Below are 57,297 nucleotides of genomic sequence, written 5' to 3' on the forward strand. Positions count from 1 at the left end.
TATTGCAATAAATAAGTGATAAAAATTAAAAAAATGGTACAAAGCAAAAAGCTCGCTCAATAATGAGTTTGACAAAAAATAGGCAATATCATATAATAAAAACAAAATATGATATCATGAAGATATGAAAAAGGGACCATGAAGGTCTTTGACGGATGAACCTGTCGGGACTTCATGGTTTTTCTTTTTCCAATGGTTAAAATTTAAGGAAGGTGGTAAAATTGGCATTAAGTCAGAAGGAATTTTTCAATAATTTGGCTTCTGAGTGGGACAATAAGGTAAAGCACGATCCTTTAAAATTGAGGGAAATAGTAAATTTAGTTAATTTTTCAGAAGGTGCTGCGGTTTTGGATGTGGGATGCGGCACTGGAGTGCTGGTCCCTTACATAATTGAAAAGATAGGAAAATCCGGGCGTATTGTGGGACTTGATATTGCAGAAAAAATGATCCAAAGAGCCCGTGAAAAATTTTCTGAAAAGGATTTTCCGAATGTGAATTTTGTTGTTGGAGACATTATGGATTATAATTTTAGCGATTCTTTTGACTTTATTATATGTTATTCTTCCTTCCCTCATTTCCCCGATAAAAAACAAAGCATTAAAAAAATGGCTTCTTTGTTGAAGCCTAAAGGTAAGCTCATAATATGTCATTCTGAAAGCAGGGAAAAGATAAACAGCCTGCACAGGTCTTTAGATAAGCCCGTATCTTCTGACATACTACCAACCGGGCAAGAGGTTTCCGACTATATGTGTTCTGCCGGATTAAAAATAGAGATTGTAGTTGATGATGATATGAAATATGTTGTTATAGGTATTAAAGAATAATTAAATAAAATTAAGATTTACTTAATAATCTTCGTTTTGATAATATACGCAGTTTCTGCCTTCAGCTTTAGCCGTATACATTAAATCATCTGCCCTTTTAACTAAGCTATCAACGGTATCGCCAGGACGATAGCCTGCTACTCCAAAACTTGCCGTTACTTTTTCTATACCCGGGATGGTCATTTTGCTTAAATTTTCCCTAAGTTCTTCAGCCAAAATTACTGCTTTTTCTACCGGTGTGTTGGGTAGCATAATGATAAATTCTTCTCCGCCCCATCGTGCAAGAGTATCTACCTTGCGTATTCTTTCTTTAATCATTTTTACAACGCTTTTGAGGACCATATCTCCCGCATTGTGGCCGTAGCGGTCATTTATTTTTTTAAAATGATCTATATCCAACAAAATCAAAGAAAATTCGTTTCCGTAACGTTTTGCTCTTTCTATTTCTTCTTCTAATTTCTGTACTAAATAGCGCCTGTTGTAAGCACCTGTTAAGGCATCGGTATAAGACAGTAAGCGAAGTTCCTCTTCCAGCTTTTTTTTCTCTGTTATGTCATCTAAAATTATTAAAGCTCCAGAAACTTTTTCCTCTTCGATATGGGGTTTAATGTGAACCCTTGCCCATACTTCTTTACCCCATTTAGATATATAATTAGTTTCAAAAGTTTCGGTTTTATTATTTTCCATACATTCTTTTAGTTTTTCTGAAAAACCGTATTTCACAAGAAGTGGAAATGTAAATAGATTTATCTTTTTTGTTTCTTCTTCACTCGGAGATCCCAAAATTTCTAAAACTTTATCGTTTACATAGATAATATTGCCGTTTTTATCACATCTCATTATACCAATAGGGGCGTTTTCAGCCAATTCAAAATATAATTTCCATGTTTTAGTAATCTCATCTTGTGATTTTTTTCGTTCACTGATATCTCGGACAATACCTACCGCATACCATTTGTCTTTTAATTTTAAAGCTGAAAGAGTAAGTTCAATATCTATTTCATAGCCATTTTTATGTCTTGCTTTGAGCTCTATCAGATTTGGGATTTTATCCAATTCCCCTGTTTCTTTAAATCGAGCTAACATATCTTTACATAAAGTTGCAGAATCGTTATTTGTTGCCAACAATGGGTGCAATTCTTTATTTATAATTTCTTTCTCTGAATAACCGAAAATCCGCTCCGCAGAAGGGCTCCAAAAGAAAACCTTTCCATCGCCGTCAAGAACAATAATAGCATCGTATGCTGAATCTGTGATAGCTTTTAACAATAGTTCTTTTTCCTTTAATTTTTCTTCGATTTTGTTTTGGTCGGTTAAGTCAATAATACTGGCAAAACACAGATTTTTTCCTTTGTATTGGAAAAGCTGCAATTGGACTTCAACAGGATAAGTGGAGTTGTTTTTACGACGGTGCACGGTTCTAAAAACTATATTTGTTTTTTCTCCTCTGATTAAAGGAGTAAGAAGTTCTCTAAAGCTTTGCTCGTTAAATTGAGGTTTTAAGTGAAGAGGAGTCATAAACTTTAATTCTTCATTAGTATATCCAAGGTTTTGTCTTGCGGCTTTGTTTACTTTTATAAATTCTAAAGTTTCAAGATTAAAGACGTATATTTCATTTGAAGAATTTTCGAATATGTATTCAAACATGTTCGCAATAGAATTAGCTTCGTGAAGTCTCAGAGCCATTTCAATTGTAGAAATTATTGCTTCTTTGTTTGGACCCTTTACAATGTAACCATATCCTTTTACATCCTTAATTTTATTGATTATCTCCAAAGAAGTATTAGCAGTCAAAAATACAATGGGAATATCTCGTAGTTTCAATATTTTTTTAGCTGTTTCTATACCATCTTCATTCCCTTTCAGTTCGATATCCATCAAAATAAGGTCTGGCAAAAAAGTATAACAGGCTTTTTCTACAGCCTCCTCACTTTCAGATGCGGTTTCTACTTCATAACCGTAATTCTGCAGAAAATCGGCTACAAACACTCTTGTTATGTGGCTGTCTTCCACAAGAAGTATTTTTTTCATTTTATAATGCCCCCCATAAGTGAAAAAACAAAAAAAATAACAATATTTAATGTCAATTTTAAATATAATTATATCATTTATTAATTTGAAGAGGCATTGACGGTTAAAAAATTTTTATTTTCGTAGGGTATGGAATTGATTAATAAGATATTGAAAAAATAATTTTTTATATTATAATAATTCATAGCAGAAATTGATATGGAAACTTAAAAGGAATAAAAATTTAATACGGTGTTCTCAAGGGTGCTGCAAAGCTTAAAAGGGAAAGCGGTGAAAATCCGCTGCAGCCCCCGCTACTGTATACGGCGACGAGTCCACGCCCACTGGGAAACCGGGAAGGGTGGAGGAGGATGACCCGTGAGCCAGGAGACCTGCCCTTGAGTAGATGCCGGTCCTTCGGAGGGAAGGGAAAGGCAAAGGTGTAAAAATAAGCCTACCCTTTGGGTAGGCTTTTTTAATATAGCTTCTTATAAACCCTGCCGAAGGCAGGGTTTATTTTATGAAAAATTTAAGGAGGAGAGTCTATGAAAAAAGTTTTCCTATTATCAACTGTGTTTTTTTTGATTCCGAGGGTATTATATGCGATGCACATTGCGGAAGGCTATTTACCTTTAAAGTGGTGCTTATTTTATTTTTTATTAATTGTACCTTTTATCGCCTTAGGAATGAAAAAAATTTTTTTACTTTACGGGCAAGACAAAAATAATAAAATGTTGATTTCTCTCTGCGGTGCTTATATTTTTCTACTTTCTGCTTTAAAACTTCCATCTGTCACGGGGTCATGTTCTCATCCCACCGGTTGCGGATTATCGGCCATACTGTTTGGCCCTTATGTTACAGCAGTTCTTTCAATGATAGTGCTTTTGTTTCAAGCTTTGTTTTTAGCCCACGGTGGATTGACGACATTGGGTGCCAATACTTTTTCTATGGGGGTGGCGGGGCCGTTTATATCTTATATTGTATACCACTTGTTGAGACGTAGGAATAGAAGATTATCCATTTTTTTGGCCGCTGCCTTGGGAGATTTGGGGACTTACATAATCACCTCTATTCAATTGGCTTTGGCTTTCCCTTCAAAGAATGGGATATTTGAGTCTATGATAAAGTTTCTATCTATTTTTTCGATAACACAAATTCCCCTCGCTATTACTGAGGGAATATTTACCCTAATATTATTTGACTATTTAGCTCAAAATTATCCAGAAATTAAAAAGATAGGGGAGTTTAATGTATGAGAAAGCATATCTTTTTAATTGTATTAGCAATTTTTATTGTGATGTTTTCATTATACGTTGGCGCCCAAAAGGGTGACTTAGCAGGTGCTGATGAAAAAATGGAAGAGGTTATAAAGGAGATATCTCCTGATTATAAACCCTTTTTTAATAGCATTTTTGAGCCACCTTCTGGAGAGGTTGAAAGTTTCTTATTTGCCTTGCAAGCATCCACAGGAGCTTTTATTATAGGATACTTTTTAGGAAAGGGAAAGAATGCTTAAAGAAATACTTTTACATTCCAGCAATAATAAAGGAAGGCATATTCACCCCTATGAAAAACTAATGTTTGTGTTATGTCCAGTTATTGCAACAAATTTTTTTGAGAGCCCAATTCCACTTATAATAAATACGGTTGTCTTCTTAATCTTGCATATATACTTTAAAACGCCGAAGTCTAAGGTTATCAAGTTATTAGCAGAGCTTATAGGGTTTTATTCACTTTCTTCTTTTATATTTGTGATTGACGGAAACATAAAAGCTTTCTTAATTACCACAGCAAAGGGTTTTGCAAATTCTATGGCTCTTACATTCTTAATTTTTACAACACCGATGGATGACTTTCTATATTTTTTATCTAAGGTGGGTTTTTTAAAAGAGATAGCAGATATAGCTAAAACGATGGAACGCTTTATATTGTTACTTGAAGATGAGTTAAATATGATGATTGTTTCTGCAACATGCCGAGGAGGGTTTGATGGTTTTCAAAATAAAGTGAGAAGTTCTGCAAAAATTGCGGCACTTCTTTTAGTAAATTCTTTAAACAGGTGGAAAAGCATAGACGAAGCTATTACCAGTAGATGTTTTTCAGGGAAGATACCTTATACCAAGAAGGAGTTTACACTGTCATGCAAAAGAATGATTTTTATCCTAATGTTTATAGTAATAGAGGTAATTTTAGCAATAAGATTTTGAGTGCAGTAGCCCGCAAGCTCATAGGAAGTTTTGCAGGGGAATGTAGTAGAAGATTGAGGTGACTTAGTATGAAAGGAATTGTAATCTCGGCTCCCTCAAGCGGTAGCGGTAAAACATTGTTTACAATGGGACTAATTAAAGTTTTAAAAAACTTAAATTATTCTATTTTCCCCTGCAAAGTAGGCCCTGATTATATAGATACTGCTTTCTTGGGAAGGGTTGCTGATTTTGAAGGGCAAAATTTAGATAAGTTCCTTCAAGGAAATCGTTTTAAACAGGTTTTTGATTTCAGCAGGGATTTATGCGTAATCGAAGGGGTTATGGGCTACTTTGATGGTATTCAAAATACTTTTGAAAACTCTACCTTTCAAATAGCCGAAGAATTGAATTTAAATACAATCCTTGTATACACACCAAAGGGTGAAATGTTTTCGGCAGTTCCAAAGATAAAAGGAATGGTTGAATTCAGTAATGGCAATATAAAGGGTATTGTGTTAAATAAAGTTTCTTACGGTTATTATAAACTTCTTAAGGAAGCGATTGAGAAATACATCAACATTAAAGTGCTGGGTTTTATTGAGGAAGATGATGACCTTGAAATAAAATCGAGGCATTTAGGTTTAATCCAAAATTTCGAAATTGAGGATTTCGAAATTATTGTTGAAAAAATGGCTGAAAAAATAAGAAATAATGTGGATTTAAGCGGATTAATTTCCCTTTTTAAAGAAATAAACATCTCCTGTGCGAATTTGCTTAGATTTGAAAAAACTAATCTGAAAGCAGCGGTTGCTTATGATAAAGCCTTTTCCTTTTATTATAGGGAAAATTTAGAGATTTTAAGGTCAATTTTTGATGTTGAATTTTTTTCTCCTATAAGAGATAAGAGACTTCCCGATTGCGATCTTTTATACATAGGTGGTGGATATCCGGAAGTTTTTAAAGAAGAATTGTCAAATAACACAGCCATGTTAAATTCGGTTAGGGAATTTGTAGAAAGTGGAGGGCACGTTTTCGCGGAATGCGGAGGGTTAATGTACCTAACCCGGGAGATTGATGGGTATAAAATGGCCGGTGTATTCCCCGGAAAAAGCAAAATGACAGAAAAGTTGCAGAACTTTGGTTATGTGGAAGCAGAAATTTTAGAAGACTGCCTTATTGGGGAAAAAGGCCAGGGGTTTAAAGCTCATGAATTTCATAAATCGGTAGCGGATATTTTTGGCCAAAAATATTTAAAGGTTAAAAAGGCAAAAGGAGATAGGATAACCTATTGCGGATATCAGTACAAAAATGCCTTTGGTATGTATCCCCATGTAAGTTTTCTGGGGAGCCTTACAATAATAGAAAATATTTTAAAAAATCTTAGGAGGGAATGATTTGGAAGCTGTTCTTTTAATTGGGCACGGCAGCAAGGAAGATGCTACTGTGGAAGTATTAAAAAAGATAGCAAAAGACTTAGAAAAATCCATCGAAAAAAAAGTGTTTTATGCCTTTTTGGATTTTAACAGTCCTAATATTGGTGAAGCGTTGAACGACATTTACGAAAAAGGAATGAAAAAGGTAACGGTGTTGCCCTACTTTTTATTTTCGGGGATTCATATAAAAAAGGATATACCCCAAATACTGAAAAGTTTCAAAAAAAGCCATAGGGATATGTTTATAGAATTTGCTTCGCCTATTGATTACCATCCACTGATGATTGAAATTTTAAAGGAAAAATTAAATAGGGATAGGGAGATTATAGAATGATGTTTCTAAAGAATCCCGATGAAATTGAAAAAAAGAGTTTTGAAATAATCAAATCCAAAATAGAAAATGTTTACAGCAACGAAGAATTAAAGATAGTTTTAAGGGTTATTCATGCAACAGGTGATTTTGAATATGAAAAACTTTTAAGGTTTAAAAACAATCCTGTAGAAGTTGGTTTGTCTGCATTAAAAAAAGGATGCAGTATATTCACCGATACCAGGATGGCCTATGCAGGTATTAACAAGAAAATCCTGCAGGAATTGAATTGTAATATAAATTGTTTTATCGATGACGAGGAAATTTTTGATAAAGCAAAAAGGGAAAACATAACGCGTGCTATGGCTTCTGTTGAGATGGCAGTTGAGAAAAATATCGATATTTTTGTTATCGGGAATGCACCCACTGCACTTTTCAGTCTATGCCAGCATATAAAAGAGGGGAAAATTGTACCTTCCTTGGTGATAGGAGTTCCCGTGGGATTTGTAGGAGCTTGTGAATCAAAAGAACTTTTGAGGAAATTAAAAGTGCCTTCAATCTCAACGGAAGGGACAAAAGGTGGGAGCAATGTGGCAGCGGCAATATTCAATGCACTGCTTTATATGGCGGTGGGAAAATGGAAGTAATAAAGTACGGAAAAAGATTGAGGTGTGGTTATACAACGGGAAGCTGTGCGGCTGCTGCCTCAAAAGCTGCTGTTTTAAAGCTGCTCGGCAAGGATGTGGATACGGTAGTAGATATAAAAACACCCGAGGGTACGGTATTAAATATAAAAATAGTTGAAAGCTTTAAAGGAAAGGATTTTGCAATCTGCTGCGTTGTAAAGGATGGAGGGGATGACATTGATGCTACGGACGGTATGAAAATTTATTCTAAGGTTTCCTTTAGAAGCGATAAAGAGATTGTCATCGATGGAGGAGAGGGCATAGGAAGGTTTGCTTTCGATACTCCTTTTGGGAAAAAAGGAGAAGCAGCTATAAATAAAGTACCCAAGCAAATGATAGAATACTCTATTCGAGAAGTCTACGATGGAGGAGTTAATGTCTTGATCTTTGCACCTGAAGGGAAAGAAATAGCAAAAAAAACCTTTAACCCGAAAATGGGAATTGAGGGCGGCATTTCAATTATAGGCACAAAGGGCATAGTCTATCCCATGTCGGAAGATGCCTATAAAAAGGTCATTTTTATGGAGCTGGACATGATTAAAAATAAGGCGGATAAAGTTATTTTGACCTTTGGCAACTATGGAGAAAGTTTTATAAAAAAAATAGGACTTCATGGAGAAATAGTAAAAGTTTCTAATTTTATTGGTGAAACGCTTTTATATTGTAAAGAAGTGGGGTTTAAAGAAATAGTTTTAGTGGGGCATATTGGCAAGATATGTAAAATATCTATCGGTGCTTTCAATACCCACAGTAAAATAGTCGATTCAAGGATAGAAGCTTTTGTTTACTATCTGGCAAAGGCTAAAGCGCCCTATGAAATAATTGAAAAAATAGAAACCTTTAAAACTGCTGAAGAATGTGCAAATTTTTTAATAGAGTTCGGCTACGGCCATATTATAGAAAATATGAGAAAAGGTGTGGTTGACAGGATAATGCATTATTTAAAGGATGACAAGATAAAGGTAGATGTATACGTCTATACCTTCAAAATGTTGGAGGGAATTTAATGATCCTTGTTGGTATCGGGCCGGGCAATTTGAAATATGCAAGTTTTGAAGCAATTGAAACCATAAAGAATTCGAAAAAGGTCCTTGCTTTTAGAAGAATAGGCGAAAAAATAAAACACCTTAATAAAGTTGAATACATAAATAAGCTCGACGATCTATTAAATTATGGTGATGAATATACACTGGTCGTTTCGGGAGATCCTTTGCTATACAGTGCTTTAGACTATTTAACAAGGCAAAAAGTGAAAATCGAAAAAGTTGTTCCATCTATTTCATCATTTCAGTATATGCTGGGCCGAATCCAAAAAAGTTGGAATGAAGCTGTAATTTTAAGCTTTCACGGTAGGGATATCGATATTACGGGAATTAAAAGACCCGGCTTAACTGTAGTATTTACAGATTCGACAAATACTCCTAATAAACTTTCGAGATTACTTTATGAAGAAGGTTATAAAGGGAAAATTTATGTCGGTTTTAATCTTTCCTATGACGATGAAGTTATTTTAGAGAGAGAGATAGGAGACTATATTGAAAATATTTCGGATCTGTCACTGGCGGTGTTGGAAGTATGTGGTTGAAAGATGAGGATTTTATCAGAGGGAATATTCCCATGACCAAGTATGAGATCAGGGCTGTTACCGTAGCGTATTTAGAAATAAATAAAAATGATGTTTTGCTGGATATTGGAGCAGGTACAGGAAGCATATCCTTGCAGAGTGCTCTTTTAGGGGCAAAAGTAATAGCTGTAGATAGGGAAGATGAAGCTGTAGAAATAATAAAAAAGAATGCTGAGAAATTTGGGGTTTCCATTGATGTTATTAAAGGTGATGCCGTTGAAGTTGTAGATAAGGTATTTTTCAATAAATGTTTTATAGGGGGAAGTGGGGGGAAAATCGAAATTCTCCTTGAAAAAATAGATACAAAACTACCTCCTTATGGCATTGTAGTTGCAAATTTTATTAAACAGGATAATGCGTGCAGGTTTATAGAAAAGGCTAAGAATTTAGGTTACAAAGTGAGTTCGGGCCTGATTAACATTTCTTTGATAGACGATTTAGGACTTTTCAAAGCCTATAATCCCATAATGATTGTTAAGGCAGTAAAGAAATAGTAAGAAAACCATAAAAGCTAAATGGAGGGGTATCTTTGGGAAAACTTTACGGAATCGGTATAGGCCCCGGAGACCCGGAACTTTTGACTATAAAAGCGGTTAAGGTAATTAAAAGTTGTGATGTGGTCTTCTTGCCGTCCAGTAAAGGTTTTAGCCTTGCAGAAAAGGTTATTGAAGGTTACATTAAAGACAAAACCAGGGTTTACTTTGATTTTCCTATGGGGAAAGACAATTTTAATAATTATAAAAAAGCGGCTCAAACCATCTACAGCTTATTAATGGAAGGGAAAACTGGTGCTTTTGTAACCATAGGAGATGCTCTTGCTTACAGCACTTTTATTTACCTTTACAGAGAACTTGAAAGGCTTGATGTAGAAGTTGAAATTATTCCCGGTGTTCCATCCTTTTGTGCGGTTTTTTCTAAGTTGAAAATCCCTTTTTCTGAAAAAGGGCAAACTGTATTGATTAGTGACAAAATGGTAAGAGAAGAAAGCCTTAACTTTGTCGACAGCGTTATTTTGTTGAAAGGAAGCCTTAATAAGGATGCAATTAATATACTTAAAAAACTGGGATTTAAATTCTATTATGCAAAAAGGATTTACTTGGATGGGGAAACGATCTATACAGATGAAAAGGACATTTTAATCGACGATGATTACTTTTCTATACTTATTGGCAAAAAGGAGTGATAAATTGGTTTACTTTGTAGGGGCGGGCCCTGGAGATGTGGATTTGATAACCGTAAAAGGCAGGAAATTACTTGAGTATGCGGATGTTGTTATATATGCTGGTTCACTGGTTTCAAAAGAGCATTTAAAGTTTTGCAAGAAAGGTGCAATTTTTATAGATAGTTCTAAATTAACACTAAACGAGATAATTGAATATATTAAAAAATTCTACGTAGAAGGTAAAAAGATTGTGAGACTTCATTCAGGCGATCCCACTATTTATGGAGCCATTATCGAACAAATGGAAGAGCTGGATAAATTGGGGATACCCTATGCGGTTATTCCGGGGGTAAGTTCCTTTACTGCAAGCTGTGCGGTTTTAAAAAGGGAATTTACGGTGCCGGGTTTATCTCAAAGTATAATAATTACAAGGCTTTCAGGAAACACGCCAGTGCCTGAAGCAGAAGACCTCGAAAAGCTTGCACAACACAAAACATCTATGGCAATTTTTCTCTCGGTGAAAAATATTGAAAAAGTTGTCGAAAAGCTGAGGAGTGCTTATGAAGAGGATACTCCAATAGCCGTTGTTTATAAGGCAACTTGGAAAGAACAAAAAGTAATTTTGGGGACTTTAAAAGACATTTGCGAAAAAGTAAAGGAAGAGGGTATAGAAAATACTGCTCAGATACTTGTGGGGCAATTTTTGAAAAAAGGAGGGAAAAGCCTCCTTTATTCCAAAGATTTCAGCCATTCCTGCAGGGAGGCAAGAAATTGATTGCCTGCATATATTTTACCCGAGAAGGCGAAAGTATTGCTTTGGAAATTTCCAAACATTTTGGTGATGTGAAGTTATTTTCTAAAGAAAATTATAAAGAGAATATAAAGCATATATTTGAAAAATATGATAAGATTATTTTCATTTGTGCCGTGGGTATTGCCGTTAGGATAATTGCACCATTTATAAAAAATAAATGGGTAGATCCTGCAGTAATTGTCGTTGATGATTTAAAAAGATACGTTATTAGCCTTTTATCAGGGCACTACGGTGGGGCAAATGAATTTTGTAATGAAATTGCATCGCTCCTCAATGCTCAGGCGATTATAACAACAGCATCGGATTCCAGAGGATTTAAAAGTTTGGATATAGTAGCAAAAGAGAATAATTTTGAGATAGAAGACTCCCAAAGCATTAAAAAGATGACTTCCATTATGCTTGAAAAAAAAGAAATAACGGTTTTTTCGGATGTAGGGTATATTGACTTAAATTATCCTTATATTTCCGATAATGGGGAAGGTTTTATTTATATTACTTATAAAGAAAAGTTGGATTTTAAAAAACCTTTCTGTATTCTGAGGCCTAAGGTTTTAAATGTTGGGATAGGGTGTAGAAGGGGAATTTCAAAGGAAAAAGTTGAACGAGCAGTTAAAAGGGTGTTTGAAAGTAATAATTTGAGTCTTAAAAGTATCAGGGCAATTGCAACAATTGATATAAAATCTGATGAAAGGGGTATTTTGGAATTTGCAGAAGAAAAAAAATTGCCCGTAAAATTCTTTTCTAAAGAAGATATTATTAAGGTTCAAGAAAAATTTCTGAAAAGTGAGTTTGTAAGACAAAATATTGGGGTATTTTCCGTGGCTGAGCCCTGTGCTTACCTTTTATCCCCTGAAATAATTGTAAAAAAGACTGTAGTAGATGGAGTTACCGTTTCTGTATCTAAGGGGGTATACGATGGCTAAGCTCTACATAGTGGGAATAGGTTCGGGCAGAAAAGAGAATATGACGTTAAGAGCTATTGAGTGTTTAAAAAGGTCCGAGGTTGTAGTGGGCTATAAATACTATATTGACCTTATAAGAGATTTAGTAAAGGATAAATTGATTATTAGTTCTGGAATGAAAAATGAGATTGAAAGATGCAAATTGGCAATTCAAAAGGTTAAAGAAGGTTACGAAACATCCATAGTGTCATCTGGTGACGCGGGGCTTTACGGTATGGCGGGCTTAATCCTTGAAATTGACAGTAAAATTGATTTTGAAATTGTTCCGGGGGTTTCTGCAGCATTTCTTGCAGCATCAGTGCTGGGCGCACCTTTGATGCACGATTTTTGCACGGTAAGCTTAAGCGATATATTAACACCATGGGAGGTAATAGAAAAAAGATTAAAATATGCAGCAAAAGGAGATTTTGTTATAGTCTTATATAATCCGAAAAGTCACAGCCGTTCACAAAATATAGAAAAAGCCGTAAAAATTCTACTGGAATATAAAAATGCAAAAACTCCCGTGGGTATAGTCAAAAATGCTATGCGGGAGGGCGAAGAGAGGATTATAACCACATTGGACAGTATAGACTATGATTTCATCGACATGATGACAACGGTGATCGTAGGAAACAGTAATTCTTATATCAAAGACAACATGATAATAACCCCAAGGGGGTATTGTATTTGATATGGATTATCGGAGGAACCTCGGATGTAAAAAAATTGATAAATAAGATACACGGTTGTGCAGATTACGTCGTAACTGTGATTTCGGATGAAGGAAGGATGGAATTAGAAGGATATAACGTCATTGTAAAAAAAATGGATTTTGAGGATATGAAAAAGTTTATCTCCGATTATAAAGTAAAACTTATTGTAGATATGTCACATCCCTTTGCCCAAGTTGTGTCTCAAAATGCGAGAGAAGTTGCAATTTCGAGTTTAGTAGAATATATAAGGTACTTAAGGGAATACGTTCCCTTGGAAGGTTGCCGGGTGTTTGATAGCTTTGAAGATTGCGCTGAGTATTTAAAAGATAAAGAGGGTAATGTTTTTTTTACAATTGGGACAAAAAATATAAAACTTTTTGAAAAGATAAAAGGCAAAAGAAGGTTTATATACAGAGTTTTGCCAACTGATTTTAGCATAGCGATGTGTAAGAGCTTAAATATACCCATAGGAGACATTGTTGCAATGAAAGGACCTTTTTCTGTAGAGCTAAATGCAGCACTTTTTAAAGAGTATGATGTAAAATATGTGGTCATGAAAGACAGTGGAAAACAAGGCGGCACAATTGAAAAAATAAATGCCTGCAAGATATTGGGGATAGAACCGCTTTTAATAAAAAGACCAGAAGAAGAAGGTGTTTGTGATATAGAGGAAATTATTTCAAAGATAAAAGAATTAGGTTTATTGAAAAAAGGTGACTGCTTATGCTAAGCCTCTTAGGAGTAAGTCCGCGTGTTGATTTAAAGGTAAGAGAAAAGTTAGTTATTTTAGAAAAACATGTGGAAAACAAATTATTAGATATAAAGAAAATTTGTAATGAAAATGTAATACTCAGCACATGCAATAGAACTGAAATTTACTTTATCTCGGAGGATGAAAAAGTTAAAGATGAAATAATTAAAATTCTTGGCTGGGATGACTACAAAGATTATTTATTCTTTTTGAAAGATGAGCAGGTAGTTTATCATTTAATGGAAGTTGCATGCGGATTTGATTCACTAATTTTAGGAGAAGAACAGATTTTGGGACAGGTTAAAAATTCCCTTATGCTGGCAAAAAAGGCAGCCTGTGCAGGAACGTTTTTAGACAGGCTTTTCCAAACGGCAATTGCATGCGGAAAGCAATTTAGGTTTTTATCTGAGCTTTACAAAATTCCGATTTCCGTTGCTTCAATAGTTTCAAACGAAGTTGAAAAAAGGAATAAGAAGAAAATTTTAATCCTCGGTTACGGAGAAATAGGCAGGCTTTGTGCCAAATATCTCTCTTCAAAAAATATAGTAGAAAAAATATATATTGCTGTCAGGGAATTGGAAAAGGCTGAAAATTTTAGCGATAAGGCAACATTTATAGAATTTAGTGAGTGGAGAAAATATATTGAAAAGGTTGGATGCTTAATATCTTGTACTTCTGCTCCTCATACTGTTGTCAAAAGAAGTGATGTTGAGAAAAAGGACCTTTTAATTTTCGATCTTGCGGTGCCCCGCGATGTGGAAGAAGATGTTAAGGAGATACCTTCCTTAGAGTTATATGATATCGATGAGATTTCAAGGATGAATGAACGAAACTTAATTGCTCGCAAAGAATTAATGGAGAAGAATAAAGGAATATTAAAAGAATATGCGAGAGAATATTTGGAATGGTACAGATTAAGAAAGATAGTTCCTGTGATAGAAAATATTAAAAGTTTTTCGGAAGGGGTCTATAAGGCGCGGTTTAAAAGATTAAAAAATAAATACGCTGATTTAGACCTTGAATTAGCAGAGGTGCTTTTTAAAAGCACTGCTGATGTTTTTGTGGAAAGGGCGATTAAGGTTTTAAAAGAAGAATATTTGAATGGCAGGGGAGAAGAATGCCTGCGGATAATATCAAAGATATTCGCGGAATAAATTATCTTGGAATTACCCTGATTCCTGAAAATATCGCTGTTGCAGTAATAGGGGGAGGAAAAGCTGCACTAATAAAAGCCAAATCCTTTGCAGAAAGCGGTGCAAATGTTGAAGTAATTTCTAAGGATTTTTTAGAAGAGTTTATCGAGATTAAGGCTAATAATATTAAATTGATAAAGGGCGAGTATGAGACCCGGTTTATATTAGATAAGCATATTGTAATTATTGCAGTTAATGGAGATATTGAAAAGAAAATAATTGAAGATTGTAAAAACTTAAAAAAGATATATATCGTTTGCAGTGATTTTAAAAAGGGAAATGCAATAAGGCCTTTTCAGGACAGTACGGAAAATGTATTTTTTACTGTTAACACCAAAGGCAATCCAAGGGGGGCCGTGTTTATTGCAAAAAAAATAAAGGAATTTTTAAAGGAATACGATGATTTTTTAAGTTATGTTCACAGGATTAGGGAAAGCATTAAGGATAGAAAAGATAAAGATAAAATAATGCAATATTTAAACAGTGAAGGATTTTATGATTTATATAAATCCGGCGGTTCTGAAAAAATATTAAAACTTTTTTTGGAGGAAGAAAATGATAAAGGTTGCAACCAGAAAGAGTAAACTCGCACAGATTCAGGCTGATATTGTGATTGAAATGATAACTGAAAAGCTCGATTTAAAATGTGAAAAAAAATTATACACAACAAAGGGAGACAGCAGGCTTGATGTTTCATTGGATAAATTGGGTGGAAAAGGACTTTTTATAAAGGAGCTTGAAATTGCGCTTTTACTTAAAGAGGCTGACATAGCAGTTCACAGCATGAAAGATGTGCCGACTGTTCTGGAAGAACCTTTTGAGGTTGCAGCAATCCCCGTTAGAGATGATGCAAGGGATGCTTTTGTATCACTGAATGGAGAAAAATTTTTAAAACAGAGAAAAGGGGCGAGGATTGGAACCAGCAGCATAAGAAGGGCTAAACAACTTTTATATTTGAGACAGGATATTGAGATTGTTCCTATCAGGGGTAATGTGGAGACAAGGCTGCAAAAGATAGAAAAAGAGAATTTAGATGGAATTGTTTTGGCGGCAGCCGCTTTGAAAAGGCTGGGGCTTGAGAAGGTTATAACGGAGTATTTTGAGGTTGAAGAAATGGTGCCAGCCTGTGGGCAAGGTGCAATTGCTGTGGAAAGCCTTAAAAATAGTGAGATTGGAATTTTAACGAAAAAAATTGACAATTATGATATAAGGGTTTGTATAGAAGCGGAAAGGATTGTAATGAAACTTTTAAATGGCGGATGCCATTCACCGGTTGCTGCTTTTGCAAGAATCGAAGGTGAATACATGGAGATTATTGGGGTAAATGAGAAAAATGGAAATATAGTTAAATCCAGCGTAGAAGGCAGAAAGGAGGATTATATTAATTTGGCACAAAGATTGGCAACAAAACTTGCGGAGGGAAGTTATGGGGAAGGTTTATCTTATTGGAGTAGGGCCCTATGATGAAGAACTTATAACATTAAAAGCATTAAGGGTTTTAAAAAAATGTGATGTTGTTTTTTATGATAGGCTCATTAATAAAAATATCTTAAATTACGTGAGGGATGATTGCAAACTTTATTATTGCGGTAAAGAAAGTGGATGCCACTTTAAAACCCAAGAAGAGATAAATGAAATGCTCGTAAGATTTGCCAAGGAAGGTTATACAGTTGGTAGAATAAAAGGAGGAGATCCGTACGTATTTGGCCGTGGAGGAGAAGAAGCTTTAAGGCTTTATGAAGAGGGCATTGAATTTGAAGTTATTCCGGGCATTACTTCAGCAATAGCGGCACTTAATTACGGCGGAATACCTGTAACTTACAGGAAAATATCACAGAGTTTTCATGTATTTACAGGGAAAACCGAAAATGGGCTTGATTACGATTGGGATGTTATAGCAAAACTCAATGGAACGATAGTCTTTTTAATGGGGCTTGAAAATTTAAATAATATTGTAACAAATTTGATTAATAATGGAATGGATAAGGATAAGAGCTGTGCAGTTATTTCTAATGGTACATCAGCAAGACAGCGTGTGGTTTTGGGAAAGCTAGAAGACATTTGCGAAAAAGTAAAAGACAAAAAGATAACGTCCCCTGCGGTAATAGTTATCGGAGATGTGGTAGATTTTAGAGAGTATCTCAATTGGTATGAAAAAAAGCCTTTATTTGGAAAGAAAATTTGTATAACAAGGGCAAAAGAGCAAGCGGCAGAATTTAAAGAAAAGCTCTTTGAACTTGGTGCAGATGTTGTAGAAGTAAATTCTATAAAAATAAAAAATACGGGCTATAACCTTGACAGATATATTGAAATATTGGATAAATTTGACTTCATACTTTTTACGAGTGTTAACGGAGTAGAAATTTTTTTCAAATATTTAATTGATAAAAGATACGACGTAAGAAAACTAAAAGCGGAATTTGGATGTATCGGTGAAAAAACAGGTAGAGCTCTTGAAGAAAGAGGAATAATTCCTTTACTTAGAGCGAAGGAATATGTTGCCGAATCACTTTTTAATGAGGTTAAGCAATATCTCAAACCGGGACATAAAGTTTTAATTCCAAGAGCTAAAAATGCAAGAAGTTTTTTAAAGGATTCTCTTTTAAAGGAAGGTGCAGAAGTATTAGAAGTTCCAATTTATGAAACTATATATTGCAAAATGAGTAGAGAAGATATTGAAGATGCTGATTATTTTACATTTACAAGTCCATCTACTGTAAAAAGCTTTGTGACCTCTTACGGCGTTGAGGTTTTGAAGAATAAGAAAGTGGTTGCAATAGGACCGATAACTAAGGAAGAACTTATAAAATACGGTATAATTGCAGAAACTGCAGAGAAATACACGATTGACGGGATAATTGATAAGATACTTAGAATGGAGGGTTATTATGTTTAAAAGGACAAGAAGGCTAAGACAAAATGAAAACATAAGATCCCTTGTAAGGGAAACTTTTTTAACGAAAAATGACCTTATATACCCTGTATTTGTCGTAGATGGGAAAAACAAAAAAGAAGAAGTACCATCTATGCCTGGTGTATATAGGTATTCAGTTGACAGGCTTGAGGAGATAATAGAGGAAGTTGAGAAAGCCGGGATAAAGGGAATTATGGTATTTGGCATACCTTCCTTCAAAGACGAATACGCAACTTCGGCATATGCGGAAGATGGAGTAGTTCAGAATGCAGTAAGGAAAATAAAAGAAATCTCAAAGGTTTATGTCATTACCGATGTTTGTCTGTGCCAGTACACCGTTCACGGCCACTGCGGAATTGTAAAGGAAGGTTTTGTAGATAATGATGAGACTTTGGAGTATCTTGCTAAGGTCGCATTGTCCCATGTTAAAGCCGGTGCGGACATGGTAGCACCATCGGATATGATGGATGGAAGGATAAAAAAGATAAGAATGACTCTCGATGAGCAGGGATATGTTAATATTCCTATTATGGCCTACAGTGCAAAATATGCATCTTCCTTTTACGGGCCTTTCAGAGAGGCAGCTTTTTCTGCACCGCAGTTTGGGGATAGGAAAACTTATCAGATGGATCCGGCCAATATCAGGGAAGCAATGATAGAAATTGAAAACGACATTGAAGAAGGGGCCGACATTGTTATGGTAAAGCCAGCCCTCTCCTATCTTGATGTGATAAGATGGGCAAGGGATAGATTCGATGTACCCATTGCAGCCTATAATGTGAGCGGAGAGTATTCAATGGTAAAAGCTGCATCAAAAATGGGGTGGCTTGACGAAAAAAAAGTAGTTTATGAAATACTGACTTCTATAAAAAGGGCGGGTGCTGATATTATTATTACCTACTTTGCATCGGACTTTTCATTAGATTATATTTAAAAAAATTTGAAGGGGATGATATGAATGAAGAACCATGAAATATTTAATGAATCCAAAAAATACATGCCGGGAGGGGTAAACAGCCCCGTAAGGGCATTTACAGGTTTGAACATTGTTCCGCCGGTCCTTGTAAAGGGTAAGGATGCCTTTGTTTACGACATAGAAGGTAAAAGGTATGTGGATTATGTAGGAGCATGGGGGCCGATGATCCTCGGCCACTGCGATGAAGATGTGGTAAAGGCTATAGAAGATACGGCCAATTCTTCAATAGCTTTCGGAGCTGTAACAGAATTAGAGTTGAGATTTGCAAAACTTTTATGCGACACTACAGGGATTGACATGATAAGATTTGTGAATTCGGGAACGGAAGCTACCATGAGCGCTGTTAGACTTGCAAGGGGATATACCGGCAGGGATAAGATTGTCAAATTTTCGGGATGCTACCACGGGCATTATGATGGATTTTTGGTTTTGGCAGGTTCGGGGATAATGACGCAGGGTATCGCAGGAAGTGCGGGAGTGCCCGAGGATCATGTGAAAAATACCATTATCGGAGAATACAATAATGTGGAACAGATACGCCATATTTTCGAGAAATTCGGCGAGCAGATTGCCTGTGTGATTGTGGAGCCCATAGCCGGGAATATGGGCGTTGTTCCTGCAAAAAGGGAGTTCTTGATGGAGATAAGAAAATTGTGCGATGCATACGGAAGTTTGCTCATTTTTGATGAGGTAATAACGGGATTTAGAGTGGCATATAGAGGGGCAAGAGAGATATATGAGATTGAGCCGGATCTTGTAACTTACGGGAAAATAATCGGTGGAGGATTACCCTGCGGTGCATACGGTGGAAAAAGAGAAATAATGAGCATATTATCGCCCGTAGGGCCCGTTTATCAGGCTGGAACCATGTCGGGGAATCCAGTTATAATGGCTGCCGGATATACAACAGTTAAAAAAATTTATGATAATAGGGATAAATTTTATACTTATCTTGAATCCTTAGGACAAAAACTAGAAAATGGCCTTAAAAAGGCATTTTTGGAAAAAGGAATAAAAGTTGTAATTAACAGGGTTGGTTCAATGTTTACCATCTTTTTTAATGATAATGACAAAGTTGAGAATTATGAGCAGGCAAAGGAAAGCAATGTTAATATTTACAGACATTTTGCAGAGCAAATGATATTAAAAGGAAATTATATTTCTCCATCCCAGTTTGAAGCTCTGTTTTTATCAATTAAACATACGGATTATGAAGTTGAAAAATTTATCGAGGATGTTTATCAAATTTTTTAATTTGGAGGGTTAAAAAATGGCGGAAAAAGGGCTTGTGCTTTTATACACCGGAAATGGGAAGGGAAAGACGACGGCAGCCTTGGGGCTTGCATTGAGAGCTGCAGGACACGGTCAGAAAATCTTTATGATACAGTTTATGAAGGGAAACCCTAAATATGGAGAAATTCAAGCATCTAAATATATACCCAATTTCACCGTAGTGCAAAAGGGTAGGGACGCCTTTGTAAAAAAAGGTAATCCGGAGCCTGTTGATTTAGAGCTTGCTAAAGAAGGCTTGGATCTTGCTAAAGATATATTACAAAAAGGAGAACACGATTTGGTGATCCTTGATGAAATAAATGTGGCCGTTGATTTCGGGTTATTAAAGGAAGAAGATGTGGTGGATCTAATAAAATTTAAAAAGCCAAATACTACTTTGGTCCTAACGGGAAGGTATGCATCGGAGAAATTAATTTCCATAGCGGATATGGTAAGCGAGGTAGAAGAGATAAAACATCATTATAAAAAGGGCATACCGGCACAGGCGGGTATCGAATTTTAAAATTTTAAAGACTTTCAGTAAGTTTATAAGCTTAAAAAAGAAACTTTCGATGTTACAATACTTTCTTATTGAGTGCCGTTGACAAAGATCTTATGTGTATTATAATACACATAAGGAGGTGTGTAATATGAGGACGAATATTATTATTGACGAAAATTTGATTAAAGAAGCATTAAAAATTTCAGGATTAAAAACTAAAAAAGAAGTGGTCAACTTGGCTTTAAAAGAATTTGTTGAAAATCGTAAAAGGAAGAACTTAATGGATTTAAAAGGCAGAATAGAGTTCGATGAAAATTATGATTACAAAAAAATGAGGGAATAAAAATGATATTGGTAGATACATCGGTTTTAATATCGTTTCTAAAAGGTGTGAATAAAGAGCAGGTTAGAAAATTTGAAGAAGTAATTCAAAAAAATATACCTTTTGGAATAAATTACTTTATTTATCAGGAACTATTGCAGGGAGCAAAAAATGAAAAAGAGTTTGCTCTAATTAAAAACTATTTTAGCACTCAGAAATTTTATGACCTGAAATATGGCGCAAGGTCTTATGAAAATGCTGCAAAATTGTATATAAAATGCAGAAAAAAAGGAATAACTATTCGAAGTACCGTTGATTTACTCATAGCGGAAACCGCTATAGAAAATGATTTATACTTGCTGCATGATGACAATGACTTCTCCCTAATAGCAAAAGTTGATGAAAGATTGAAGGAGTATTAAGCTTAGAGGCAGAGCCTTATCCTGTATACAAATTGGATTCCGTGGTTGAAAGATCATGCTAAAACTCCTTGGACTTGAACCGATGATTTACATGAAGATGCTCTTTGAGAGAGGGGACGGGGCAACTTTTGATGAGGCCGGAGTATCAAAAGAGATAAAATAAATTTAGCCGGGAAAAATCCCGGCTTTTTTCAATATTTACTTGTTACTATGCCTAAAATCGCGCCTGTAATTATCTTATTTGCTAAAATAATTTTTAAGCATAAGTTTGCCCGTTTAAATTAAAGAAAGAATCGAAGCTAAAATAAGTGATTTAAACATCAAATTTTTCAATTAAAATAACGTTGTTATTGTGCTTTGCAAAATTTAATAATTCATCTGTAAAACCGCTTCTATTAGGGACGACTGATATACTGTTTGATAATCCTCAAATTATTGACTAAATGTTGCACACTCTGCTATTATAAATTAATAATATCATTATTCCGGAGGAGACACATGACTTCATTAGAAAGAAAGCAGTTAATCTTTGGTATTAAAAGGGCAATGCCAATTGTCATAGGGTATATGCCTGTGGGGTTTGCCCTTGGAGTATTAGCAGCTAATGCAAACCTTACCCCCTTTCAAATTGGAATAATGTCCCTTTTGGTATACGCAGGTTCTGCACAATTTATAGCAGTAAGTATGCTGTCAAATGGGATAGGTAACTTACCAATAATAGCAACTACCTTTCTGGTTAACCTGCGTCATATTCTTTTTAGTGCATCATTAAGCCCTTATTTTAAAAAAATAAATTACAGGCTTATTCCTTTCATTTCTTTTTTCATTACCGACGAAAGCTTCGCGGTAAGCATTACCGATGCAAGAGAAAGAAATCTCTCCTATACTTATTTCATAGGTATTTATATTACTTCGTATTTGAGTTGGGTTATAAGCACCATTATTGGGGCGACCTTCGGGTCATTAATACCGGATACAAATATGCTGGGTTTTGATTTTGCACTACCGGGTATGTTTATGGTGTTATTGTTAATGCAGATTAAAAATTATAAAACTGCTGTTGTAGCCATAGCCTCAGGTGTGTTGTCAATATTTTTTATATATGTATTTCCAGGCAACTGGAATGTTATTCTTGCTGCGGTTATTACAGCAGTGATTGGGGTGTTAATGGAAAAATGAGCAATGAAGCAAATTACATATATCTTGTAATTGGAATGAGCGTCGTGACTTATATTTCCCGTATGATTCCGGCTGTAGTTTTATCTAAAAGAAACATTCCTGAGATTTTTATTAAATTCCTGAGTTATATACCTGTTACCGTGCTTTCGGCTCTATTTTTCCCCAGCATATTAGTGGTAGATAATAAAATTAACATCAGTACATCGAATACGTTATTAATAACTTCATTGTTAACTTTTCCATTGGCCTATAAGACTAAAAATATGTTTTTGACGGTAATTGTTGGTATGATAATTATTGCATTATTGAATAAGTTCATATATTAAATTTAAAACCCTGCAGGTTGGCTGCAGGGTAATTTTATGCAATGTTTAGGTTTTAAAGACAATTCAAGGTAGATGTTTGGTTATTTGTGATAATTTGCACTTTTTTGATTTTTATTGTAAATAGAGCTTGCCATGTGTTAATATTATTATGGTATTCAAAAAGTTCATAATTACAGAGCTCCTTTTATAAAGCAAAATTATGTCAATGCTTTATAAGAATGCCTTGTAATTATATGCTCTTTATATTTGAAATTATTATTTAATATGAATAATTTTCCTATTAAAAATAAATTGGTTTAATTTGGTACGGGGGGAGAGGTGAATGCAGGAAAACTTTTATGGAGTTCATGAAGAAGTGTGGCATCAATGGAATGACTTTCAAAACACCATGACTATATCGAAAAATATTATAAGGCCGGAAATACTTAAATCCTGGGAAAGGTGCAAAATTACAGGCATCGATCCGTACCAGAAACAAGGACAGGAAATTATCGATGGTGCTGCTTTAAAAGAAGTCAAAGAAAAACAAGAAGAACTAATTCAAGCTGCAAGGCCGGTTATGGAAAAGCTTTTATCGCTGTGCGGTGAGTATGGTTTCCTCGCAGTTTTGGTAGGAGAGGACGGCTATATATTAGAGACTTTAGGGAACCACCAGGAAACTATAGACATGGCTCGAAGGACCAATTTCATTCCTGGCGCATGCTGGCGAGAAGATAAAGTTGGCACTAACGGTATAGGAACTGCAATGGTTATAGGGCAAGCCCTTGAGGTAACCGGGGCTGAGCACTTCTGTTGTGGACTTCACTCTTGGACATGTGCTGGTTCCCCAATTTTTAGTCCGGAAGGAAAACCTATTGGAGTTATTGATCTTTCGGGACCTTGGTACCGGGAAAATAAACAGGCATTAGCTACTGTAGTATTTGCTGCAATTGCGATTGAAAATAATTTGAAGCAGAGTAAATCCCTTAAAGAAACTTTAACTTACAGACAACTTACAGAGTACTTCTTAGAAAACAACACTGACCCCTTATTAGTGATGGATAAGACAGGAAGGTTAATCAAGGTTAATTATGCATCTGAGAAAGTTTTGGGATGGGAAATGGAAGAATTAGTAGGGCGAAGAGCTGATGAAATATTTGGCAATTTGCAGGAAATCCTATCCCTCATAGAGGCGCGGCAAAGTATAAAAGGCAAGGAAATAATAGTACTAAAGTAGAAAAGGTGTCTTGCGGTGCAGAGCAGATGTTTCACCTGTAAGTGGAAATTACAATGAAAGCGTAGCGGCTTTAATAGCTCTAAAAATTCATGAAGGTAGTCAATTTTATATAAGCTCTTCTCCAGCCTTAAAAGGGTTTGAACAGATATTGGGAAATCATCCTCGTTTGCGCGAAAGTATACGGTTAGCCCAAATTGCAGCAAAGAGCGATGCACCAGTCCTTATTTTAGGTGAGACGGGGACAGGGAAAGAGCTTTTTGCAAAAGCTATTCATGAGGCTAGCGGTAGGAAAGGGCCTTTTGTGGCGGTAAATTGTGGTGCTTTGCCGCGAGAATTAATTGGGAGTGAGCTTTTCGGCTATGTAGGTGGAGCTTTCACCGGTGCACGACCAGAGGGTAAGCCAGGTAAATTTGAACAAGCCCAAGGGGGTACTTTGTTTTTAGACGAGATAGGCGATATGCCTCTGGATATACAGGTTTACCTTTTACGAGTGTTAGAAGAAAAAAAGGTGGTTCGAATAGGCGGACATAAGGAGATACCATTAGATGTTCGAATTATTGCTGCGACCAATTCGGATTTAACGAAGTTAGTAAGAGAGAAAAAATTCCGAGAGGATTTGTATTTTCGCCTGAGAGTTCTCACTATTCATTTATGCCCGTTACGAGAACGCAAAAGTGATATACCTCTTCTTTTTCAATATTTTATTCATAAATTTTCACAAAAATTAGGTAAAAATATTACCAATATTGATCCGTCAATTTGGCCTTTATTAGAGAATTATGACTGGCCAGGAAACATTAGGGAATTACGAAATGTGGCAGAATGGGCAGTGAATATAGCAGAGGATAATACAATTTCTATTAGTCATTTGCCGTCTTACTTATCCGGTTCTCAAACTCTCCGCGAGAACGGTAATAGCTTTTCTTCTACCTCTCTTGTCGAACTGGAAAAGCAGGAAATTATTCGTCTTCTCGAACATTATGGAGGTAATATAACTAAGGTTTCTAAAGCCTTAGGCATAGCACGAAACACCTTGTATAGGAAATTATATAAGTATGGACTAAAGACTCGTTAGGGTGTTCCAAAATCTAACGTTACAAAAGGAGACAGAAGTTACAAAGAATCAGATTAAGATTTCATAATTTCTTGTAAAAATCAAGAGATGAGTAAACCAGCACTCAACAGTGGGTGCTGGTATATTTTTTGCAAAAATATATTTAATGCAAAATTCTAAAAGGGGGGATGTAACAAAAAAAATTAAAACATATTCACCTTCTTTGACATAATAGAGCAGAGTAGTATATTGTAAAAAATTGAAAAATTGTAAATGGATAGGAGTGAAAAGGTATGAACATTCCTAAAGAAACTCTTATGCGTATGTACCTTGAGATGGTTACAATTCGATTATATGAGGAAACCATGGCTGAAGCCTATCAGGAGGGGAAATACCCGGTATTCAACATTGCATCAGGCCCGGTCCCCGGTGAGGTGCATTTAGCTGCGGGGCAGGAGCCGGTAGCTGTAGGGGTATGCATGCACCTTAAAAAGGACGATGCCGTAATCGGTACTCACCGGCCTCACCACTTTGCTATTGCAAAAGGAGTAGACCTCAAACGTATGACAGCAGAAATATTTGGTAAAGTTACCGGTTTAGGACGCGGCAAAGGTGGTCACATGCACCTCTTTGACCCTGATGCACACTTCGGCTGCAGCGGCATCATCGGTGCTAGCATTCCCCAAGCAGTGGGAGCAGCCTTAGCCTTCAAGATGCGCAAGGAGAAACGTGTGGCTGTGGCATTTTTTGGTGACGGTGCCGCAAACCAGGGTGCTTTTCATGAGGGGCTTAACTTAGCTGCAATTTGGAAGCTACCAGTTGTGTTTGTATGCGAGGACAATAGTTGGGCAATTTCTGTACCAAAACAAAAGTCCACAGCTATTAGCCGAAATGCTGACCGTGCCGTTGCATATGGTATACCTGGAATATACGTGGGAGAAAATGATGTCTTAGCTGTCTACGAGGCTGCTGGCGAGGCAGTAGAGAGAGCACGCAGGGGAGAGGGTCCAACTCTTATTGAAGTTAAAACAGATCGTTTCTTTGGTCACTTCCAGGGCGATCCGGAAGTCTATAGACCAAAGGATGAAGTTCCACGTCTAAAGCAAAATGATCCAATTAAGCGGTTCAGGAAATACCTTATTGAAAATGGCATAGCTAAAGAAGCTGAAATTGAACAATTAGACGATGAAGCAAAAAAGCGTGTTGAGGATGCTTTCTTGTTTGCTCGGGAGTCACCCTACCCGGCACCGGAAGAAGCTCTACTTCACGTGTTTGTAGAATAGTGAGTTACGCGTTCAGTGGTGAATAGTATTTAAAGGAGGAGAAAATTATGTCTGCGATAACCACGCGAAAGCTTACAATGGCAAAAGCAATTGCTGAGGCCATTAGTTTGGAGATGGAAAGAGACCCGAGAGTATTTGTAATGGGCGAGGATGTAGGTGTATATGGAGGCATATTCAGTGCCACAGCTGGACTATATGAAAAATTTGGGCCGGAGAGAGTTATCGATACGCCCATTTCCGAGACAGGTTTTATTGGTGCTGCTTTGGGAGCTGCCATGGAAGGTATGCGCCCTATAGTAGAATTAATGTTCGTAGACTTCTTCGGCGTATGTATGGATCAGATTTATAATCACATTGCCAAAAACACTTACTTTTCAGGTGGAAACGTCCGAATACCTTTGGTGCTCATGACTGCAGTGGGTGGTGGTTACAACGATGCAGGACAGCATTCCCAGTGCCTTTGGGGAACTTTTGCTCACTTGCCTGGGCTCAAAGTGGTTGTGCCTTCCACTCCCTATGACGCCAAAGGTCTGATGATTTCAGCCATACGGGATGACAATCCTGTTCTATATATGTTCCACAAGGGGTTACTGGGTCTGGGTTGGATGACCCTTATAAAGGACAGCACTGGTCCTGTCCCTGAGGAGCCTTATACGATCCCGTTTGGTAAAGCAGATGTAAAACGGGAAGGAAAAGATGTTTCGATAATCAGCGTGTCTATGGGCGTCTATCAAGCATTAGAGGCGGCTAAAGAACTGGAAAAAGAAGGTATAAGCGTTGAGGTTTTGGACCTCAGGACATTGGTGCCGTTAGACCGTGAAGCCATAATAAATTCTGCAAAAAAGACCCGTAGGGTATTGGTAGTGGATGAAGACTACTTGAGCTATGGTATGAGCGGGGAAGTTGCCGCAACTGTAGTTGAGCATGCTTTTGACTACTTAGAAGCGCCTGTCAAACGCTTAGCAGTGCCGGACGTGCCTATCCCGTATTCTCGTCCTTTGGAACAGTTTGTATTACCTTCAAGTTCTAAAATTGTGGATGCAGTTAAGGAGTTGCTCAGGTCATAAAATGAGATTTCAAAGCGTGAGGAGTGATATCTTATGCCATACGAATTTCGCATGCCTGACGACGTAGCATCAAGTGGAATAGAAGGGTTTGTGGTGAATTGGTTTAAGGACGAGGGACAGCCGGTGCAGGCAGGCGAATTGCTGTTGGAAGTACAATTTGAAAAAGTAGTTGTGGAAGTCCAGGCTCCAGTGAGCGGCATACTAACAAAAATCCTATGCCCTCAAGGTCACGTTGTCAAGGTTGGGCAACCGCTCTGCTTAATCGAACAAGAGACCACGGAAACGACCCACGTCCACGGCGAGACGGAGCAGAGATCCGGGAGTACTCCAGTGGATCCCCAGGACACCAGTAACAGGCCAGGCGATTTAAGAGCTACCCCTGCAGCTCGCAAGCTTGCCCGTGAATTGGGAATTCCTCTGGAGGCAGTACCGGGAACCGGCCCGGGCGGTCGTATTACTGAGGAGGATGTTAAGAAATTTGCTCAACGTTCTGATAGGGCAGATATAAAAGCAAAAAAAGGTACCACTCACTCCTACCCAACGTTTGGTCGGTGCGAGGATGTTACAGAGCCTGCGAGAAACTGCACAGTTTACATTGGGACGTGAGGTTGACGTAAGCGCTTTAATGAAAGTCCGGATGGATCTTAAACAAAAAGGTTCGCCCGTTACCATGACGGCTCTTATACATAAAGCAGTGGTTCGGGCGATTTTAGAAAATCCTGAAATGCAGGCCATTATTGATGGAGACGATATGATACTGCCTGCAGAAGTCCACTTGGGATTTGCTGTAGCCCGCGGCGATGAACTTTTAGTGCCCGTAATCAAAAATGCTCATAGACTCAATCTTAATGAAATGGCTGTTGAGAGACGCCGGCTTACTGATGCAGTTCTGCAAGGTATTGTAAAACCAGAAGAGCTACAAGGGGGTACCTTTACGGTTACAAATCTGGGTACTTACGGTATTGACTACTTTACCCCTGTGCTATATCCAAAACAATCTGCAATTCTTGGGATTGGAAGAATAGTGGAACGACCAGTCCTTGAGAATGGAAACGTCCGCTCCGCACAATTTATGACTCTTAGTCTTACTGTAGATCACCAGGTAATAAACGGTGCACCTGCTGCCAGATTCTTAGCTCGGCTGGCAGAACTTCTTTCTCAACCTGAAGCGCTCTTGGAGTAGTAATAGCAAAAGGGCAGTGCATGGGCGCTGCCCTTTTAGAGTATACGAAAAAAAAAGACAAGAGGAGTGGTTTCAATGAAGTATGAAATAGCTATTCTGGGAGCAGGTCCCGGAGGTTATGTAGCAGCTATCCGGGCAGCACAGTTAGGGGCAAAGGTAGCGGTAATCGAACGAGATGCATTAGGTGGTACCTGTTTAAACCATGGGTGCATCCCGACTAAGGCACTTTTGGCAGGGGCGTCCGTAGTAGAAACTATAAAGAGAGCGGATTTATTTGGCATAAAAATACAAGGGTATCAGGTTGATTATAAGCGTTTGGTTTCTCGAAAAGACGTGGTGGTAAAACAACTGCAGCAGGGTATTAGCTATTTATTTAAAAAGAATAAAGTTGATCTTTTCATTGGCAAAGGATACATAACTGGCCCACACCGGATAGAAGTCACAGGTCTAAATGGAGTCCAGGAAATAGAGGCTAATAATATAATCATTGCTACTGGATCAGAACCGGCAATGTTTCCCGGTATTTGTTATAATGGCAGAAGTGTAGTCACAAGTACTGAAGCTCTTGCTTGGGATAGCCTCCCTGAAAGTATAATTGTGATCGGTGGCGGTGTAATTGGGTGTGAATTTGCAACTTTATTTAACACCTTAGGTGTTAAAGTAACTATAGTGGAACTTATGCCTTCTATTTTGCCGATGATCGACAGTGAGTTATCCCGGCGCTACCAGATGCTGCTAAAAAAAGCCTGTGTAGAGATAAAAACACAATCACAGGTTACAGCAGTGGAAGAGGAAGGTGAGCAGGTTAAGGTAATTTTGTCCAGCGGAGAAATTCTTGCTGCTAATAAGGTTCTTGTTTCCATTGGGAGGAAGTTTAATACTAAAGGACTGGGTCTGGAAAAAATCGGAGTTACCATGGGACCCAAAGGTGAAATCGTGGTAGATGATTATATGCGTACCAATGTTGATGGTGTATATGCCATAGGAGATATAACTAATAAAATTCAATTGGCCCATGTGGCTTCGGCACAGGGTATAGCAGCTGTACAAACAATACTTGGAAATCCAACAAAGATTAATTATGATGTTGTACCTAATTGCATTTTTACTTCTCCGGAGATTGCTTCTGTTGGACTTACTCAAGAGGAGGCAGAAAGGCGTGGATTTAAGGTAAAAGTAGGCAAGTTTTTCTTTTTGGCCAGTGGTAAAGCAGTGGCAAGTGGAGAAACGGAGGGTATGGTGAAGATAGTAGCTGATTCCTCCAATGATCGTGTTCTAGGGGTACACATTATGGGTCCCCATGCTACGGAGCTTATTATGGAGGGAGCCTTGGCTGTAACACAGGGAATTAAAGTCAAGGAGCTGGCGGCTTGTATTCACGCCCATCCTACCCTTTCTGAAGCTATATTGGAGGCAGCGGAAGCAGTCCACGGGCTAAGCATACATTCATAGTATACCTTTTTATTTTAGATTATTGAGTTATTTTTATTAGCTAACTCATAGGTTACTAACTCTAAGGTTAGTAACTTATGAGTTAGCATTATTTAAAAACAGAAAATATATTAAAAAAGGGAGTATGAAAAAAGCATCACACTAAAAAGGGGGAAAAATTTTGCTTTACATAAGAAATGACTCAAACGACCCTTATTTTAATATGGCTCTTGAAGAGTATGTGATAAAGTCTATGGATCCTACAAAGGAATACTTCATTTTATGGCAGAACCGCCCCACTGTGGTGATAGGCAAAAATCAAAACGCCATTGAAGAGGTAAACTTGGAATACGTTAGAGAAAACAACATCTCGGTTGTGAGGAGGCTTTCAGGAGGCGGTGCTGTTTATCACGACTTAGGCAATGTGAATTTTACCTATGTAGTGGATTACCGGCCCGAATATTTCAACAGCATAGAAAGGTTTGCAATGGCTGTTGTTAAAGCTTTAGAAAAACTCGGCATAAAAGCCGAATTCACCGGAAGAAACGATATTACCATTGATGGAAAAAAGATTTCGGGCAATGCGCAGTACCTTTACAAAAAAAGGTTGCTGCATCACGGAACGCTTCTTTTTAATTCGGATTTGACGAAGCTTTCTCAGGCTCTGAACGTGAAACCCCAAAAGATTGCGTCAAAGGGTGTAAAGTCCGTTAAAAGCAGGGTTGCCAACATCCCTTAATCGAATACAGCCTTACTCCTGAAGATTTAGAAAGAATAAACCGTTTAAGGGATGAAAAATACGCTACTTGGGAGTGGAATTTCGGTACATCTCCCGAGTTTGACCTGATAAAATCCCAGCGCTTTGATGCAGGGGAAATTGAAGTAAGGATAAATGTAAGGGATGGACGTATCACAGACATAAAGTTTTACGGGGACTTTTTAAGCATGAGGGATGTGTCTGAAATAGAAGAAAAATTAAAGGGCCTCCGCTACAGGGAAGAAGACATACGGGAAGCCCTAAATAAATTAAATTTAAAGGAATATTTCGGTGGTATAAATTTAGAAGAATTGTTGAGCGTTATATTGTAATATTTTCATCGTATTTAGCCGTAACCCTTGTGGATATGCCGCCCCTTGCCAAGAATTCTCCTGTAATTTCCATATACTTTGGCTTAAGAAGCTTTACTAAATCGTCTAATATCCTGTTTACTGCATGTTCTTGAAGTATACCTATGTTGCGGTAAGAGGTGAGATAGTATTTTAAAGACTTTAATTCCACCAATTTTTCATTGGGTATATATTTTATCGTTAACTTAGCATTGTCCGGCAATCCGGTCCACGGGCAAACAGAGGAAAATTCTTCGGTGTAGTATTCTACAAGGGTATCTCTTCCGGGATATTCGTAATTTATGGCTTCTAAAACCTGAGTATCGATTTTTTCATATCCGTAAATATCAAACCTTTTTTCGCTGTATTTATCCATCTATTTTCATGCCTCCTTTTTTAAATATCAATAAAAGAATAAAATATCCTGCTGACATTAAAATTGTTTCAGCAATTGAAACACTGGTAAAGGTTTGAATAAAGGGGAAATTTGCAGCAACTTTTAAGGTGAGGGCTACAGAAGCAGATATCCATATAGCTATAAAAATTGAGCCTAAAAATCTGTTAAAAAATTTACCAATATAATAGCCTAAAAGACAGCCTATCAGATTGCTTAAAGGCATAAATATAAGTTCCATGGGACCGGCAAAAGGGCTGAAAAGATTTGACAGGAAATTTCCTATCATCATGGATATGGCAAATTTTTTTTGAAAGGTGGAAATGGGTTTAATTATTTCTCCCATTCTAAATTGAGCGGGAAGGTAGGAAATCGATGAAAAAATAAGGGTCAGCACAGCGTAAAGGCAGGCAACCAGTGAAATTTGAGCTATGTCTTTAATTTTTTTGGACATATAAAGACCTCCTTGTTTTTTTAACCGGGGTGGCTGCGACCCGGGCAAGCTTTGCTTGCTTTTTACATTATATCAATTCCTGTATTTAAGAGCAATGAAAAAATTTTCCTTATGTTTAAAGCAGGTTTTACCCTGCTTTTTTATTTTACAAAAAATGGCTTTTTAAAATCTTAAATAAATTGATAATTTTAAAATTTATTTGAAGGAACTTTAAAATTTTTGTTGAATATATAAAAGGGAGATCGAAACAATTTTAATAAATTTTTAGCAACTCAAAACTAATAAAAAAATTTAAAAGGAGGTGTTGCCTGGCGCCAGGGCAGCCTGGAAGCCAGAGCCGTTATGAAAAGGGTGCTTATGCTGTCCCCTGAAAAGTGCATAGGCTGCAGGACCTGCGAGCTGGTATGTTCTTTCAGCAAAATTCGGGCCTTTAATCCCAAATGCTCACGGGTGTCCGTGTTCTCCTTTGATGAAGCTGCCGTTTCTGTCCCAATGATGTGCATGCAGTGCGAAGAGCCATCCTGTATGAAGGTATGCCCCACCTCAGCCATTACAAGGAATCAAGATGGCACGGTTATCATTAATCATCAAAAATGTATCGGGTGCAAACTGTGCATAGCTGCATGTCCTCTTGGCAACATAACCTTCAGCACTGCGGAGGGCAAAATAGTAAAATGCGACCTTTGCGGTGGTGAGCCCAAATGTGCGGACTACTGTCCAACGGGAGCAATTGAATTTAAAGAGGCTTCCCCAAACGTTATATCAAGGAAGAAGGCTATTGCCGGGAAGTTTAAAGAACTATTGGGGGAGGTGAATGAGTAATGTTTGGATGGACCGGTAAGATAATCAGGGTGAACCTAACCGATAAAAGCATTAAGATAGAAAGTTTGAACATGAAGGATGCATATATGTATTTGGGAGGGAGAGGACTCGGGACTAAAATAATAATGGATGAGGTAGATCCCAAAGTTGATCCTTTAAGCCCGGAAAACAAGCTTATATTTATGACAGGCCCGCTTACGGGCACATTGGCTGCATGTTCGGGCAGGTATGAGGTTGTGGCAAAGGCTCCCCTTACGGGCACAATAGGTGCGGCAAACTCTGGAGGGCATTTTGGGCCTGAACTTAAGTTTGCGGGATATGATGGAATTATATTTGAAGGAAAGGCAGAAAAACCGGTGTACCTTTGGGTAAATGACGATAAAATTGAACTGAGGTCCGCCGAACACCTTTGGGGGAAAAACACCTTTGAAACCACCGATGAACTTTTAAAGGAAACGGCTGAAGATGCAAGAGTAGCATGCATAGGGCCTGGTGGCGAAAAACTGGTGCTCTTTGCAACGGTTATGAATGACAAACACAGGGCAGCAGGACGTTCGGGCATGGGCGCTGTGATGGGTTCTAAGAACCTGAAGGCAGTAGTTGTAAGGGGTAGCCGCTCCATCGAAGTTGCTGACCCCGATGCCTTTATAAAGGCATGCAAAGATGCAATAAAGAAGTTGAAGGAACATCCGGTTACGGGTACAGGTCTTCCTACTTACGGGACCGAAATCCTTATCAACATTTTAAACCAAGCAGGAGCACTTCCAACCAGAAATTGGAGGGATGGTGGATACTTCGAATATGCTGAGGAAATAAGCGGAGAAGCATTGAGGGAAAAATACCTGGTTAAAAACAAGGCTTGCTTTGGCTGCCCTATAGGCTGCGGAAGGATTACAAGGATTCCGGAAGGCAAGTACAAAGGCTTCGGTGAAGGGCCTGAATACGAAGCGGGCTGGGCTTTGGGTGCCAACTGCGGTGTGAGGGACCTTGCAGCAGTTTCCAAGGCTAACTTCATCTGCAACGAGCTCGGCATTGACCCCATTACCATGGGGTGCACCATCGCGTGCACGATGGAAATGTATGAAAAAGGTATAATAACAAAAGAGGAAATAGGTTTTAAAGCGCCTTTTGGTGACGCAGATGCCCTTGTAGAACTTACACGAATGGCAGGACTAAGGGAAGGATTTGGAGACAAATTAGCACAGGGGTCTTATAGGTTAGCATCCTCTTATGGGCATCCCGAGCTTTCCATGTCGGTTAAGAAACAGGAGATGCCTGCCTACGATGCAAGGGGAGTGCAGGGAATGGGATTGGAATACGCTACTTCTAACCGTGGTGGCTGCCATGTAAGGGGCTATATGACCTCCCCGGAAATTTTGGGCATACCCGTTAAGTTAGACCCCTTGGTAACTACGGATAAAGCAAAATGGTTAAAGACCTTCCAGGATTTGACTGCAGTAGTGGACTCAGCAAATATATGTCTTTTTACTACCTTTGCCATAGGGCTTCCTGAAATTTCGGCAATGCTGAAGGCAGCCATCGGCTGGGATTATACCGATGAAGAAGTGATGAAGATTGGCGAGAGGATTTGGAACTTAGAAAGAATGTTCAATCTAAGTGCGGGCTTTACAAAAGCCGATGATACACTGCCTCCAAGACTTCTGACCGAGCCTTTGAAAGTAGGTCCCGCCAAAGGCAAGGTAGTGGAACTTGACGTAATGTTAAAAGAATACTACGAAGTAAGAGGTTGGGATGAAGACGGAGTACCCACTGAAGAAAAGCTGAAAGAGCTTGACATAAAATAAAACTTTTTGCTGCAGGCCCCAAATATAAAGGGGCCTGCAGCATTGAAAAAAAATTTTGGGGTAATGGATATGAAGGTAAAATTTTTTGCTTACCTTAGGGATTATACAAAGACTAAGGAAATAGAGGTGAAAAATTGCGAGACCGTAAGAGAACTTTTAAAGAGGCTTTCTGAGATTTATGGTGGAAAATTTGCAAAGGAAGTTTTCGAAGGTGAAAACCTGAGCAGTAGAATAATCGTTCTTGTTAATGGAAGGAATATAGTCCACCTTGAGAATTTAGACACAAAATTAAAGGATGAAGATGAAATAAGCCTTTTTCCGGTAGTTGCCGGCGGATAGTTAAAAGGCCTTTTATTTTGAAAGAAGGTGATTTTATGATTCTTGTTAGGTCAATCTTAGAAAAATATCCAAAGGAACAGAGGTTCCTGCTTGCCATCCTGCAGGACATACAGAGGACATATAACTATTTGCCGAGGGAAGCGCTAATTGAGGTGAGGGATTATCTAAATGTGCCTTTAAGTAGCCTTTACAGCATGGCCACCTTTTACAAGGCCTTGAGCTTAAAACCCAAGGGAAAGTACATAATCAGGGTGTGCGATGGTACAGCCTGTCACATAAGGGGTTCCATGAACCTTCTTGAGGAGATTAAAAGACTACTTTCCCTTTCTCCCGGTGAGGTGACAAAGGACGGAAAATTTTCCTTAGAAACGGTGAATTGCCTTGGGTCGTGCGCTATTGCTCCCGTGATGGTGATCAATGATAAATATTACGGCAACCTTAATCCATCTTTAGTAAGGGAAATATTGGCCGAATATGCCGAAAAAAGCGGTGATGAAAATGTCTGAAAATGCAAAAAGGACGGTTTTGATATGTTGCGGGACAGGGTGTTTGGCGAACAACAGCATGCAAATTTATGACAGACTCAAGAAAAAGGTTGAAGATTATGGACATGCCTTTCAAATCATACCGGTTCTAAAAACTACCGGCTGCAATGGGCTCTGCGAAAAAGGCCCTATAGTCAACATCCTGCCCGAGGAGATCTTTTACTGCAAGGTTAAGGTGGAAGATGTGGACGAGATTTTTGAAAAGACCCTTTTAAAAGGCGAGGTCATAGAAAGGCTGCTTTATTTAGACACTGCCACGGGCAGAAGGGTTAGGTCCCATAAAGACAGTGAGTTTTTTAAAAGGCAGCTTAAAATAGCCCTACGAAATATTGGCCAGATTGACCCGGGAAGTATTGACGACTATATAGAGAGGGGCGGATATAAGTCCTTAAAAAAGGCGTTATTTGAGATGACTCCTGAGGTAATCATATCCGAAATCGAGCGTTCGGGCCTAAGGGGACGGGGCGGAGCGGGATTTCCCACAGGTTACAAGTGGAAACAGGCAAGAAAAATAAACAGCTTTCCAAAGTTTATAGCCTGCAACGGGGATGAGGGAGATCCCGGGGCTTTTATGGACAGGAGCATCATGGAAGGAGACCCTCACAGCATCATTGAAGGAATGATAATAGGAGCTTATGCTGTAGGGGCCGAAAAGGGTTTTGTATACATAAGGGACGAGTATGCCCTCGCTGTTAAGAATGTGTCGAGGGCTATAAAGGACGCATACGAAAGGGGTTTTTTAGGGCGGAATATATTGGGCAGCGGTTTTAACCTGGATATCGAGGTGGTAAGGGGCGGAGGCGCTTTCGTCTGCGGCGAGTCCACAGCACTTATGGCTTCCATAGAGGGGAAAGTGGGAGAACCAAGGGTAAAATACATTCGTTCAACAGAAAAGGGGCTCTGGGGACAGCCTACGGTATTAAACAACGTAGAGACATGGGCGAATGTGCCTGTAATAATAGAAAAAGGAGCAGAATGGTTCGCTTCAATAGGTACGGAAAAAAGCAAGGGCACAAAGGTATTTTCCCTTGTGGGGAAGGTCAAAAACACGGGCCTTATTGAAGTACCCATGGGCACCACCTTGAGGGAAATTATCTTTGAAATAGGGGGAGGCATAACAGGGGGAAAAAGGTTCAAAGCGGTCCAAACGGGAGGACCGTCGGGCGGTTGTATTCCGGAAGAACTACTGGATCTTCCCGTTGATTTCGATTCCCTCGATAAAGCCGGTTCCATGATGGGCTCAGGCGGAATGATAGTAATGGACGAATCCACCTGTATGGTGGAGGTTGCCCGATATTATCTGAAATTCCTTTCCGAAGAATCCTGCGGCAAGTGCACGCCCTGCCGTGAAGGCATAAGGAGGATGCTTGAGATACTTGAAGATATTTGTGCCGGGAGGGGGAAGGAAGGGGATATAGAACTTTTGCTTGAGCTCTCAGAAACGGTAAAGGAGGCATCCCTTTGCGGCCTTGGAAAAACAGCTCCAAACCCGGTGCTTACCACTATAAAATACTTTAAAGATGAATATTTGGCCCACATAAGAGAAAAGCGGTGTCCTGCAGGTGTATGCAAAAATCTTACTTCATACCGGATTAACCCTGAGCTTTGCAGAAGATGCGGGGTATGTGCAAAAAAATGCCCAACTGGTGCTATATCGGGCAAGCCCAAAAGCCCTTATGTCATAGATACTGCAAAGTGTATAGTTTGCGGGGCTTGCAAAGAAGCCTGCAGGTTTAATGCGGTTGAAGTTTTGGGGAGGCGGGAAGGATGAAAATAAAGATTGACGGTAAAGAGTGCGAAGCAGATTACGGGGAATACATCCTTGATGTAGCAAAAAGAAACGGCATATACATACCTACCTTATGCCATTCGGATGCGCTTCCGGGACAGGGAAGCTGCAGGCTGTGCATAGTAGAAGTGATTGAAGGAGGGAAAAAGAAGGTAGTTGTATCCTGCCTTTACCCCATTACTAGTGAAATAGAAGTGGTAACCAATTCGGACAAAATAAGAAGAATGAGGAAAAACATAATAAGGCTTCTTGCGGCAAGGGCACCGGAAAGCGAAAATATAAGAAAACTTAAAGAAGAATACGGAATTCCTGAAGAAAACAGGTTTAAGATAAATGAAGGAGAAAAGTGCATACTTTGCGGACTTTGTGTGAGGACATGCGAGGCGTTGGGCGTTTATGCAATATCGTCGGTAGAAAGAGGGATAAAAAAGAAGATATCTCCTCCTTTTGAAGAACCTCCCGAAGACTGTATCGGGTGCGGTGCGTGTTCCGAGGTTTGTCCTACGGGAGCCATAGCTTTAACGGAATCTGAGGGCAAAAGGATTATTTGGGACAAAACCTTTGAGCTTATAAAATGTGATGTTTGCGGTAAGTATTTTATGACCCGCGAACAATATGAATTTTTAAAGAAAAAACACGGCATAGAGGCAGGAGAACTTCTTTGTGAGAAATGCCGAAAAAAATCTACTGCTCAAAAATTGGTTTTCTAAAATTACACCGCCCTATTGGTAACCATATATGTTTAGCAAAACGCAACTATATTACCTTAATATGGAAACAGCATGGATGCTAAACTTCATAATTCTTGAAAGCGCATTTAACTGCACTATAGTGCTAATAGTTGCAAATTCAAGACATATGAAAAATGTTCCTTGCAAAAAAAAACGACATGAAAAATACAGAAATGGATTGCGATCCTGTTAAGAGCCGGACTTTTAAATGGTGGTTTCATTACATCAAAGTCAATAAGAGAATTAAGGGATCTTACAATATACCGAAGAAGTATAGTGGAAGAACTATCCTCCCAACAGAACCGTATAGAAAAACACCTCTAAAGCTGCGGTTTTAAGCTACCCAATTTTATGACAGATATATTTGGCGTATCGGGAAGAGTGATAATAGAACATAAACATTTAGACGAAACCTATGGAGGCCTCCACAGACAAATTGAGCAGTTAGATGGAATTCCGGCTTATGAAGATAAGTTTTCCATTTACTTTGTATTATCAATTGTCAATGTGTATTCCTTTTTAGTTTTATATTATTTTCGTGCTAAAAATTTTAAAATGCTACAAAGCAAAAAGCTCATATATTATTTTTCTTGACAAAACCTTATCCTGCGGAGAAAATATAATATATTCAACATTACTTCAATATCTACCTAAAACAATAAAGAAAGGAACCAAAAATGAAGCAATTTTACTTTCGATTAATAAAATTATTAACAGGGCTTTTCTTTTGTGCGTTAGGAATAGCCTTTACAATAAATGCTCGCATAGGATTTTCTCCGTGGGATGTTTTTCATGCAGGATTGGCAAGTACCCTGAGGATAAGTATTGGTAACGCTTCTATTGCAACCGGAATATTAATTTTATTATTAATAATCCTTTTGGGAGAAAAGGTAGGCCTTGGTACACTTTTAAATATGATTTTAATTGGAATGTTTTTAGATTTTATACTAAATCTCAGAATAATCCCGGTTGCAAATAATTTCATTACAGGAATAATTATGTTAATAATTGGAATGATTATTTTTTCATTCTCTACTTATTTATACATTCAATCAGCTTTTGGAGCTGGGCCAAGGGATAGCTTGATGGTAGCCCTTTCCCGCAAAACAGGTTATCCCATAGGTTTTTGCCGTGGACTTATAGAGCTAATTGTAGCATTAACCGGTTGGAAGCTCGGTGGAATGATTGGAATTGGAACGGTGTTATTTGCCCTTTTAATTGGGTTATTTATCCAGATGACTTTCAAAATTTTTAAGTTCGATGCTACAAAAGTCAAACATGAGACTTTTGAAAACACAATCAAGCAATGTTTTACTACACTAAGAGAGATTAATAAATCATAAAAAAATGCTCTCTATACTGAGAGCAAAATATTATATCCAAAGCCGCCATCGCTTCTTCCGTTAATTGATCAAATTCATTCCCAAAATTATTTGCAATATTAAAAAGTTCATTTTCTGTGGGATCAAAAAGTCCACGGATAAATTTAGAATGTTCTGCAATATTCTGTTTCTGCTTCCGCCTGAGTCAATTCAGTAGCTATCATGACTCCGGCATAAACTGAAAAAGATTTTTTTTAACACTTTATTTTTATAATAAGATCCAGATTAAATAAGATCCAGATTATTCGGGAGGAGCCTGGAATTTTTGCTTATCGAATTCTTTCAGCACAAATTTCGAAACGGTCATAACACCCAGTGGATCGCCGGTAACGTTAAGCATTGTGTTGAACATATCAATAACTACGTAAATACCTGCTATCCAACCTACCGGGTCTAAAGGCAGTCCCAGGGTCTGTAACGTTAAAGCAGCGATCATTATACCTCCACCCGGAACACCGGCACACGCTGCAGCACCGAATACTCCCATCATCAAAGCCACCGCAACGTGAGCTGCCGTTAAATTAGCTCCATGCATTTGGGCTACCCATACCGCATATATTGGCATTTCAGCAGCCACCGCCTGCATGTTGATGGTAGCGGCAAGCGGTATAATTACATCCGCAGCATCTCCCGGAACGCCCAGAGTCTTTGTAACCCTTAAAGTAATTGGTAATGTAGCCGAGCTACTTTGTGTAACAAAGGCAGTGAGCATTGCGGGATATACTTTTTTCCAGAATATTAAAGGATTTACCCCTAAAACCAGCATCATAAACAGAGGATGAATAACTAACAGCATTACAAAATACGCTACCCATTGGGTGAATACCATTTTACCAAGGGATGCTAACCCCATGGTTCCAACCGTACCTACCAGATTCGCCATCAATGCAAAGATTCCTATCGGAGCATACCATAAAATAAAGTCTACAATTTTATATATCAATGCCTGTAAAGATTCAAACAGTTTTTTAAGGAAATTGTGTTCTTCAGGAGCCACATTGTTCAAAAAAGCAATAGCAAACCCGGTTAACAAAGCACAGATAATAATCTGCATAGTGTTAAGTTCTAAAAATGCTCTCACGGGGTTATTAGGTATAAAGCTCATTAATACCTGAGCAGCAGAAACTTGAGCCAATTGTATTTCCTTTGCTCCCAATTGAACGCCTACACCGGGTTTCATGATATTTGCCATAGTATAACCTATAATTGCTGCAATAAGTCCAAAGATAAACCAGTAAACCAAAAATCCGCCGAAGATTTTCCCCAGTCTTTTAAAACTTTGCACCGTAGTTACAGCTGTTGCAATAGAAACAAAAATCAGCGGTCCTACAATAAACTTCAAAAGCGCAATAAAAATATCACCTAATGGTTTTAAAACCGAGACACCCGGACCTACTAACCACCCTGCAATAGCACCTATAAAAACCGCTATCAGGGCGTACAAAGGCCTTTTACCAAGTTTTAAAGTCTGTTCTACCCCATAAAAATACCCCCTTTAATTTTTTGTATTTACACAAAAGTCCTTTCCTTTTTTATTAATACGATTTTCAGTGGTTTTTAATTATACTAAATTCCCCAGCATAGTTTGTCATCATAATTTTTCTGACCTCTTCCAATTTGTCCGTATGGCCCAAAGCCCACATAAGCTTTGTTGTAATAGCTTCGGTAGTCATGTCGTAAGCCGGAATCACACCTGCTTTTAAAGCTTTTACCCCTACTTCGTAAACAGTCAAATCACTGCCGTCAAGCAAGCATTGAGTGGTTACAACAACCGCAATTCCCTCTTTTAATGCTTTTTCTATTTCAGGAATAAGGTTCCGTCTGAAGTTCGGTACTCCACCCAATCCAAACCCTTCGATAATCAACCCCCTTAATCCCAGTTTTAAAACTGCAGGAATAACCTCAGGCATAAAACCAGGAATTAACTTTAAAAGTAAAATCCTTGGATCAAATTTATCATCCAGTTCTACCTGCCCTTCAGGCATTTTATCAATACCATGTTCAATAATCACGTTTCCATTTTCAACACGGCCAACATACGGATAATTAATGCTCTTAAAGGCATCAAAACCGAGGGTTCTTACTTTTGATGAGCGTACACCTTTAATAATTTTACCGTCAAACACTATGAATACCCCGGCCAAACCGGATACGGCTAATTTAAAAGCGTCAAGAATATTTCTCTTCCCATCCGTTTGTGGGTGTTCAATTGGAAGTTGCGAGCCGGTAAAAATTACGGGTTTGTTCAAGTTGCGCAACATAAAAGTTAAAGCGGAGGCACTGTAAGCCATTGTATCTGTTCCGTGAGTAATGACTACACCATCATATTTTTTAAGACCTTCAAATACCTCACGGCCAATAATTACCCATTCTTCCGGCTGAATATTCGTGCTGTCAAAATTCATTATTTCCCTGCAATCAATGTCACATATTCCTTCCAGTTCTGGAATAAGTTTTATCATCTGCTCCCCGCTCAACTTAGGAACCAATCCATCCTCTCCGGAAGCTGATGCTATGGTTCCACCTGTAGAAAGCAATAATATTTTTTTCATTTTTTAGCACTCTCCATTTCTTTTAGCATAATTTAATAGTCCTTCTAAAATAACAGTAATATATTTATCTACATCTTCCATTGTAAGTATTGGAATTTTCATAAAATCTATATATTTTTTAGAAACTATCATAGAAATAACTGCACCCGTTCCGGGAACAAGACCCGCACCCCGTACCTTATCATGTAAACTGTTACTCATAAAGGTTATTCCGCCGGCATCTTCGCTTACCAACCTTACAAGTTCTGCAATAATTTGTACTTTATCTATTGCACTATCTACTTTTTTAAGCTCCCGGGCAAGAGCAATAATTCTGTCTGCTAATTCTATCGTAGCTTTTTGGAGGGACCCGGGAAGCAATGGCATGGCAGTTTTACTGAAATGATAAGGTATATTATTTTGTTTTGCAGCATTTACTAAGTGCTCACCCAAATTCATATCGTCAATATTTTCCTGGGCACGAATATAAATTTTCTCCACATCAACATTTTCAGCCATTGAAGGTATATAAGCCTTACTTTCAACAACAACGGTAGGTATCTTGTCAAGCCCTACCTCTTTCATTATCCTTCCTTTATCCGCCCACATGGTATTTCCTTCGTAATCTTCGTCAGGGCCTATTCCACCTTCGGTAAAATTAATTACAAGCATGATTGAAATCGGTATACCCTCCACATCAATGACCGTAGCGGCAGCAGTATCAAGCTTATCGGGAAGTTTTTCTGTCATCACCTTGAATTTTCCCGGAGCTGCCTTAACAAAAGTGTCCAGCGCTGCAAGCGCACAGGCTCCTTGAAATGCCGTTGCCGTTTCGCTGACCCCCTGTCCGTAAATACGCCCAAAAACCTTCACTGCCGCTGCCTGGGAAAAAACAGCATTAAGCCCTATTGCACGTTCAATCATTAATTCAGCTTCAAAAGGAGCAATACCGCGGCGCGGAAGTGCCTTCCCAATTCCTCCACCGTTAGTTTGGACTAATATTTCTCCGGTTATAACATTAGCCGTTACTTTTGAAATTGCAGTATCAACGGGTAACGCTTTTTTTAATATGGAAGCTACTACCGCAAAACCTGCAGAATCATCCTGTACAAATCCACTGTGGCTGTGAACATGCCCCACACCTACATGACCAGAAATGCCCAAAATGCCTTTAGAATTTTTTGAAAAACTTATATTGAATTTTTTCATAGCACTCTCCATTTACTTTTTGTTTTATAGGAATTTACAAAAATTCTGTTATTTAAAAAATTCTACATAAAAATAATATTTCCTTCTTTAATCTTTTTTATTTTTTAAATTTTAATTATTTGACCATTCACGAGGAGTTATTTTATGGTAACCATACATGTTTAGCAAAACGCAACTATATTACCTTAATATGGAAACAGCATGGATGCTAAACTTTATAATTCTTGAAAGTGTTTTTAACGTGTATTCTTTTTTTAGTTTTATACTATTTTCGTGCTAAAATTGTTATAAGTTATTGTAAAAATTTATTGAAAAATTGTCTTAATTTTGTGATAATCTAATTATAAATAAAGATAATTTAAATTAAAATAAAGGGGTATTTTATATGATTCATATTGTAACCGATAGTGCAGCAGACCTTCCATTGGAGATTTTAAAGGAGCATAATATTCATGTTGTGCCTTTGACGGTGAAAATTAATGGAGTGGAGTACAGGGAAGGAGTTGACCTTTCGCCACTGGAATTTCAACAAAAGATGTTAAGTTCCCGGGAACTTTCGGTAACATCCCAGCCCTCACCCTATAACTTTTTTAATGTATTTCAGGAACTATCGAAAAAAGGACAGGTGCTTTGCTTTACACTCTCTTCAAAGCTAAGCGGCACTTTCCAATCAGCCTGTGTTGCAAAAAACATGCTGGGGGAAAAGGTAGAGGTATTCGATACCCTTGCAGGTTCTCTTGGCCAGGGAATCCAGGTAATTAAAGCGGCTAAATGGGCGGCTGAAGGGTTAAGTATTGACGAAGTTATAAAAAGACTGGATGCTGTAAAAAGAGAAATGAGCATACTAATCCTTTTGGATACTCTGGAAAACATAGTAAAGGGCGGAAGGTTGAGCAGATTCCAGGGCTCTTTGGCAAAGGTCCTTGATATTAAAGTGATTTTGCATGCGGTGGAAGGGGCAGTAGAAATTCTTGAAAAGGTAAGAGGTAAAAAGAGATTTCTTATGAGAGCGGTAGAAGTTATATCGGAAAGGGGTAAGGACTTTTCCGAAAAAATCTTTGGCATTACTCATTTAGATAATGAAGAAGACGCGAATTTCCTAATAGAGGTAATAGAGGAAAGATTTAATCCCAAAGAGATTATAGTAGGACCTATGGGGTATACCATGGGGACATATGCAGGTAAAGGCGGTATGATTATATCCTTCGGATAAAAATAGTCCCCCGTTTGGGGGATTTATATTTTCTCAAAATAAAATTTTAATATTTCATAGCTTTTCTTTAACCTTTCCCTGTATACCGGATTTTCCCAGCCTTTCCATTTATAAGTTACCATTTCAATTTTTTCTTTTCCTGGGAAAACATCTATTATATTTTTTCCGGTTTTAACTATACCGCTTATTACAAAACCTTCTGTTTTTACCACTTTAAAGGTGTCCCTTTCAGGGTAATAGGGAAAAATTCTGTCGTCATCTAAAACAAGGTGACTGGATGGGTCTGTAATATTGAGCCTTGCCCACGGAATTCGAAGGTGGATTTTGTCGTCAATATAAAAACCGTGGTTTGAATCGCTGAAATCTCCGTAATTTATAGTGCTTCCGTCCTGCCTGATTTCAGGTATTATTTTTCCATCCATGGTGATTCTCTCTTTGTTGATTATAGGTCTTATTTCTTTAAATACACCCTTTTCCGTTTTCTTTGAAGAAAATTTCATATCGCCGATATTGTAATCAGGATGAGCAAGTATCTTAGCTTCCTTGTTTTTTATCTTAATAACAAATTCTATTCCGGAAGGGGCTTTTATATTAGAGTTTTCATCATATTTAAAATCACCTTTATTCCTATCATAAGTGTCTATTCCTATGATGACTTCTTTGTCGTCAATTCCTACATTTTTATCGTATTCCATATCTATATAAAGGTAAGTTTCGTCACTTGAAAGCTCAATACTTTTTACTATTCCATCGTCCTTCAGTGCAAATTCTGGCGTTTCAGGCTTAATGCTTTCGTTGGAAAGAATGCCGTAATTTTGTTCCGGATCAATAGCATTGTGCCAGAGAACATGCCTTTCATAGGGAATCATAAAAGGCTCGGTAATCCACGTCTTCTTTGCCCATTCATCCATCCATTCAAAAATTATCCCGCCTAAATATCCTTCCCTTTTGATGGCTTTCATCATTCTAACTATACCTTCTCCCTGCTTTATCTCATCAAGTCCTCCGTGATTGTATCCGTCGGGATTGGTATGAGCATTTCCCATACCGGTAGCAAGCCCGAACTCTGCTACAAGAGCAGGAAATTTTTTATGCTGGCTGATAAATTCTTTTAAATACCCGCCGTACATGAACCTACCCTGTTCATCCTTGTATTCCTTATAATGCTCTTCATTATTCATAAAATCAGGGTAATTCGGATATATGTGATATGCCCCGAAAAATCCGGCTACATTTTTTTCTCCTAAATCAAAATTGTTTATATCAATAGATACTTTATCGTTGTATTCTAACTCTTTTTTACCCTCGAAATTAAACTCAGACCTGTGAACTATAGGGTCTAAGGTTGGCCAACTGACTATAGCAACAGGATGCTGCATTTGATATTTTTCACTTTCGTATTTCATTACATAATCGCAGCTTTTGGCAAGCCACGCCTCTGTTGCTTGACCTTTTGTCGATGATATATATTCTCCTTTGAAATTGAATCCTTTGTTCTTTTCGTTTGTACTGATAACTTCTTCAGGTTCTAATTCTCTCCCTACAAGGTATGCGATTGTCCATTGGGAAACATCTGCATTGTAAATACCGTATGATTTTCCTTTTCTTTCGGGTATATTTGCATTTCCATGTACAGCATCTATAACGTATTCTATTTCTTTTATGAAATTGTCAAGGTTTTCTTTGTCAAGATAATTGTGGTCCTTTGGGTTTTCATCAGGCCATATTTCCTGTATTAAATAAAGGGGATTATCCTTATGGATTTCGTTATAGGTTTTTAAAGCTTTATAAAATGCGGGGTGAATCAATGTGTAAACGCGTATGGTATTCGCGTTCATCTTTCCAATTAAATCAAACCATCTCAAATATTCTATCTCATTTTCAGGCATTTGAGTAAACCATTTCCCAGGAGTTGCAAAACTCATGTTTACGCCTTTTATAAAAAGTTTCTGCCAAGCGCCGTTTTTATATATTTCAAAACTTGAGTCTTTTATTCTTGAAACCAGTTTAATTCCATTAAAATTATATAAATTATCACCTGCTACATATTCTCTAAAGCTTTTAATATCACTTATTATCTTTTTCATCATGGGAACGTGAACCTTCCAAAAAAAGCTTTCAGGCGACAAAAAATCTATCCCTACCATTTTATAAAAAGGTGGGATATTTTTTACATCTGCAAAGTCGCCGGCAAAGTAGTAAGAAGTGTAATCTGTGTTTTTGTTTCTTATAATAGCCGGGAATACAGGTTTTAAATCATATTTTTTTAACTTTTCTTTACCTTTCTCTGTTACGTTTAAAACGAAATTGGCAATTATTTCGACATCTCTCGGTTGTATTATTTCAAACCAGTAATTGTAATTTACCTTGTCTTTAACTTTAAACTCTTTTAAATATTTATCTTCAAAATCTACAAAAATCTTTTTCTCTGTAAAATCATTTTTATCGAGGACAATAATATCGTTATCCTTAGAAATAAAGACAAAGCCGCTGCCTTTAAATTCCCATTTCTGGTTGTACTGCTTTTCGTAAGAATCAATTACCCATATGGGTACTTCAACATTTTTAGAAAGATCATAAAAATAACGACCGCTCCATCCGCTCCAAGTAAAACCAAATATATCTTCCATATCTTTTCTTACTTTTTCATTCGTAGGGTATTCAATAGTATTAAATTCTGCAACTATTATTCTTCCATTATTTAGGTAAGATTTAATTTTAAAAAGTTCATCTTCTGTGAGCCCTCCGTAAATTAGACTTGACTTTGTCCCTTCAATATTTTCTTTATTAAAATCGTCTGTATAAACCCCGTAGGTGTCCGCGATATAAATAAAATCGGGATTGTTTATTTGCATTTCAAAAATTTTATAACCGTCTTTTCCGGGGTAGAATCCGAAATAATCTTTTTTGTAATCGAAATCTTTTAGCGTGATTTTATTTTTTATTTTCATATTGTTTAACACCCATATAAGCCCTTTGTGTTCTCTAAAATCTGTTGTTGGAACGGTTTTGTCGATTATCCAAACGTTGAGGTAAGTTGTGGGTTTTACGTAATATATAAAAATGGGAGATAATAAAAGAATTATTAGTAAAATCATTGTAATAAAAATGATTTTTTTATTCAAAGTATCCACCGCCTTTTATTTGCTGTATTATTAAATCGAAATATAATAAAAAATTTAAAAATTTCTTTAAAAAATTATATTATTAAAGTCCTATTAAGTCAATAATATTTAATTCCCTAAAAAAAGACCGCTTTTTTAGTACAAAAACTAAAAGCGGTCTTTTTATAAATAACAAGCTTATATCAAGTTGCCAATTTATTCAATGTCATTATTTATATATCTTCAATACTGTAATCCCTTTTGATTCGGATTTTTCAACTTTGTATCCTGCATTTTTTGCAAAGCGTGATATATTTTCAATAGATGTAGGGTTGTCAACAATAACTTCTAATGTGTCGCCATTATTCAATGTTTCTAAAGCCTTTTTTGTCTGAACCACCGGTAACGGGCAGGAAAGACCGTGGACATCAATAGATTTTTCCATAAAATTTTCCTCTCCTTTCAAATTTTAATCCTTTTCCACGTTTAAAAGGGCAATAGCGGTTAGAACAATAATCCCCGTTATTACTGCAATTTGGCCGTTGATGGAAACTCCTGCCGGTGATGCAGCAATTCCAAAGTTATGTGCAAAAGCTGCTCCCACAAGCATACCGAAAAAGGCTATTCCCGCATCGGTATCGCCTTCCCCCGACATTATACACTGCCTTAAAGGGCATCCTCCAAGTAAAGTTGAGCCCAAGCCCGCAAGGAACATACCTAAGAAGTTCCAAATCGCCATTGTGTGAGCAATGGGCTGATTGGCAAAGCCAAGCTTAAACTTTCCTGTAATGAGGTTTAATATCAATGCCGTGACAAATATAGCGATGAAACCTGAAAAAAGGTGAAAATCCTTTAAAAGGTATATGTCCCTTATTCCTCCAGCCATGCAAAGTCTTGATCTTTGAGCTAAGATTCCTACTATCAAGCCTGCAGCAAGGGAAATAAGGAAGGGAGCTCTCATCGAACCCGGTCCTTTTGCGCTGAAAAAGATGAATTTGGGTGCTGCAAGGACTAGAATCAATAAGAAAATGGCGAATGCAGGCATGATATATCCGTTAACCTTTTCGATTTTATTGCTGCGTCCCAAGGTAAAACCTTTTTTTATAAAAATCAATCCATAGTAAATACCTGCAGCAAAACCAATGAATGCCACTAAAGCGTTTAAATCACCGGCAGAAAGGCGGAGCACCATCCGCAATGGACAGCCTAAGAATACCATAGCACCGATCATCACAAAAAAGCCTATCAGGAATCTTGTAAGGGGTGCAGAACCGCCTCGAGCCCTAAATTCCCCGGTAAGTGATGAGACAATAAAAGAACCGAGTATAAAACCCGGTATTTCGGGTCTTAGATATTGAACCAATTCTGCCCTGTGGAGTCCCAATCCGCCAGCTATATCCCTGATGAAACATGCCACACATATACCCATGTTTGCGGGATTGCCCAAAATTATTAAAAGGACTGAAAGGGCTCCAACGATTATACCCGAAAGAATAACCAATTTATTCTGGCTCAAAAAGAACACCTCCTAATGAAATATTATTCCTATCAAATTTTATCAGATCTTAGTAAGTGTAAGGATTGGAAAAAGTGATGGAAAGGAGTATATCAATAGAGAACAAAAATAGCTAACAAACATTATATATTGAAAAATAGTTATGGCACATAAATCAAATAGGAATAAAAAATATTTCAAATAATAAATATATAAAATAAAAAGAAATAAATAAAAATATAAAAAATATCTTGAAAATAATACCATAATTTGCTATATTATTAAATGGTGGTTTTTTATATTATTAAAATAAAATAAAAGAGGCCTCAGCTGAAGATGGGGGGATAGGGGGCTGCTGAGGCCTTATGTGGAAAGGGAGGTCGTAAAGCTCCCTTTTTAACACAATTTTAAATATATTAACTTTTCTTAAAAAAAATTATACAACTAAAGTCATTTTATGTCAATAATTTTTATTGAATTAAATTATGAAATTAAAATTTACTGTTATTTTTTAGATTTAAGAATATTGCTGCTACCTCGGGGGCAAATTGCGAACCCGAGTTTTTTTTATTATTTATATACCATAATCAATAAAACGTGCTAAAATTTTAAAGTAAAAGGTTCAAAATTGTAAAATTAGGAGTGATAAAATGAAAGAAAATTTTATGGAACAATTTTCTACCTTGCCTTCTGTGCCTGCAGAAGCAAATTTGGTGGAGGTTGCAAAAACCCTTCTTGAAAACGACAGCAGTATAGTTGTTGTAAATAGAGGAAACGAAATTCTTGGGTATATCGACTGGAAAGACATTGTTAAATTGCTGATTTCAGGTGGTGAGGATTTAAGGGTAAAAGCAGAGGAAATTGCAAGACCTATAAAAGAAGAAGAGATGGCGGAATCAATTGAAGAGGATTTACATGATATCATAGTTAAGATAAGGAAGCATGGTAGGATACCAATTTTAACAAGAGGAAAGGACGGTATCAGGAGAAAAATTTCTCCTGAAATAGTAATTACTCGACTTGCTAATTTGCATGATGAGGAGAGGAAAAAAAGGACTGATGTTGAATGTCTGATAAATGACATGATGGATGTATTCCCTATAGGTATTACATTAATATCTAATAACGGTAATATACTTATTTCAAACAAGATTGCTAATGATATTATTTCGGGGAAATATAAAGATTCAAAAGAGTTTGTAAAAATATTTAATAGGGAACAAGCAGAGGTAGTAAAGTATAAAGAAGGGAAATTTTATCGTATTTGCTCAACACCTGTAAAAGAGGGTTTTTTAGTTACATTTACTGATATAAGTAATGAATACAATATGGTAGAAAAATTAAGGTCCAGCCAACATGAAGTTGAAGTTGCTTTTACAATGATGCTTCCTGATCAACGAATTGAAGCAAGGTTAAAGTCCATAGTTGAATATATTGATCAGTACGATGAAAAATCAGGAATGATAAAAATAACTGGTGTCATAAAAGAGGGATGTTTTAAACATGTGATAAATATGTTAAAATTGATAGCTGATGCTTTAAATCAAGGATTGTTGGAACTCCCTGGTATGGACAAAAATACAATTGTACAGTCGACAATTCTGCATGATATAGGAAAAGTCCAACCGAGTTTGAAAATAGGAGATATAGTAAATCCCAAAGAAGTCTTTGAAAAAGGATATCTTCATGCCTTCCGCAGTGCAGAATTGAGCAAGGCTTTATATAATATTGATGAAAAGGTATATAATCTAATAAAGTTTCACCATCATGAGGAAAGCGAATTGCCTAAGGGTTTTCCTGAATACCTTTTGCCGATGTACAGATTTTTTAGATTAATAGACGGGCTCTCTGCTGGAATTACGAGAAGAGGCTCAAAAGCTTCTATGAAGATAGACGGCACAAAAATATTTGTAAAAGAAGAAAGCAATTTTCCGGATTATAACCAAGAGTTTGAAATGGATATTTACACAGGTTATTATCAGACAAAAAGACCATTGTAAAGTCAAACTTGTATTGATAAAATTTTATAAAAAGCCGATTTTATACTCTACTTTAAAGCAAGGGGGGTTCTGATTGAAGGAATATATATTAACCAAATTTAATGAAATTTTATCGGAATTAGAAAAAGTTTCAGGTGTTAAAGAAAGTTGGGAAGATTTTTTAATGGTGTTAGCGAAATACGAAGAAGGAGTAAAAGAAAGCGAATTGCAAAAAAGTATACAAAACTTGTTTGAAATAATACCTTTTGAAAAAATTGTAGATGGGATTGAGTATTTAGCGAAAATTGTAAAAAACTTTCCTGCTGCTTATATTTACAAACAAATATGCTGTGTTCAGAACCAATATCTAAAAGAAAAAAACAATTATTTAACTGAGTTAAAAAATGTTTTAAGTGAACTTGCTACTCCTACTATTAGAATATGGAAGGATGTAGTATTATTGCCCCTTATAGGCACCCTTGATTCTGAGAGAGCACAGAGCATGAGCGAAAAATTATTGGAATTTATATCGGAAACGAGGGCAAAAATTGCGATAATAGATGTAACAGGTGTGCCAATTATTGATACTGTTGTGGGAGGATATTTAATAGAAATGTTTAATGCAGTGAAGCTCATGGGATGCGATGTTATTTTAACGGGAATAAAACCAAATATTGCCCATACCCTTGTAAAAATAGGAATTGATTTTAATATGGTTATTGTAAAGAGGGATTTAGAGTCAGGACTAAAATATGCTATTTCAGAAATTGAAGAAAAATAATGAGGAGAATTAAAGATGAGGGTAGTTCCAACAATAAAATTATTTGATTGTTTAATTGTGCCAATCCAAATTGAACTTAATGATTCAACTGTTGAAAAAATCCAAAATCAAATATTAAATGAAATTGAAAAACTCGGAATAAATACTTTAATAATTGATGTGAGCACAATAGATGTTATTGATAGCTATATTTCATATATGTTATTGGAAACTGCTAATATGGTGAAGATGATGGGCTGTGATACTTTCATTTGCGGAATACAGCCTCAAGTAGCACTCACATTGGCTCAAATGGGTATTGATTTGAAAGGGATAAATTTTGCTCAAGATTTAGAAGGAGCATTTAAATTAATAAAAAGGATGAGAGGAAATTCCTATGAAGGAAAAGGAATCTTTGATAGAGATTGACCCAAAAGATTATGATATAGTAGTTAAAATAAAGGATGAAAAGGATATAGTAGTTGCGAGGCAAATGGTTAAAGATTTTGCTAAAAGATTAAATTTCTCACTGGGAGATGTAACAAAGTTATCTACTGCTGTTTCTGAACTTGCCAGAAACATTTACAGATATGCAGGAGAAGGCTTTATATTCGTAAGAGAAATTAATGACAAAGGAAGTGTTGTTCTTGAAATTGTTGCTTATGATAATGGTCCTGGCATTAAAGATTTGAATTTAGCAATGCAAAGCGGTTATTCTACAACTAAGGGAAGTTTTGGCCTTGGACTTTCTGGTGTGAAAAGGTTAATGGATGAATTTTATATAAATTCAAAAGTAGATAAGGGAACGGTTGTAATTGTGAAAAAAAGGAGGCGTAATTATTAATTTTAGCTTAGAAATAAGAGATCAGCTTGACTTGTTTATTTTAGAGCACTATTCTAAAAAATTATTGGAAAGTAGGGGCATAAATAAGCCCGAGGTTTTTTTGGTATTAAGAGAACTTGCATCAAACATACTAAAGTATGGGAAAAATGGCAGAATAGATGTTGCGCTGACCGATGATGGTGTAAACATAATTGCCGAAAATGAAATTTCTGTGGACAACTTAAAAAATGGGAAAAAAGGTTTGGGTTTAGGGTGGAAAATCATATCTAACCATTCGGATTTTATAACAATAAGAATAATACAACAAAAGAAAGTTATATTTAATTTGAGGATAAATTTAGTGCAAAAAGAGGAAACTGAGAAAAAATACAAAATAAATTATAGTGTATTGATTGAACCCCATTATTTGGAAAAAAGATCGGGTGATTTTTTTTATGAAAGAAGGATAGATGACGGTTGCTATTTATTTGTATTAGGGGATGTTTTGGGACATGGTGAAAAGGCATTCGAAGTTGCAGAAAAAGTAAAGGAGAAACTAAATAAAACCGAATTTTATAATATTAATGAAGTTTATATAGTTGTTGAGGAAGCCTTGGCAAATACTCGCGGTGCAGTTTTGTTTATATGTTTTGTCTATGATGAAAAGATTGAATATATAAATGTGGGAAATATCAATGCTAATTTAATTCAGAAAAAATCTATCAAAAAATTATTAAATATTCCCGGAATTGTAGGAAGACAATATGTAGACAGAAAAGTTTTTAACGAAGAAGTGAATAATGATTATATTTTAATTGCAACAACTGATGGCATCAGAGGTAATTTTTTAAATTATATAAATCCAATGAGATTATTTTTAGATAATATTGATAATATTGCGAGAGAAATTACTGAAAAATTCAAGATAAAAGATGATGATTCCTCTGTGTTTGTGTTGAGGAAGGGGGGTTAGCTTGTTTGAGGAGATAAAGATGTTTTCAGAAAAGTATAAGAGATATTTACGAGAGTATATATTTACCAATGGAGATGAAAGTATTTTACTTGAAGCCTTTGAGAGTTTGTTTGAGATTAAAAATCCCAATATATTACAAGCAATTGATATACTTGAAATCCATTTCAGTTCCTTGGAAGATATCCTTAATGTAGAAAAAGACAATGATACAGTTCAATGGATTTTTATTAAAAGAGCAAATGAATTCTTAGCGCAAATTTTTATAACAATAGCCAACATCCTTTTAAAGTTAAAAGAACAGATAAGCATTGATATGCTGACTAAGTTATATAATAGATTAGCCTTTGATTCAATACTACCTAAGTTGTGGTTTGAGAGTTTGAAGGATGGTTTGAATCTTTCTTTGGCAATGCTGGATATAGATAATTTCAAAGAAATAAATGATTGTTATGGACATGTAACAGGTGACGAAGTCTTAAAAGAGGTTGCAAGGATTATTAGGGATTCGATAAGAGAAAAGGATAAAGCTTTCCGATATGGTGGTGAAGAATTTGTAATTATCTTTTTTGGGGTTGATTACAGTAACCTGTTTATACCTTTAGAAAGGATTAGAGAAAGGGTAGAAAATTTAAACATAAATTCTTTAAATAAAAAAACTACAATTAGTATAGGAGCATCATCTTTACTTGAAGACAGTCCTTCAACAGTTGAAGAATTTATACATTTTGCTGATATTGCTATGTATGAAGCAAAAAGAATGGGCAAAAATAGGATAGTTTTTTATAAAGAACTAAACCACAAGCCGCGAGTTTAATATAGAATGAGAATACATAAGAATCCCCCGAAATTTTCTCGGGGGATTTTTTATGTTAACTTAATTCTTTTCTTTTTTAATCATATCGTTAAACATAGATTTCAGCAAAGGGATATCTTTTTGGACAGTTTCCCACAGCACATCTATCTTGACACCAAAGTATTTATGGACAAGTCTATCACGCATACCTGCCATCTGTCTCCAAGGTATATCGGGGTATTTGTCTTTAAAGGATTGGGGAACATTTTTAGCAGCTTCACCAATAATTTCTAAAGCTTTTCTAACAGCATAAATTGTTTTTAGGTCATGGGCAAAAGATTTTTTATCCATTCCTTCAACAAAATCCTGAACAGCTTTTATTGCGTCTATAATATCCTACAAATAATCCCAATAATCTCTCTGCTTCATATGTAAGCAACCTCTTTCAGTATATTTTTACCGATTCTTGGTTTTAGCTCATCTCTCAAGACAAGATCAACCTTTTTGCCGAGCAGCTCTGAAAGAAAATCTTCCAATTCAACCAAATCGAACAAACTAACGGGCTTATCTGTTTCTATTAATATATCGACATCGCTTTCGCTATTCTGCTCTCCTCTGACGTATGATCCGAATATGCCGATTGCTTTAACGCCAAAACGATTTTTAAGAAAATCCTTGTTGCTTTTTATTTTCTCAATAAAAATTTCCAATTCACTCATAGCACAAACCTCCTAATAATATTTTATCACTTTACAGAAAATTTTTCTTCAAAACTCTGCAAAATCACGACAGTTTTTGCCTTTTCCCATGTAAAATTCCAGCAAAAAATTGTATAATAAAAAACAAAATAAGGTTTCGGACTCCAATAGATAAGCTAAAAAAGTTTTTCCCAACTGCATTTTTATTTTGCAATAAACAAAAAGAACATAAAAAATCCCCCGAAATTTTCTCGGAGGATTTTTTTATAACTATAAAACAGCTAATTCTTCATCTCTTAAATCAGTTATAAACATATGACCGGGAGAATGGGTTATCATTATTTCCGGTTTTGAATTTAATGCTACAGCCTGCGGTGTAACGCCGCATGCCCAGAAAACTGGCACTTCATTTTCCTTAATCTCAACAGGGTCCCCAAAATCGGGCTTTTCAATATCTTTAATTCCAATTTTCTTAGGGTCGCCTATATGAACGGGTGCGCCGTGTACTGAAGGGAATCTTGATGTTACCTGAATTGCACGAATCACCAATTTTTCCGGTATCGGCCTCATGCTTACTACCATTTTTCCTGAAAAAACACCGGCAGGAACGGTGTCAATGTTTGTAATATACATGGGAACATTCTTGTTTTCTTCTATGTGCCTTACGGGTATACCGTTTTCTAACAAAGCCTTTTCAAAGGTAAAACTGCATCCTATTAAAAAGGAGACAAAGTCATCCTGCCATATATCTTTTATGTCCGTGACTTCATCGACTAAATTCCCATTTTTATAAATCCTGTATTTTGGGATATCGGTTCTTATATCCGCATCCTTTGCTATATTGGGGACCGGATTTCCTGCATCTAACACATCCAATAAAGGACAGGGCTTGGGGTTTCTGAATGAAAAAAGAAGAAAATCGTATGCATATTTTTTCGGAAGGATTGCCAAGTTTGCCTGAACAAAACCTAAAGCCATTCCACAGGTTGGCCCCTGCCATTTACCTTCTCTAATTAATTTTCTTGCTTCAGAAGAATTTAAATTATTCATAATTTAAATGTCCCCTTCCTATTATACTTCTTCTAAGATTGAAAAATACTCTATATTATTTACTTTTACATTAAAATATTTCAAAACAACCGCAGTTTCTCTTATAATCCTTATTTTCTCTTCCATTTCTGCTAAAATTTTATGAGCTTCTTCGATAGTTACTGCCTTGAATTTCACCTTATCTCCGGGTTTCAGCTGGGAAAGCAAGGAAAGGTCTGCAGAAATACAGGTTGCGATTTTTACATAGCCACCCGTTGTCTGAGCATCCTTGTGCATGACAATCGGTTTTCCGTTTGCGGGTATTTGAATAGCACCCGGAACGAGTCCATCGGTTATTATATCATGTTTTTTTGCTTTTATTTCCGGGCCTTCTAAACGAAATCCCATTCTATCCGAATCCTTGCTTATTGTGTATTCGGAGCTCAAAAATTTATCAATCATTTCCTTTTCAAAATAGTCGTCCTGAGGTCCCAAAATAACCCTTACTTCTAAAAAAGAGGGGTATTTAGGAATGTATTCGTCCCTTACTTTTACGAATTTACATTTTGTATTAGTTTCCTTTGCCTTTAAGATATCGTCTTTTAAAAGCCTTCTACCCATGTAGCCCCCAATGTTTCCCCTTGTATATGTGGAGTAGCTTCCCATCTTAAAGTCCCCTTCAAATCCTCCTTTAACCGCAAGGTAGGCACGGCATCCGGACTTTAATTGCCCAAAAGATACCGTATCACCTTTCCTTACCGGAATTACGGACCAGCCGTGCACCAAATTGCCGTTTAAATAGACGGGGATTTCTGCCCCTGTTACTGATATACACGTATCATTAAGGGCTTCTAATTGAGGACCTAACATTGTGATTTCAAGAGCGGGGGTATTTTCGGGATTTCCCAATAAAATATTAGAAATCCTGAAGGCAAATTCGTCCATTGCACCGGAAGTGGGGACCCCCTGGTGCTCAAAACCGAACCTTCCCAAATCCTGTATAGTTGTAAACAAGCCGGGGCTTATCACCCTGAAAACATCCAATTTTTAACTACCTCCCAAAAATCAATTGGTGTAATCGTACATATTTACCTTAAATTTACCTTGATTTACTTCTTCTTTGATTTTAAAGAATTCCTCTTTGGTTATCCTGACAAATTTCAAATAATTACCTGCCTCTAACAAAATCGGGTTTTGGCTGTTGGGGTCGTAGATTTTTACGGGCGTTTGTCCTATCAATCTCCACCCTCCGGGGCTTTCTATAGGGTAAATGCCTGTCTGCTTATCTGCAATCCCTACGGAGCCTGCAGGAATTTTTTCCCTCGGCCTTTCAAGGCGGGGGGTAGCAATTTTTTCAGACATTCCGCCGAGGTACGCAAAACCCATGGTAAATCCCAGCATGTAAATACGGTATAGGGGTTTTGTGTGTATTTCTATTACCTCTTCAGGGGTCAATTTATTATAGGATGCTACGAATTCCAAGTCGGGACCAAACTCATCACCGTAGACGACAGGTATTTCTATG

Annotated in this window: 61 protein-coding genes, 4 pseudogenes and 1 riboswitch (1 of these 66 only partly in view); of the genes and pseudogenes, 50 read left to right on the forward strand and 15 right to left on the reverse strand. The window is 37.0% G+C overall.

What is annotated here, in order from left to right; genetic code table 11:
* Positions 1–221 precede the first annotated feature (221 nt).
* Positions 222–824: a class I SAM-dependent methyltransferase gene (locus tag ACPLVF_RS03555; protein WP_424906450.1), complete on the forward strand. Its 603-nt coding sequence runs from the start codon at positions 222–224 to the stop codon at positions 822–824.
* A gap of 21 nt (positions 825–845) precedes the next feature.
* Here ACPLVF_RS03555 and ACPLVF_RS03560 read toward each other — a convergent pair whose 3' ends face one another.
* Complete coding sequence (locus tag ACPLVF_RS03560; RefSeq protein ID WP_424906451.1) at positions 846–2,855, reverse strand: GGDEF domain-containing response regulator; 2,010 nt, start codon at positions 2,853–2,855, stop codon at positions 846–848.
* Positions 2,856–3,079: 224 nt separating this feature from the next.
* Positions 3,080–3,248, forward strand: a riboswitch (cobalamin riboswitch).
* Between the two features lie 131 nt (positions 3,249–3,379).
* On the opposite strand from ACPLVF_RS03560, the gene ACPLVF_RS03565 reads away from it, so the two are divergent.
* The 34 genes and pseudogenes from ACPLVF_RS03565 (at position 3,380) to ACPLVF_RS03730 (ending at position 30,886) form a co-directional block, all read left to right on the forward strand.
* A complete protein-coding gene (locus ACPLVF_RS03565) occupies positions 3,380–4,090 on the forward strand; it encodes an energy-coupling factor ABC transporter permease (RefSeq protein WP_424906452.1) in 711 nt (236 codons plus the stop codon).
* A complete protein-coding gene (locus ACPLVF_RS03570; protein WP_424906453.1) occupies positions 4,087–4,350 on the forward strand; it encodes an energy-coupling factor ABC transporter substrate-binding protein in 264 nt (87 codons plus the stop codon). Before ACPLVF_RS03565 ends, ACPLVF_RS03570 begins: the two co-directional genes overlap by 4 nt.
* On the forward strand, positions 4,343–5,041 hold the full coding sequence (locus ACPLVF_RS03575) for a CbiQ family ECF transporter T component (RefSeq protein ID WP_424906454.1): 699 nt from the start codon (positions 4,343–4,345) through the stop codon (positions 5,039–5,041). The genes ACPLVF_RS03570 and ACPLVF_RS03575 overlap by 8 nt, the downstream gene beginning before the upstream one ends.
* 68 nt (positions 5,042–5,109) lie before the next feature.
* Entirely contained in the window at positions 5,110–6,414 is a 1,305-nt protein-coding gene (locus tag ACPLVF_RS03580) for a cobyrinate a,c-diamide synthase (protein ID WP_424906455.1), read from the forward strand.
* A gap of 1 nt (position 6,415) precedes the next feature.
* Positions 6,416–6,787 carry a sirohydrochlorin chelatase gene (locus ACPLVF_RS03585; RefSeq protein WP_424906456.1) on the forward strand — a complete coding sequence of 124 codons (372 nt, stop codon included), beginning with the start codon at positions 6,416–6,418 and terminating at the stop codon, positions 6,785–6,787.
* On the forward strand, positions 6,784–7,410 hold the full coding sequence (locus ACPLVF_RS03590) for a precorrin-8X methylmutase (protein WP_424906457.1): 627 nt from the start codon (positions 6,784–6,786) through the stop codon (positions 7,408–7,410). Before ACPLVF_RS03585 ends, ACPLVF_RS03590 begins: the two co-directional genes overlap by 4 nt.
* Positions 7,401–8,456, forward strand: coding sequence for a cobalt-precorrin-5B (C(1))-methyltransferase CbiD (gene cbiD, locus ACPLVF_RS03595; protein ID WP_424906458.1), 1,056 nt, complete (start codon positions 7,401–7,403; stop codon positions 8,454–8,456). The genes ACPLVF_RS03590 and cbiD overlap by 10 nt, the downstream gene beginning before the upstream one ends.
* Positions 8,456–9,034 carry a precorrin-6y C5,15-methyltransferase (decarboxylating) subunit CbiE gene (gene cbiE / locus ACPLVF_RS03600; protein ID WP_424906459.1) on the forward strand — a complete coding sequence of 193 codons (579 nt, stop codon included), beginning with the start codon at positions 8,456–8,458 and terminating at the stop codon, positions 9,032–9,034. The genes cbiD and cbiE overlap by 1 nt, the downstream gene beginning before the upstream one ends.
* Positions 9,025–9,567: a precorrin-6Y C5,15-methyltransferase (decarboxylating) subunit CbiT gene (gene cbiT / locus ACPLVF_RS03605; protein ID WP_424906460.1), complete on the forward strand. Its 543-nt coding sequence runs from the start codon at positions 9,025–9,027 to the stop codon at positions 9,565–9,567. Before cbiE ends, cbiT begins: the two co-directional genes overlap by 10 nt.
* Before the next feature lie 35 nt (positions 9,568–9,602).
* On the forward strand, positions 9,603–10,256 hold the full coding sequence (locus ACPLVF_RS03610) for an SAM-dependent methyltransferase (RefSeq protein WP_424906461.1): 654 nt from the start codon (positions 9,603–9,605) through the stop codon (positions 10,254–10,256).
* 4 nt (positions 10,257–10,260) lie between these two features.
* A complete protein-coding gene (gene cobM, locus ACPLVF_RS03615; RefSeq protein ID WP_424906462.1) occupies positions 10,261–11,010 on the forward strand; it encodes a precorrin-4 C(11)-methyltransferase in 750 nt (249 codons plus the stop codon).
* Positions 11,007–11,972, forward strand: a complete 966-nt coding sequence (gene cbiG / locus ACPLVF_RS03620) for a cobalt-precorrin 5A hydrolase (protein WP_424906463.1) — start codon at positions 11,007–11,009, stop codon at positions 11,970–11,972. The genes cobM and cbiG overlap by 4 nt, the downstream gene beginning before the upstream one ends.
* Positions 11,965–12,684, forward strand: a complete 720-nt coding sequence (gene cobJ, locus ACPLVF_RS03625; protein ID WP_424906464.1) for a precorrin-3B C(17)-methyltransferase — start codon at positions 11,965–11,967, stop codon at positions 12,682–12,684. Before cbiG ends, cobJ begins: the two co-directional genes overlap by 8 nt.
* A complete protein-coding gene (cobK, locus tag ACPLVF_RS03630; RefSeq protein ID WP_424906465.1) occupies positions 12,681–13,436 on the forward strand; it encodes a precorrin-6A reductase in 756 nt (251 codons plus the stop codon). Before cobJ ends, cobK begins: the two co-directional genes overlap by 4 nt.
* Positions 13,430–14,611, forward strand: a complete 1,182-nt coding sequence (gene hemA, locus ACPLVF_RS03635; RefSeq protein ID WP_424906466.1) for a glutamyl-tRNA reductase — start codon at positions 13,430–13,432, stop codon at positions 14,609–14,611. Before cobK ends, hemA begins: the two co-directional genes overlap by 7 nt.
* Positions 14,575–15,234, forward strand: a complete 660-nt coding sequence (locus ACPLVF_RS03640) for an NAD(P)-dependent oxidoreductase (protein WP_424906467.1) — start codon at positions 14,575–14,577, stop codon at positions 15,232–15,234. The genes hemA and ACPLVF_RS03640 overlap by 37 nt, the downstream gene beginning before the upstream one ends.
* On the forward strand, positions 15,206–16,114 hold the full coding sequence (hemC, locus tag ACPLVF_RS03645) for a hydroxymethylbilane synthase (protein ID WP_424906468.1): 909 nt from the start codon (positions 15,206–15,208) through the stop codon (positions 16,112–16,114). Before ACPLVF_RS03640 ends, hemC begins: the two co-directional genes overlap by 29 nt.
* A complete protein-coding gene (cobA, locus tag ACPLVF_RS03650; RefSeq protein WP_424906469.1) occupies positions 16,077–17,546 on the forward strand; it encodes a uroporphyrinogen-III C-methyltransferase in 1,470 nt (489 codons plus the stop codon). The genes hemC and cobA overlap by 38 nt, the downstream gene beginning before the upstream one ends.
* Entirely contained in the window at positions 17,539–18,498 is a 960-nt protein-coding gene (gene hemB / locus ACPLVF_RS03655) for a porphobilinogen synthase (protein ID WP_424906470.1), read from the forward strand. The genes cobA and hemB overlap by 8 nt, the downstream gene beginning before the upstream one ends.
* Before the next feature lie 24 nt (positions 18,499–18,522).
* Entirely contained in the window at positions 18,523–19,794 is a 1,272-nt protein-coding gene (gene hemL, locus ACPLVF_RS03660; protein ID WP_424906471.1) for a glutamate-1-semialdehyde 2,1-aminomutase, read from the forward strand.
* Positions 19,795–19,810: 16 nt separating this feature from the next.
* Positions 19,811–20,335, forward strand: coding sequence for a cob(I)yrinic acid a,c-diamide adenosyltransferase (cobO, locus tag ACPLVF_RS03665; RefSeq protein ID WP_424906472.1), 525 nt, complete (start codon positions 19,811–19,813; stop codon positions 20,333–20,335).
* Between the two features lie 127 nt (positions 20,336–20,462).
* Positions 20,463–20,657 carry a type II toxin-antitoxin system VapB family antitoxin gene (locus ACPLVF_RS03670; RefSeq protein ID WP_424906473.1) on the forward strand — a complete coding sequence of 65 codons (195 nt, stop codon included), beginning with the start codon at positions 20,463–20,465 and terminating at the stop codon, positions 20,655–20,657.
* Between the two features lie 2 nt (positions 20,658–20,659).
* Positions 20,660–21,058, forward strand: coding sequence for a type II toxin-antitoxin system VapC family toxin (vapC, locus tag ACPLVF_RS03675; protein WP_424906474.1), 399 nt, complete (start codon positions 20,660–20,662; stop codon positions 21,056–21,058).
* 498 nt (positions 21,059–21,556) lie between these two features.
* Positions 21,557–22,237 (forward strand): AzlC family ABC transporter permease, encoded by a 681-nt coding sequence (locus tag ACPLVF_RS03680; protein ID WP_424906475.1) that lies wholly within the window; start codon positions 21,557–21,559, stop codon positions 22,235–22,237.
* The gene (locus ACPLVF_RS03685; RefSeq protein WP_424906476.1) at positions 22,234–22,563 is read left to right on the forward strand and encodes an AzlD domain-containing protein; all 330 of its coding nucleotides are present in this window, start codon (positions 22,234–22,236) and stop codon (positions 22,561–22,563) included. Before ACPLVF_RS03680 ends, ACPLVF_RS03685 begins: the two co-directional genes overlap by 4 nt.
* Positions 22,564–22,885: 322 nt before the next feature.
* A complete protein-coding gene (locus ACPLVF_RS03690; protein WP_424906477.1) occupies positions 22,886–23,779 on the forward strand; it encodes a sigma-54-dependent Fis family transcriptional regulator in 894 nt (297 codons plus the stop codon).
* A 10-nt stretch (positions 23,780–23,789) separates the two neighbouring features.
* Complete coding sequence (locus ACPLVF_RS03695) at positions 23,790–24,854, forward strand: sigma-54 interaction domain-containing protein (RefSeq protein ID WP_424906478.1); 1,065 nt, start codon at positions 23,790–23,792, stop codon at positions 24,852–24,854.
* 272 nt (positions 24,855–25,126) lie between these two features.
* The gene (locus ACPLVF_RS03700) at positions 25,127–26,116 is read left to right on the forward strand and encodes a thiamine pyrophosphate-dependent dehydrogenase E1 component subunit alpha (RefSeq protein WP_424906479.1); all 990 of its coding nucleotides are present in this window, start codon (positions 25,127–25,129) and stop codon (positions 26,114–26,116) included.
* A 47-nt stretch (positions 26,117–26,163) separates the two neighbouring features.
* The gene (locus tag ACPLVF_RS03705) at positions 26,164–27,183 is read left to right on the forward strand and encodes an alpha-ketoacid dehydrogenase subunit beta (protein WP_424906480.1); all 1,020 of its coding nucleotides are present in this window, start codon (positions 26,164–26,166) and stop codon (positions 27,181–27,183) included.
* Between the two features lie 51 nt (positions 27,184–27,234).
* Positions 27,235–27,408 (forward strand): annotated as a pseudogene (locus tag ACPLVF_RS03710) (lipoyl domain-containing protein); the annotation flags it as partial.
* Between the two features lie 105 nt (positions 27,409–27,513).
* A complete protein-coding gene (locus tag ACPLVF_RS03715) occupies positions 27,514–27,789 on the forward strand; it encodes an E3 binding domain-containing protein (RefSeq protein WP_424906538.1) in 276 nt (91 codons plus the stop codon).
* A complete protein-coding gene (locus tag ACPLVF_RS03720) occupies positions 27,743–28,366 on the forward strand; it encodes a 2-oxo acid dehydrogenase subunit E2 (protein WP_424906481.1) in 624 nt (207 codons plus the stop codon). Before ACPLVF_RS03715 ends, ACPLVF_RS03720 begins: the two co-directional genes overlap by 47 nt.
* A gap of 75 nt (positions 28,367–28,441) precedes the next feature.
* On the forward strand, positions 28,442–29,818 hold the full coding sequence (gene lpdA, locus ACPLVF_RS03725) for a dihydrolipoyl dehydrogenase (RefSeq protein WP_424906482.1): 1,377 nt from the start codon (positions 28,442–28,444) through the stop codon (positions 29,816–29,818).
* Positions 29,819–29,978: 160 nt separating this feature from the next.
* Positions 29,979–30,886 (forward strand): annotated as a pseudogene (locus ACPLVF_RS03730) (lipoate--protein ligase).
* Here ACPLVF_RS03730 and queF read toward each other — a convergent pair.
* Together queF and ACPLVF_RS03740 are read right to left on the reverse strand one after the other, a co-directional pair.
* Complete coding sequence (gene queF / locus ACPLVF_RS03735) at positions 30,876–31,280, reverse strand: preQ(1) synthase (RefSeq protein WP_424906483.1); 405 nt, start codon at positions 31,278–31,280, stop codon at positions 30,876–30,878. The pseudogene ACPLVF_RS03730 and the gene queF sit on opposite strands and share 11 nt — an antisense overlap.
* A complete protein-coding gene (locus tag ACPLVF_RS03740) occupies positions 31,273–31,752 on the reverse strand; it encodes a QueT transporter family protein (RefSeq protein WP_424906484.1) in 480 nt (159 codons plus the stop codon). Before ACPLVF_RS03740 ends, queF begins: the two co-directional genes overlap by 8 nt.
* Positions 31,753–32,094: 342 nt before the next feature.
* On the opposite strand from ACPLVF_RS03740, the gene ACPLVF_RS03745 reads away from it, so the two are divergent.
* The 8 genes and pseudogenes from ACPLVF_RS03745 (at position 32,095) to ACPLVF_RS03780 (ending at position 39,126) form a co-directional block, all read left to right on the forward strand.
* Positions 32,095–32,574, forward strand: a complete 480-nt coding sequence (locus tag ACPLVF_RS03745; RefSeq protein ID WP_424906485.1) for a 4Fe-4S dicluster domain-containing protein — start codon at positions 32,095–32,097, stop codon at positions 32,572–32,574.
* A complete protein-coding gene (locus ACPLVF_RS03750) occupies positions 32,574–34,379 on the forward strand; it encodes an aldehyde ferredoxin oxidoreductase family protein (protein ID WP_424906486.1) in 1,806 nt (601 codons plus the stop codon). Before ACPLVF_RS03745 ends, ACPLVF_RS03750 begins: the two co-directional genes overlap by 1 nt.
* Before the next feature lie 69 nt (positions 34,380–34,448).
* Positions 34,449–34,718 (forward strand): ubiquitin-like small modifier protein 1, encoded by a 270-nt coding sequence (locus ACPLVF_RS03755; protein WP_424906487.1) that lies wholly within the window; start codon positions 34,449–34,451, stop codon positions 34,716–34,718.
* A 35-nt stretch (positions 34,719–34,753) separates the two neighbouring features.
* Positions 34,754–35,224 carry an NADH-quinone oxidoreductase subunit NuoE gene (nuoE, locus tag ACPLVF_RS03760; protein WP_424906488.1) on the forward strand — a complete coding sequence of 157 codons (471 nt, stop codon included), beginning with the start codon at positions 34,754–34,756 and terminating at the stop codon, positions 35,222–35,224.
* On the forward strand, positions 35,217–37,034 hold the full coding sequence (nuoF, locus tag ACPLVF_RS03765) for an NADH-quinone oxidoreductase subunit NuoF (RefSeq protein WP_424906489.1): 1,818 nt from the start codon (positions 35,217–35,219) through the stop codon (positions 37,032–37,034). Before nuoE ends, nuoF begins: the two co-directional genes overlap by 8 nt.
* Positions 37,031–37,762 (forward strand): 2Fe-2S iron-sulfur cluster-binding protein, encoded by a 732-nt coding sequence (locus ACPLVF_RS03770; RefSeq protein WP_424906490.1) that lies wholly within the window; start codon positions 37,031–37,033, stop codon positions 37,760–37,762. The genes nuoF and ACPLVF_RS03770 overlap by 4 nt, the downstream gene beginning before the upstream one ends.
* Before the next feature lie 52 nt (positions 37,763–37,814).
* Positions 37,815–38,251 (forward strand): annotated as a pseudogene (locus tag ACPLVF_RS03775) (IS110 family transposase); the annotation flags it as partial.
* A gap of 209 nt (positions 38,252–38,460) precedes the next feature.
* A complete protein-coding gene (locus ACPLVF_RS03780) occupies positions 38,461–39,126 on the forward strand; it encodes a YczE/YyaS/YitT family protein (RefSeq protein WP_424906491.1) in 666 nt (221 codons plus the stop codon).
* 34 nt (positions 39,127–39,160) lie between these two features.
* On the opposite strand, the pseudogene ACPLVF_RS03785 reads toward ACPLVF_RS03780, so the two are convergent.
* From ACPLVF_RS03785 to ACPLVF_RS03800, 4 genes and pseudogenes are all read right to left on the reverse strand, one after another.
* Positions 39,161–39,286, reverse strand: a pseudogene (locus ACPLVF_RS03785) (DUF2935 domain-containing protein); the annotation flags it as partial.
* 120 nt (positions 39,287–39,406) lie between these two features.
* Positions 39,407–40,609 carry a dicarboxylate/amino acid:cation symporter gene (locus ACPLVF_RS03790; protein ID WP_424906492.1) on the reverse strand — a complete coding sequence of 401 codons (1,203 nt, stop codon included), beginning with the start codon at positions 40,607–40,609 and terminating at the stop codon, positions 39,407–39,409.
* 103 nt (positions 40,610–40,712) lie between these two features.
* Complete coding sequence (locus ACPLVF_RS03795) at positions 40,713–41,717, reverse strand: asparaginase (RefSeq protein ID WP_424906493.1); 1,005 nt, start codon at positions 41,715–41,717, stop codon at positions 40,713–40,715.
* A 3-nt stretch (positions 41,718–41,720) separates the two neighbouring features.
* Entirely contained in the window at positions 41,721–42,905 is a 1,185-nt protein-coding gene (locus ACPLVF_RS03800) for a hypothetical protein (RefSeq protein WP_424906494.1), read from the reverse strand.
* Positions 42,906–43,290: 385 nt separating this feature from the next.
* On the opposite strand from ACPLVF_RS03800, the gene ACPLVF_RS03805 reads away from it, so the two are divergent.
* Positions 43,291–44,118 carry a DegV family protein gene (locus ACPLVF_RS03805; RefSeq protein ID WP_424906495.1) on the forward strand — a complete coding sequence of 276 codons (828 nt, stop codon included), beginning with the start codon at positions 43,291–43,293 and terminating at the stop codon, positions 44,116–44,118.
* Between the two features lie 23 nt (positions 44,119–44,141).
* Here ACPLVF_RS03805 and ACPLVF_RS03810 read toward each other — a convergent pair whose 3' ends face one another.
* The 3 genes from ACPLVF_RS03810 to yedE all read right to left on the reverse strand — a co-directional run bounded on the left by ACPLVF_RS03810 (position 44,142) and on the right by yedE (position 48,738).
* Complete coding sequence (locus ACPLVF_RS03810; RefSeq protein ID WP_424906496.1) at positions 44,142–47,243, reverse strand: hypothetical protein; 3,102 nt, start codon at positions 47,241–47,243, stop codon at positions 44,142–44,144.
* A gap of 208 nt (positions 47,244–47,451) precedes the next feature.
* Positions 47,452–47,667, reverse strand: coding sequence for a sulfurtransferase TusA family protein (locus ACPLVF_RS03815; protein ID WP_424906497.1), 216 nt, complete (start codon positions 47,665–47,667; stop codon positions 47,452–47,454).
* Positions 47,668–47,691: 24 nt separating this feature from the next.
* A complete protein-coding gene (gene yedE / locus ACPLVF_RS03820) occupies positions 47,692–48,738 on the reverse strand; it encodes a YedE family putative selenium transporter (protein ID WP_424906498.1) in 1,047 nt (348 codons plus the stop codon).
* Between the two features lie 629 nt (positions 48,739–49,367).
* Here yedE and ACPLVF_RS03825 point away from each other — a divergent pair.
* The 6 genes from ACPLVF_RS03825 (at position 49,368) to ACPLVF_RS03850 (ending at position 54,066) form a co-directional block, all read left to right on the forward strand.
* Positions 49,368–50,717, forward strand: coding sequence for an HD domain-containing protein (locus ACPLVF_RS03825; RefSeq protein WP_424906499.1), 1,350 nt, complete (start codon positions 49,368–49,370; stop codon positions 50,715–50,717).
* A 73-nt stretch (positions 50,718–50,790) separates the two neighbouring features.
* A complete protein-coding gene (locus ACPLVF_RS03830; protein WP_424906500.1) occupies positions 50,791–51,477 on the forward strand; it encodes an STAS domain-containing protein in 687 nt (228 codons plus the stop codon).
* Between the two features lie 15 nt (positions 51,478–51,492).
* Complete coding sequence (locus tag ACPLVF_RS03835; RefSeq protein ID WP_424906501.1) at positions 51,493–51,885, forward strand: STAS domain-containing protein; 393 nt, start codon at positions 51,493–51,495, stop codon at positions 51,883–51,885.
* Positions 51,854–52,300 carry an anti-sigma regulatory factor gene (locus ACPLVF_RS03840; protein ID WP_424906502.1) on the forward strand — a complete coding sequence of 149 codons (447 nt, stop codon included), beginning with the start codon at positions 51,854–51,856 and terminating at the stop codon, positions 52,298–52,300. Before ACPLVF_RS03835 ends, ACPLVF_RS03840 begins: the two co-directional genes overlap by 32 nt.
* A 31-nt stretch (positions 52,301–52,331) precedes the next feature.
* The gene (locus ACPLVF_RS03845) at positions 52,332–53,252 is read left to right on the forward strand and encodes a hypothetical protein (protein WP_424906503.1); all 921 of its coding nucleotides are present in this window, start codon (positions 52,332–52,334) and stop codon (positions 53,250–53,252) included.
* A gap of 1 nt (position 53,253) precedes the next feature.
* Positions 53,254–54,066: a GGDEF domain-containing protein gene (locus ACPLVF_RS03850; RefSeq protein ID WP_424906504.1), complete on the forward strand. Its 813-nt coding sequence runs from the start codon at positions 53,254–53,256 to the stop codon at positions 54,064–54,066.
* 60 nt (positions 54,067–54,126) lie between these two features.
* Here the strand turns inward: ACPLVF_RS03850 and ACPLVF_RS03855 are convergent, their stop codons facing one another.
* The 5 genes from ACPLVF_RS03855 to pxpB all read right to left on the reverse strand — a co-directional run.
* A complete protein-coding gene (locus tag ACPLVF_RS03855) occupies positions 54,127–54,438 on the reverse strand; it encodes a DUF86 domain-containing protein (protein WP_424906539.1) in 312 nt (103 codons plus the stop codon).
* 32 nt (positions 54,439–54,470) lie between these two features.
* Positions 54,471–54,764, reverse strand: coding sequence for a nucleotidyltransferase family protein (locus tag ACPLVF_RS03860; RefSeq protein ID WP_424906505.1), 294 nt, complete (start codon positions 54,762–54,764; stop codon positions 54,471–54,473).
* 249 nt (positions 54,765–55,013) lie between these two features.
* Positions 55,014–55,793 carry a putative hydro-lyase gene (locus ACPLVF_RS03865; RefSeq protein ID WP_424906506.1) on the reverse strand — a complete coding sequence of 260 codons (780 nt, stop codon included), beginning with the start codon at positions 55,791–55,793 and terminating at the stop codon, positions 55,014–55,016.
* A gap of 21 nt (positions 55,794–55,814) precedes the next feature.
* Positions 55,815–56,816 carry a biotin-dependent carboxyltransferase family protein gene (locus tag ACPLVF_RS03870; protein ID WP_424906507.1) on the reverse strand — a complete coding sequence of 334 codons (1,002 nt, stop codon included), beginning with the start codon at positions 56,814–56,816 and terminating at the stop codon, positions 55,815–55,817.
* 21 nt (positions 56,817–56,837) lie between these two features.
* A protein-coding gene (gene pxpB, locus ACPLVF_RS03875) for a 5-oxoprolinase subunit PxpB (RefSeq protein WP_424906508.1) crosses the window boundary here: on the reverse strand, positions 56,838–57,297 show its 3' portion. 272 nt of this gene lie beyond the right edge of the window; only the last 460 of its 732 coding nucleotides appear in the window; its start codon lies beyond the right edge, outside the window — the gene reads right to left on this strand; it ends in the stop codon at positions 56,838–56,840.

The organism is Thermovenabulum sp. (assembly GCF_049701175.1).
In the GTDB taxonomy this organism is placed as follows: Bacteria; Bacillota; Thermosediminibacteria; order Thermosediminibacterales; family Thermosediminibacteraceae; genus Thermovenabulum.

Excerpts from the sequence above, each read along its gene's own strand:
- ACPLVF_RS03560 (WP_424906451.1), bottom strand. The coding sequence starts at position 2,855 with ATGAAAAAAATACTTCTTGTGGAAGACAGCCACATAACAAGAGTGTTT.
- ACPLVF_RS03565 (WP_424906452.1), top strand. The coding sequence starts at position 3,380 with ATGAAAAAAGTTTTCCTATTATCAACTGTGTTTTTTTTGATTCCGAGG.
- ACPLVF_RS03570 (WP_424906453.1), top strand. The coding sequence starts at position 4,087 with ATGAGAAAGCATATCTTTTTAATTGTATTAGCAATTTTTATTGTGATG.
- ACPLVF_RS03575 (WP_424906454.1), top strand. The coding sequence starts at position 4,343 with ATGCTTAAAGAAATACTTTTACATTCCAGCAATAATAAAGGAAGGCAT.
- ACPLVF_RS03580 (WP_424906455.1), top strand. The coding sequence starts at position 5,110 with ATGAAAGGAATTGTAATCTCGGCTCCCTCAAGCGGTAGCGGTAAAACA.
- ACPLVF_RS03590 (WP_424906457.1), top strand. The coding sequence starts at position 6,784 with ATGATGTTTCTAAAGAATCCCGATGAAATTGAAAAAAAGAGTTTTGAA.
- cbiD (WP_424906458.1), top strand. The coding sequence starts at position 7,401 with ATGGAAGTAATAAAGTACGGAAAAAGATTGAGGTGTGGTTATACAACG.
- cbiE (WP_424906459.1), top strand. The coding sequence starts at position 8,456 with ATGATCCTTGTTGGTATCGGGCCGGGCAATTTGAAATATGCAAGTTTT.
- cbiT (WP_424906460.1), top strand. The coding sequence starts at position 9,025 with ATGTGGTTGAAAGATGAGGATTTTATCAGAGGGAATATTCCCATGACC.
- cobJ (WP_424906464.1), top strand. The coding sequence starts at position 11,965 with ATGGCTAAGCTCTACATAGTGGGAATAGGTTCGGGCAGAAAAGAGAAT.
- hemA (WP_424906466.1), top strand. The coding sequence starts at position 13,430 with ATGCTAAGCCTCTTAGGAGTAAGTCCGCGTGTTGATTTAAAGGTAAGA.
- ACPLVF_RS03640 (WP_424906467.1), top strand. The coding sequence starts at position 14,575 with ATGCCTGCGGATAATATCAAAGATATTCGCGGAATAAATTATCTTGGA.
- hemC (WP_424906468.1), top strand. The coding sequence starts at position 15,206 with ATGATAAAGGTTGCAACCAGAAAGAGTAAACTCGCACAGATTCAGGCT.
- cobA (WP_424906469.1), top strand. The coding sequence starts at position 16,077 with ATGGGGAAGGTTTATCTTATTGGAGTAGGGCCCTATGATGAAGAACTT.
- hemB (WP_424906470.1), top strand. The coding sequence starts at position 17,539 with ATGTTTAAAAGGACAAGAAGGCTAAGACAAAATGAAAACATAAGATCC.
- hemL (WP_424906471.1), top strand. The coding sequence starts at position 18,523 with ATGAAGAACCATGAAATATTTAATGAATCCAAAAAATACATGCCGGGA.
- cobO (WP_424906472.1), top strand. The coding sequence starts at position 19,811 with ATGGCGGAAAAAGGGCTTGTGCTTTTATACACCGGAAATGGGAAGGGA.
- ACPLVF_RS03670 (WP_424906473.1), top strand. The coding sequence starts at position 20,463 with ATGAGGACGAATATTATTATTGACGAAAATTTGATTAAAGAAGCATTA.
- vapC (WP_424906474.1), top strand. The coding sequence starts at position 20,660 with ATGATATTGGTAGATACATCGGTTTTAATATCGTTTCTAAAAGGTGTG.
- ACPLVF_RS03680 (WP_424906475.1), top strand. The coding sequence starts at position 21,557 with ATGACTTCATTAGAAAGAAAGCAGTTAATCTTTGGTATTAAAAGGGCA.
- ACPLVF_RS03685 (WP_424906476.1), top strand. The coding sequence starts at position 22,234 with ATGAGCAATGAAGCAAATTACATATATCTTGTAATTGGAATGAGCGTC.
- ACPLVF_RS03690 (WP_424906477.1), top strand. The coding sequence starts at position 22,886 with ATGCAGGAAAACTTTTATGGAGTTCATGAAGAAGTGTGGCATCAATGG.
- ACPLVF_RS03700 (WP_424906479.1), top strand. The coding sequence starts at position 25,127 with ATGAACATTCCTAAAGAAACTCTTATGCGTATGTACCTTGAGATGGTT.
- ACPLVF_RS03705 (WP_424906480.1), top strand. The coding sequence starts at position 26,164 with ATGTCTGCGATAACCACGCGAAAGCTTACAATGGCAAAAGCAATTGCT.
- ACPLVF_RS03720 (WP_424906481.1), top strand. The coding sequence starts at position 27,743 with ATGTTACAGAGCCTGCGAGAAACTGCACAGTTTACATTGGGACGTGAG.
- lpdA (WP_424906482.1), top strand. The coding sequence starts at position 28,442 with ATGAAGTATGAAATAGCTATTCTGGGAGCAGGTCCCGGAGGTTATGTA.
- queF (WP_424906483.1), bottom strand. The coding sequence starts at position 31,280 with ATGGATAAATACAGCGAAAAAAGGTTTGATATTTACGGATATGAAAAA.
- ACPLVF_RS03740 (WP_424906484.1), bottom strand. The coding sequence starts at position 31,752 with ATGTCCAAAAAAATTAAAGACATAGCTCAAATTTCACTGGTTGCCTGC.
- ACPLVF_RS03745 (WP_424906485.1), top strand. The coding sequence starts at position 32,095 with ATGAAAAGGGTGCTTATGCTGTCCCCTGAAAAGTGCATAGGCTGCAGG.
- ACPLVF_RS03750 (WP_424906486.1), top strand. The coding sequence starts at position 32,574 with ATGTTTGGATGGACCGGTAAGATAATCAGGGTGAACCTAACCGATAAA.
- ACPLVF_RS03755 (WP_424906487.1), top strand. The coding sequence starts at position 34,449 with ATGAAGGTAAAATTTTTTGCTTACCTTAGGGATTATACAAAGACTAAG.
- nuoE (WP_424906488.1), top strand. The coding sequence starts at position 34,754 with ATGATTCTTGTTAGGTCAATCTTAGAAAAATATCCAAAGGAACAGAGG.
- nuoF (WP_424906489.1), top strand. The coding sequence starts at position 35,217 with ATGTCTGAAAATGCAAAAAGGACGGTTTTGATATGTTGCGGGACAGGG.
- ACPLVF_RS03770 (WP_424906490.1), top strand. The coding sequence starts at position 37,031 with ATGAAAATAAAGATTGACGGTAAAGAGTGCGAAGCAGATTACGGGGAA.
- ACPLVF_RS03780 (WP_424906491.1), top strand. The coding sequence starts at position 38,461 with ATGAAGCAATTTTACTTTCGATTAATAAAATTATTAACAGGGCTTTTC.
- ACPLVF_RS03795 (WP_424906493.1), bottom strand. The coding sequence starts at position 41,717 with ATGAAAAAAATATTATTGCTTTCTACAGGTGGAACCATAGCATCAGCT.
- ACPLVF_RS03800 (WP_424906494.1), bottom strand. The coding sequence starts at position 42,905 with ATGAAAAAATTCAATATAAGTTTTTCAAAAAATTCTAAAGGCATTTTG.
- ACPLVF_RS03805 (WP_424906495.1), top strand. The coding sequence starts at position 43,291 with ATGATTCATATTGTAACCGATAGTGCAGCAGACCTTCCATTGGAGATT.
- ACPLVF_RS03815 (WP_424906497.1), bottom strand. The coding sequence starts at position 47,667 with ATGGAAAAATCTATTGATGTCCACGGTCTTTCCTGCCCGTTACCGGTG.
- ACPLVF_RS03825 (WP_424906499.1), top strand. The coding sequence starts at position 49,368 with ATGAAAGAAAATTTTATGGAACAATTTTCTACCTTGCCTTCTGTGCCT.
- ACPLVF_RS03835 (WP_424906501.1), top strand. The coding sequence starts at position 51,493 with ATGAGGGTAGTTCCAACAATAAAATTATTTGATTGTTTAATTGTGCCA.
- ACPLVF_RS03840 (WP_424906502.1), top strand. The coding sequence starts at position 51,854 with ATGAAGGAAAAGGAATCTTTGATAGAGATTGACCCAAAAGATTATGAT.
- ACPLVF_RS03860 (WP_424906505.1), bottom strand. The coding sequence starts at position 54,764 with ATGAGTGAATTGGAAATTTTTATTGAGAAAATAAAAAGCAACAAGGAT.
- ACPLVF_RS03865 (WP_424906506.1), bottom strand. The coding sequence starts at position 55,793 with ATGAATAATTTAAATTCTTCTGAAGCAAGAAAATTAATTAGAGAAGGT.